This is a genomic window from Wolbachia endosymbiont (group A) of Ischnus inquisitorius (assembly GCF_964026985.1).
In the GTDB taxonomy this organism is placed as follows: Bacteria; Pseudomonadota; Alphaproteobacteria; order Rickettsiales; family Anaplasmataceae; genus Wolbachia; species Wolbachia pipientis.
In genome coordinates this window covers 979,928-1,036,292 of sequence record NZ_OZ034715.1, presented here as the reverse complement: position 1 = coordinate 1,036,292, position 56,365 = coordinate 979,928, and the positions used below count along the sequence as shown (strand labels likewise).

General features: G+C 35.7%; 67 protein-coding genes, 2 tRNA genes and 3 pseudogenes (1 of these 72 only partly in view). 53 read left to right on the top strand and 19 right to left on the bottom strand.

The window, feature by feature from the left end; translation table 11 throughout:
- Positions 1-52 precede the first annotated feature (52 nt).
- Positions 53-217 carry a hypothetical protein gene (locus AAGD90_RS05405; protein WP_022626335.1) on the top strand — a complete coding sequence of 55 codons (165 nt, stop codon included), beginning with the start codon at positions 53-55 and terminating at the stop codon, positions 215-217.
- A gap of 156 nt (positions 218-373) precedes the next feature.
- Complete coding sequence (gene tsaD / locus AAGD90_RS05400) at positions 374-1,381, top strand: tRNA (adenosine(37)-N6)-threonylcarbamoyltransferase complex transferase subunit TsaD (protein ID WP_341821781.1); 1,008 nt, start codon at positions 374-376, stop codon at positions 1,379-1,381.
- Between the two features lie 352 nt (positions 1,382-1,733).
- On the opposite strand, the gene AAGD90_RS05395 is transcribed toward tsaD, so the two are convergent.
- The 3 genes from AAGD90_RS05395 to AAGD90_RS05385 all read right to left on the bottom strand — a co-directional run bounded on the left by AAGD90_RS05395 (position 1,734) and on the right by AAGD90_RS05385 (position 3,992).
- Positions 1,734-2,249: an IS110 family transposase gene (locus AAGD90_RS05395; protein ID WP_010081946.1), complete on the bottom strand. Its 516-nt coding sequence runs from the start codon at positions 2,247-2,249 to the stop codon at positions 1,734-1,736.
- Positions 2,239-2,490, bottom strand: a complete 252-nt coding sequence (locus AAGD90_RS05390) for a hypothetical protein (protein WP_010081945.1) — start codon at positions 2,488-2,490, stop codon at positions 2,239-2,241. The genes AAGD90_RS05395 and AAGD90_RS05390 overlap by 11 nt, the downstream gene beginning before the upstream one ends.
- 155 nt (positions 2,491-2,645) lie before the next feature.
- Positions 2,646-3,992 carry an IS110 family transposase gene (locus tag AAGD90_RS05385; RefSeq protein WP_341821667.1) on the bottom strand — a complete coding sequence of 449 codons (1,347 nt, stop codon included), beginning with the start codon at positions 3,990-3,992 and terminating at the stop codon, positions 2,646-2,648.
- Positions 3,993-4,147: 155 nt separating this feature from the next.
- Between AAGD90_RS05385 and AAGD90_RS05380 the strand changes: the two genes are divergently transcribed.
- Together AAGD90_RS05380 and AAGD90_RS05375 are read left to right on the top strand one after the other, a co-directional pair.
- Positions 4,148-4,309, top strand: coding sequence for a hypothetical protein (locus AAGD90_RS05380; RefSeq protein ID WP_341821780.1), 162 nt, complete (start codon positions 4,148-4,150; stop codon positions 4,307-4,309).
- A 104-nt stretch (positions 4,310-4,413) separates the two neighbouring features.
- On the top strand, positions 4,414-6,258 hold the full coding sequence (locus AAGD90_RS05375; protein WP_341821778.1) for a hypothetical protein: 1,845 nt from the start codon (positions 4,414-4,416) through the stop codon (positions 6,256-6,258).
- 359 nt (positions 6,259-6,617) lie between these two features.
- Here AAGD90_RS05375 and AAGD90_RS05370 read toward each other — a convergent pair whose 3' ends face one another.
- Positions 6,618-6,749: a hypothetical protein gene (locus AAGD90_RS05370; protein WP_341821776.1), complete on the bottom strand. Its 132-nt coding sequence runs from the start codon at positions 6,747-6,749 to the stop codon at positions 6,618-6,620.
- A gap of 155 nt (positions 6,750-6,904) precedes the next feature.
- On the opposite strand from AAGD90_RS05370, the gene AAGD90_RS05365 reads away from it, so the two are divergent.
- Positions 6,905-8,251 carry an IS110 family transposase gene (locus AAGD90_RS05365; protein ID WP_341821667.1) on the top strand — a complete coding sequence of 449 codons (1,347 nt, stop codon included), beginning with the start codon at positions 6,905-6,907 and terminating at the stop codon, positions 8,249-8,251.
- A gap of 236 nt (positions 8,252-8,487) precedes the next feature.
- On the top strand, positions 8,488-9,843 hold the full coding sequence (locus AAGD90_RS05360; RefSeq protein WP_227738550.1) for a phosphomannomutase/phosphoglucomutase: 1,356 nt from the start codon (positions 8,488-8,490) through the stop codon (positions 9,841-9,843).
- A gap of 106 nt (positions 9,844-9,949) precedes the next feature.
- Here the strand turns inward: AAGD90_RS05360 and AAGD90_RS05355 are convergent, their stop codons facing one another.
- Positions 9,950-10,801 carry an Rpn family recombination-promoting nuclease/putative transposase gene (locus AAGD90_RS05355; protein WP_015589151.1) on the bottom strand — a complete coding sequence of 284 codons (852 nt, stop codon included), beginning with the start codon at positions 10,799-10,801 and terminating at the stop codon, positions 9,950-9,952.
- 210 nt (positions 10,802-11,011) lie between these two features.
- On the opposite strand from AAGD90_RS05355, the gene ppdK reads away from it, so the two are divergent.
- Together ppdK and AAGD90_RS05345 are read left to right on the top strand one after the other, a co-directional pair.
- Complete coding sequence (gene ppdK / locus AAGD90_RS05350; protein WP_341821775.1) at positions 11,012-13,747, top strand: pyruvate, phosphate dikinase; 2,736 nt, start codon at positions 11,012-11,014, stop codon at positions 13,745-13,747.
- Between the two features lie 362 nt (positions 13,748-14,109).
- Positions 14,110-14,969, top strand: a protein-coding gene (locus AAGD90_RS05345; protein ID WP_156518142.1) for an IS630 family transposase whose coding sequence is annotated in 2 segments (ribosomal slippage) — positions 14,110-14,434 and positions 14,434-14,969 — 861 coding nt in all. Because the reading frame shifts where the segments join, the coding sequence is not laid out codon by codon here.
- Positions 14,970-14,994: 25 nt separating this feature from the next.
- Here AAGD90_RS05345 and AAGD90_RS05340 read toward each other — a convergent pair.
- Entirely contained in the window at positions 14,995-15,516 is a 522-nt protein-coding gene (locus tag AAGD90_RS05340) for an ankyrin repeat domain-containing protein (RefSeq protein WP_341821774.1), read from the bottom strand.
- A gap of 262 nt (positions 15,517-15,778) precedes the next feature.
- Here AAGD90_RS05340 and glpX point away from each other — a divergent pair, with 262 nt between their 5' ends.
- The 3 genes from glpX to AAGD90_RS05325 all read left to right on the top strand — a co-directional run bounded on the left by glpX (position 15,779) and on the right by AAGD90_RS05325 (position 18,154).
- Complete coding sequence (gene glpX, locus AAGD90_RS05335) at positions 15,779-16,705, top strand: class II fructose-bisphosphatase (protein WP_341821772.1); 927 nt, start codon at positions 15,779-15,781, stop codon at positions 16,703-16,705.
- Between the two features lie 81 nt (positions 16,706-16,786).
- A complete protein-coding gene (locus AAGD90_RS05330) occupies positions 16,787-17,167 on the top strand; it encodes a hypothetical protein (RefSeq protein ID WP_341821771.1) in 381 nt (126 codons plus the stop codon).
- 51 nt (positions 17,168-17,218) lie between these two features.
- Positions 17,219-18,154 carry a hypothetical protein gene (locus tag AAGD90_RS05325; protein ID WP_341821770.1) on the top strand — a complete coding sequence of 312 codons (936 nt, stop codon included), beginning with the start codon at positions 17,219-17,221 and terminating at the stop codon, positions 18,152-18,154.
- 400 nt (positions 18,155-18,554) lie between these two features.
- On the opposite strand, the gene AAGD90_RS05320 is transcribed toward AAGD90_RS05325, so the two are convergent.
- A complete protein-coding gene (locus AAGD90_RS05320) occupies positions 18,555-19,049 on the bottom strand; it encodes a hypothetical protein (RefSeq protein ID WP_341821768.1) in 495 nt (164 codons plus the stop codon).
- A gap of 310 nt (positions 19,050-19,359) precedes the next feature.
- Here AAGD90_RS05320 and carA point away from each other — a divergent pair, with 310 nt between their 5' ends.
- The 36 genes from carA (at position 19,360) to AAGD90_RS05140 (ending at position 40,308) form a co-directional block, all read left to right on the top strand.
- Complete coding sequence (carA, locus tag AAGD90_RS05315) at positions 19,360-20,559, top strand: glutamine-hydrolyzing carbamoyl-phosphate synthase small subunit (RefSeq protein ID WP_341821767.1); 1,200 nt, start codon at positions 19,360-19,362, stop codon at positions 20,557-20,559.
- A 114-nt stretch (positions 20,560-20,673) separates the two neighbouring features.
- Positions 20,674-20,756, top strand: a tRNA-Tyr gene (locus AAGD90_RS05310).
- Between the two features lie 4 nt (positions 20,757-20,760).
- Positions 20,761-20,831, top strand: a tRNA-Gly gene (locus tag AAGD90_RS05305).
- A gap of 78 nt (positions 20,832-20,909) precedes the next feature.
- Positions 20,910-22,082 (top strand): elongation factor Tu, encoded by a 1,173-nt coding sequence (gene tuf / locus AAGD90_RS05300; RefSeq protein WP_010962759.1) that lies wholly within the window; start codon positions 20,910-20,912, stop codon positions 22,080-22,082.
- Between the two features lie 14 nt (positions 22,083-22,096).
- Positions 22,097-22,417, top strand: coding sequence for a 30S ribosomal protein S10 (rpsJ, locus tag AAGD90_RS05295; RefSeq protein ID WP_012673184.1), 321 nt, complete (start codon positions 22,097-22,099; stop codon positions 22,415-22,417).
- Positions 22,418-22,426: 9 nt separating this feature from the next.
- Complete coding sequence (rplC, locus tag AAGD90_RS05290) at positions 22,427-23,149, top strand: 50S ribosomal protein L3 (RefSeq protein WP_006279218.1); 723 nt, start codon at positions 22,427-22,429, stop codon at positions 23,147-23,149.
- A gap of 2 nt (positions 23,150-23,151) precedes the next feature.
- Entirely contained in the window at positions 23,152-23,766 is a 615-nt protein-coding gene (gene rplD / locus AAGD90_RS05285; RefSeq protein ID WP_012673183.1) for a 50S ribosomal protein L4, read from the top strand.
- Complete coding sequence (locus AAGD90_RS05280) at positions 23,763-24,050, top strand: 50S ribosomal protein L23 (protein WP_209473095.1); 288 nt, start codon at positions 23,763-23,765, stop codon at positions 24,048-24,050. Before rplD ends, AAGD90_RS05280 begins: the two co-directional genes overlap by 4 nt.
- Position 24,051: 1 nt before the next feature.
- Entirely contained in the window at positions 24,052-24,876 is an 825-nt protein-coding gene (gene rplB, locus AAGD90_RS05275) for a 50S ribosomal protein L2 (RefSeq protein ID WP_341821766.1), read from the top strand.
- A gap of 3 nt (positions 24,877-24,879) precedes the next feature.
- Positions 24,880-25,164 carry a 30S ribosomal protein S19 gene (rpsS, locus tag AAGD90_RS05270; RefSeq protein WP_006279181.1) on the top strand — a complete coding sequence of 95 codons (285 nt, stop codon included), beginning with the start codon at positions 24,880-24,882 and terminating at the stop codon, positions 25,162-25,164.
- Between the two features lie 5 nt (positions 25,165-25,169).
- Positions 25,170-25,517 carry a 50S ribosomal protein L22 gene (gene rplV / locus AAGD90_RS05265; RefSeq protein ID WP_007549821.1) on the top strand — a complete coding sequence of 116 codons (348 nt, stop codon included), beginning with the start codon at positions 25,170-25,172 and terminating at the stop codon, positions 25,515-25,517.
- Positions 25,518-25,556: 39 nt separating this feature from the next.
- Entirely contained in the window at positions 25,557-26,171 is a 615-nt protein-coding gene (gene rpsC, locus AAGD90_RS05260; RefSeq protein WP_010962753.1) for a 30S ribosomal protein S3, read from the top strand.
- A gap of 14 nt (positions 26,172-26,185) precedes the next feature.
- Positions 26,186-26,599 (top strand): 50S ribosomal protein L16, encoded by a 414-nt coding sequence (gene rplP / locus AAGD90_RS05255; RefSeq protein WP_010962752.1) that lies wholly within the window; start codon positions 26,186-26,188, stop codon positions 26,597-26,599.
- An 11-nt stretch (positions 26,600-26,610) separates the two neighbouring features.
- Positions 26,611-26,814 carry a 50S ribosomal protein L29 gene (gene rpmC / locus AAGD90_RS05250; RefSeq protein ID WP_006279350.1) on the top strand — a complete coding sequence of 68 codons (204 nt, stop codon included), beginning with the start codon at positions 26,611-26,613 and terminating at the stop codon, positions 26,812-26,814.
- Positions 26,807-27,043 (top strand): 30S ribosomal protein S17, encoded by a 237-nt coding sequence (gene rpsQ / locus AAGD90_RS05245; protein WP_007549925.1) that lies wholly within the window; start codon positions 26,807-26,809, stop codon positions 27,041-27,043. Before rpmC ends, rpsQ begins: the two co-directional genes overlap by 8 nt.
- A gap of 13 nt (positions 27,044-27,056) precedes the next feature.
- Positions 27,057-27,416 (top strand): 50S ribosomal protein L14, encoded by a 360-nt coding sequence (gene rplN / locus AAGD90_RS05240; protein WP_006279348.1) that lies wholly within the window; start codon positions 27,057-27,059, stop codon positions 27,414-27,416.
- Positions 27,416-27,733 carry a 50S ribosomal protein L24 gene (gene rplX, locus AAGD90_RS05235; RefSeq protein ID WP_006279347.1) on the top strand — a complete coding sequence of 106 codons (318 nt, stop codon included), beginning with the start codon at positions 27,416-27,418 and terminating at the stop codon, positions 27,731-27,733. Before rplN ends, rplX begins: the two co-directional genes overlap by 1 nt.
- A 6-nt stretch (positions 27,734-27,739) precedes the next feature.
- The gene (gene rplE, locus AAGD90_RS05230) at positions 27,740-28,273 is read left to right on the top strand and encodes a 50S ribosomal protein L5 (protein ID WP_010962750.1); all 534 of its coding nucleotides are present in this window, start codon (positions 27,740-27,742) and stop codon (positions 28,271-28,273) included.
- Between the two features lie 16 nt (positions 28,274-28,289).
- Complete coding sequence (rpsN, locus tag AAGD90_RS05225) at positions 28,290-28,598, top strand: 30S ribosomal protein S14 (protein WP_006279345.1); 309 nt, start codon at positions 28,290-28,292, stop codon at positions 28,596-28,598.
- A gap of 21 nt (positions 28,599-28,619) precedes the next feature.
- On the top strand, positions 28,620-29,015 hold the full coding sequence (rpsH, locus tag AAGD90_RS05220; protein WP_007551150.1) for a 30S ribosomal protein S8: 396 nt from the start codon (positions 28,620-28,622) through the stop codon (positions 29,013-29,015).
- 16 nt (positions 29,016-29,031) lie between these two features.
- Positions 29,032-29,577 (top strand): 50S ribosomal protein L6, encoded by a 546-nt coding sequence (gene rplF / locus AAGD90_RS05215; RefSeq protein ID WP_007551152.1) that lies wholly within the window; start codon positions 29,032-29,034, stop codon positions 29,575-29,577.
- A 5-nt stretch (positions 29,578-29,582) separates the two neighbouring features.
- Positions 29,583-29,954, top strand: coding sequence for a 50S ribosomal protein L18 (gene rplR / locus AAGD90_RS05210; protein WP_006279867.1), 372 nt, complete (start codon positions 29,583-29,585; stop codon positions 29,952-29,954).
- Positions 29,955-29,966: 12 nt separating this feature from the next.
- Positions 29,967-30,479 (top strand): 30S ribosomal protein S5, encoded by a 513-nt coding sequence (gene rpsE / locus AAGD90_RS05205; RefSeq protein WP_341821765.1) that lies wholly within the window; start codon positions 29,967-29,969, stop codon positions 30,477-30,479.
- A gap of 3 nt (positions 30,480-30,482) precedes the next feature.
- Entirely contained in the window at positions 30,483-30,953 is a 471-nt protein-coding gene (rplO, locus tag AAGD90_RS05200) for a 50S ribosomal protein L15 (RefSeq protein ID WP_006279863.1), read from the top strand.
- Positions 30,954-30,956: 3 nt separating this feature from the next.
- Entirely contained in the window at positions 30,957-32,285 is a 1,329-nt protein-coding gene (gene secY / locus AAGD90_RS05195; protein ID WP_010962747.1) for a preprotein translocase subunit SecY, read from the top strand.
- On the top strand, positions 32,282-32,923 hold the full coding sequence (locus AAGD90_RS05190) for an adenylate kinase family protein (RefSeq protein WP_077188177.1): 642 nt from the start codon (positions 32,282-32,284) through the stop codon (positions 32,921-32,923). The genes secY and AAGD90_RS05190 overlap by 4 nt, the downstream gene beginning before the upstream one ends.
- 59 nt (positions 32,924-32,982) lie before the next feature.
- Positions 32,983-33,351 carry a 30S ribosomal protein S13 gene (gene rpsM, locus AAGD90_RS05185; protein WP_010962745.1) on the top strand — a complete coding sequence of 123 codons (369 nt, stop codon included), beginning with the start codon at positions 32,983-32,985 and terminating at the stop codon, positions 33,349-33,351.
- Between the two features lie 24 nt (positions 33,352-33,375).
- Positions 33,376-33,762, top strand: coding sequence for a 30S ribosomal protein S11 (gene rpsK, locus AAGD90_RS05180; RefSeq protein ID WP_015589137.1), 387 nt, complete (start codon positions 33,376-33,378; stop codon positions 33,760-33,762).
- Between the two features lie 21 nt (positions 33,763-33,783).
- Positions 33,784-34,851: a DNA-directed RNA polymerase subunit alpha gene (locus tag AAGD90_RS05175; RefSeq protein WP_012673178.1), complete on the top strand. Its 1,068-nt coding sequence runs from the start codon at positions 33,784-33,786 to the stop codon at positions 34,849-34,851.
- A 7-nt stretch (positions 34,852-34,858) separates the two neighbouring features.
- Positions 34,859-35,287 carry a 50S ribosomal protein L17 gene (rplQ, locus tag AAGD90_RS05170; protein ID WP_007550873.1) on the top strand — a complete coding sequence of 143 codons (429 nt, stop codon included), beginning with the start codon at positions 34,859-34,861 and terminating at the stop codon, positions 35,285-35,287.
- A gap of 23 nt (positions 35,288-35,310) precedes the next feature.
- A complete protein-coding gene (locus tag AAGD90_RS05165; protein ID WP_341821764.1) occupies positions 35,311-35,661 on the top strand; it encodes a YraN family protein in 351 nt (116 codons plus the stop codon).
- A gap of 41 nt (positions 35,662-35,702) precedes the next feature.
- Entirely contained in the window at positions 35,703-36,263 is a 561-nt protein-coding gene (gene atpH / locus AAGD90_RS05160) for an ATP synthase F1 subunit delta (protein WP_010962742.1), read from the top strand.
- A complete protein-coding gene (atpA, locus tag AAGD90_RS05155; protein WP_182320407.1) occupies positions 36,260-37,801 on the top strand; it encodes a F0F1 ATP synthase subunit alpha in 1,542 nt (513 codons plus the stop codon). The genes atpH and atpA overlap by 4 nt, the downstream gene beginning before the upstream one ends.
- A gap of 9 nt (positions 37,802-37,810) precedes the next feature.
- On the top strand, positions 37,811-38,305 hold the full coding sequence (gene greA, locus AAGD90_RS05150; protein WP_007549342.1) for a transcription elongation factor GreA: 495 nt from the start codon (positions 37,811-37,813) through the stop codon (positions 38,303-38,305).
- A gap of 6 nt (positions 38,306-38,311) precedes the next feature.
- Positions 38,312-38,956 carry a 3,4-dihydroxy-2-butanone-4-phosphate synthase gene (ribB, locus tag AAGD90_RS05145; RefSeq protein ID WP_341821763.1) on the top strand — a complete coding sequence of 215 codons (645 nt, stop codon included), beginning with the start codon at positions 38,312-38,314 and terminating at the stop codon, positions 38,954-38,956.
- 71 nt (positions 38,957-39,027) lie between these two features.
- Entirely contained in the window at positions 39,028-40,308 is a 1,281-nt protein-coding gene (locus tag AAGD90_RS05140) for a M48 family metalloprotease (protein WP_341821762.1), read from the top strand.
- Between the two features lie 27 nt (positions 40,309-40,335).
- Here the strand turns inward: AAGD90_RS05140 and AAGD90_RS05135 are convergent, their stop codons facing one another.
- Both AAGD90_RS05135 and fabG read right to left on the bottom strand, forming a co-directional pair.
- Positions 40,336-40,665, bottom strand: a complete 330-nt coding sequence (locus AAGD90_RS05135; RefSeq protein ID WP_155968336.1) for a TrbC/VirB2 family protein — start codon at positions 40,663-40,665, stop codon at positions 40,336-40,338.
- Positions 40,666-40,753: 88 nt separating this feature from the next.
- Positions 40,754-41,488, bottom strand: a complete 735-nt coding sequence (gene fabG / locus AAGD90_RS05130) for a 3-oxoacyl-[acyl-carrier-protein] reductase (RefSeq protein ID WP_015589136.1) — start codon at positions 41,486-41,488, stop codon at positions 40,754-40,756.
- A 266-nt stretch (positions 41,489-41,754) separates the two neighbouring features.
- Between fabG and AAGD90_RS05125 the strand changes: the two genes are divergently transcribed.
- The 4 genes and pseudogenes from AAGD90_RS05125 to AAGD90_RS05110 all read left to right on the top strand — a co-directional run bounded on the left by AAGD90_RS05125 (position 41,755) and on the right by AAGD90_RS05110 (position 45,905).
- A complete protein-coding gene (locus tag AAGD90_RS05125) occupies positions 41,755-43,275 on the top strand; it encodes an HlyD family type I secretion periplasmic adaptor subunit (RefSeq protein WP_341821760.1) in 1,521 nt (506 codons plus the stop codon).
- Positions 43,276-43,417: 142 nt separating this feature from the next.
- The gene (locus AAGD90_RS05120; protein WP_341821759.1) at positions 43,418-43,627 is read left to right on the top strand and encodes a transposase; all 210 of its coding nucleotides are present in this window, start codon (positions 43,418-43,420) and stop codon (positions 43,625-43,627) included.
- Positions 43,615-44,268: pseudogene (locus tag AAGD90_RS05115) on the top strand (major capsid protein); the annotation flags it as partial. The gene AAGD90_RS05120 and the pseudogene AAGD90_RS05115, both read left to right, overlap by 13 nt.
- 290 nt (positions 44,269-44,558) lie before the next feature.
- Positions 44,559-45,905 (top strand): IS110 family transposase, encoded by a 1,347-nt coding sequence (locus AAGD90_RS05110; protein ID WP_341821667.1) that lies wholly within the window; start codon positions 44,559-44,561, stop codon positions 45,903-45,905.
- Positions 45,906-46,049: 144 nt separating this feature from the next.
- On the opposite strand, the pseudogene AAGD90_RS05105 reads toward AAGD90_RS05110, so the two are convergent.
- Positions 46,050-46,804 (bottom strand): annotated as a pseudogene (locus tag AAGD90_RS05105) (IS630 family transposase); the annotation flags it as partial.
- A gap of 104 nt (positions 46,805-46,908) precedes the next feature.
- Positions 46,909-47,013 (bottom strand): annotated as a pseudogene (locus tag AAGD90_RS05100) (IS630 family transposase); the annotation flags it as partial.
- Positions 47,014-47,088: 75 nt separating this feature from the next.
- Here AAGD90_RS05100 and AAGD90_RS05095 point away from each other — a divergent pair.
- Together AAGD90_RS05095 and AAGD90_RS05090 are read left to right on the top strand one after the other, a co-directional pair.
- A complete protein-coding gene (locus AAGD90_RS05095; protein WP_341821758.1) occupies positions 47,089-47,478 on the top strand; it encodes a group II intron maturase-specific domain-containing protein in 390 nt (129 codons plus the stop codon).
- Positions 47,475-48,215 carry an Rpn family recombination-promoting nuclease/putative transposase gene (locus AAGD90_RS05090; protein ID WP_341809995.1) on the top strand — a complete coding sequence of 247 codons (741 nt, stop codon included), beginning with the start codon at positions 47,475-47,477 and terminating at the stop codon, positions 48,213-48,215. Before AAGD90_RS05095 ends, AAGD90_RS05090 begins: the two co-directional genes overlap by 4 nt.
- A 370-nt stretch (positions 48,216-48,585) precedes the next feature.
- Here AAGD90_RS05090 and AAGD90_RS05085 read toward each other — a convergent pair whose 3' ends face one another.
- The 8 genes from AAGD90_RS05085 to AAGD90_RS05050 all read right to left on the bottom strand — a co-directional run.
- Positions 48,586-49,701: an FtsW/RodA/SpoVE family cell cycle protein gene (locus tag AAGD90_RS05085; RefSeq protein ID WP_264373796.1), complete on the bottom strand. Its 1,116-nt coding sequence runs from the start codon at positions 49,699-49,701 to the stop codon at positions 48,586-48,588.
- Positions 49,698-50,414 (bottom strand): bifunctional demethylmenaquinone methyltransferase/2-methoxy-6-polyprenyl-1,4-benzoquinol methylase UbiE, encoded by a 717-nt coding sequence (gene ubiE / locus AAGD90_RS05080; protein WP_274979993.1) that lies wholly within the window; start codon positions 50,412-50,414, stop codon positions 49,698-49,700. The genes AAGD90_RS05085 and ubiE overlap by 4 nt, the downstream gene beginning before the upstream one ends.
- 60 nt (positions 50,415-50,474) lie before the next feature.
- Positions 50,475-51,338: a lipoyl synthase gene (gene lipA / locus AAGD90_RS05075; RefSeq protein WP_077188099.1), complete on the bottom strand. Its 864-nt coding sequence runs from the start codon at positions 51,336-51,338 to the stop codon at positions 50,475-50,477.
- Positions 51,331-51,645: a 50S ribosomal protein L28 gene (rpmB, locus tag AAGD90_RS05070; RefSeq protein ID WP_006279619.1), complete on the bottom strand. Its 315-nt coding sequence runs from the start codon at positions 51,643-51,645 to the stop codon at positions 51,331-51,333. The genes lipA and rpmB overlap by 8 nt, the downstream gene beginning before the upstream one ends.
- A gap of 37 nt (positions 51,646-51,682) precedes the next feature.
- Positions 51,683-52,024 (bottom strand): DUF721 domain-containing protein, encoded by a 342-nt coding sequence (locus tag AAGD90_RS05065; RefSeq protein ID WP_010082513.1) that lies wholly within the window; start codon positions 52,022-52,024, stop codon positions 51,683-51,685.
- A 572-nt stretch (positions 52,025-52,596) separates the two neighbouring features.
- Positions 52,597-54,390, bottom strand: a complete 1,794-nt coding sequence (locus AAGD90_RS05060) for a reverse transcriptase/maturase family protein (RefSeq protein WP_341821757.1) — start codon at positions 54,388-54,390, stop codon at positions 52,597-52,599.
- 553 nt (positions 54,391-54,943) lie between these two features.
- Positions 54,944-55,681, bottom strand: a complete 738-nt coding sequence (locus AAGD90_RS05055; protein WP_341821756.1) for a reverse transcriptase domain-containing protein — start codon at positions 55,679-55,681, stop codon at positions 54,944-54,946.
- Between the two features lie 18 nt (positions 55,682-55,699).
- Positions 55,700-56,365 carry the final stretch of an IS110 family transposase gene (locus AAGD90_RS05050; protein ID WP_341821667.1) on the bottom strand. It continues 681 nt past the right edge of the window, so only the last 666 of its 1,347 coding nucleotides appear in the window; its start codon lies off the right edge, out of view; it ends in the stop codon at positions 55,700-55,702.

Here is a 56,365-nt window from a genome sequence, read left to right as displayed (position 1 = left end):
GTACGAACATTGCAATTTGCAGATAATTTGAGTAGTAGATGGTGTCATTCCAGTGCTTGACACTGGAATCCAGGAATTTGGATTGGGCACTAAGTTGGTGAGCATAAAAGTGGCTGATCTTATGTTAAAACACAACGTTCTTGATGAGATTACGGCAAGGCTGGATTCCAGTGTCAAGCACTGGAATGACACCATTTGCTGTGCAGTTTACCTTTAAGAATGAATGTTCGTACAGTTGTGCGCGGTATCTCATCAGCTAACACGTAGCGGAATGACGGTTGTCGGTAAATCTTTTAGCTATAGAAGTTAACTTTGCAGTTAACTTCTACAGCGTTTCAAAGTATAGTTTTGGTAATACAGTAACTAAATATACATGAAAACCATTTTAGCTGTTGAAACAAGCTGCGACGAAACTGCAGTAGCGATTGTAAATAGTGACAAGCAAGTCCTTGCTCACAAGATTCTTTCTCAAGTAGAACACAAAAAACGCGGTGGGGTGATTCCTGAGATAGCTTCACGTGCTCATATGGAACATTTAAGTGGCCTGATAAAAAGCGCTGTAAAAAAATCTAACCTTAACTTTTGTGACCTCAATGCAATTGCAGCAACATCAGGACCAGGACTCATAGGTGGATTAATAGTTGGTACAATGATGGCTAAAGCAATTGCGCATGTAGCACAAAAACCGTTCATTGCAGTGAATCACTTAGAAGCGCATGCATTGGTTATTAGGTTACTGAATGAGGTAAAATTTCCATTTTTAGTCCTATTAATATCAGGTGGTCACTGTCAATTTTTAATTGCACAGGATGTAGGCAAATACGTTAAACTTGGAGAAACGCTTGATGACTCGCTGGGTGAAGCGTTCGATAAAGTTGCTAAGATGCTGGGTTTAAGCTACCCAGGAGGCCCATTAATTGAAAAGTTGGCTAAAAAAGGCAATGGCACAAGATTCAAACTGCCAAGGGCAATGATAAAACGTTCTGGATGTAACTTTTCGTTTTCTGGAATTAAAACAGCAGTAAAAAACTTAGTGCAAGAACTGAAAATGAGCGAGCAAGATGTGTGTGATGTATGTGCTTCGTTTCAAGAGTGTATTAGTGACATACTGCTGGACAGGGTTAGTAATGCGATTATTATAGCCGAATCTTTAAATATCAAAATCAATGACTTTGTGATTACCGGCGGAGTTGCAGCAAATAATTTCTTGAGAGAAAAATTAAAGCAACACATAAACTTAAACATATTTTTTCCTCCCAACAACCTATGTACAGATAATGCAATAATGGTTGGATGGGCAGGAATTGAAATGTTACAGAAAAGCTATATAGATTCTCTCAATTTTGCACCAAGACCTAAGTGGGAGTTAGAGAGTTATTAAAAGCTCTCAATTCTGAATTATAGCTAAAGTGACTTAGGTTCTCTAATTGCACATAAGTCAACAATAATTTTCACACAAATCAAAACAGCATATCTTCTCCATAATCCTTGGTAATTTTACATAAGTTAAAAGTAGCATATGGTTCTCTCCGCGGTCTGAGATGACAATAAATTTGTCAAGCCGCATTATACTTGTTAGGCGGAAGTGGACGGCAACATATTTACCACGAAGTCTAACTAAGTTCTTGCTTGTCCCTTCCATCGGCATTGCTATCTTTATTTTCAATAAAATTATTGTCCTATGCTCTTTTGATGTTTATTGATAATAAAATTCTGTTTTATCAACCAACATCCTATGCATAATTACAGCTAATTTTCTTGCTACTGCTACAATTGCTTTTTTCATTCCTTTTTTCTTCGCAACCCCAGTTTTTTAATTTAAATGTCCTCTTGGTAACTGTAAGCATTGTTTGTGCAGCTTCATATAACATACTTCTACATTCCGCTGGTCCCATCTTTGATATGCTGCCATGCCGATCAACTTCTCCAGAAGAATATTGCCTTGGTGTCAACCCTATATATGCTCCAACTGTATCAGATTTCTCAAACCTATGTGGGTTATCAATTGCAGCTTTATACGTCATTGCTACTATAATCCCCACTCCTGGAACAGTAGTTAACAATTTACAATCATCGTCTTTTTCACCTTGTTCTGAAAGCATTTTGTCAAGCTTTCTTAATGACTTTTCTATTGCTTCCAAACTACAAACTAACGCTTCAATTGAACTCCTACTGATTTCATCCAAATTATTTATTGCCTCTTGTATTCTTAAAGCGAAAGTTTCAAATTTTGATCCTTTACCGACCATGTATCTTCAACAACCCTCTTATTGTTCCAATAACCTGCTGTTTGCTACACATTAGCTGTCTTCTGCTTCCAAGCGCTATTTTAATTTGACAACTGATTTTACTAACACTTCTCATCATCTGCGCTATACCCCTCGCATCGTTTTTATCATTCTTATTGATTCTTGCAGACAACGCTGCTGCCATATGCCTTGCATCTACACAAATTACTGGTAATCCAAAACTCCTTAACTCTTTGCACATTGATATTGACAACTATCCACTTTCTATTCCTATGGGTTCGTATTTTTTGCCTTGGCTAATCTGCTATTGCCTTACTTTCGCTTGCAACAACTTCTTCCTTAACAACTTTTCCTTTCTCATCAACGATACTTATAAAAGTTTCTTCTAAGAAACTCCTAAGAACCTTCTTCATCTATCGGCTCCTCTTTCATTAGTATATAACCAAATTCCTTTGCTTTTTTAGTCAAATTTTTGACTACTCTCTCTTTGTAGAGTGTTTCATAATAGTTCATTCCTTTTTCTACATATTCTTGTCCATATTTTAGCATATTATAAAAAATACATGCTAATTTCCTTGCTGTAGCAGTGATCGCTTTTGGTATCCCTAGTCGCTTCTTTAACCTCCTGCAGTATGCACCAAGTGCAGTGTTGCTTCTTGATACACAATGAGCAGCAAGTCGCAAGGCAGTTGCAGCACGATTAACAACTTTACGAGTTCTTGTTCCAATAATTTTCCCTCCTGTAATTTTATTAGCAGGACTTAATCCGAGCCAGGAAGAAAAATGCTTTTCTGTCCTCCATTTATTGTGATTTATACCTGTTTCTGAAATGACAGCCTGTATACTTAATACATCAAGTCCTGGAACTCTAGTAAAATCCATCCCCGTTATTCGATATAAATCTTCATCTACGGCAAAATCTGGACTATTCTTCTGTTTTCTCTTTCGTGTCTTATTCAATGCCCTGTTCTCATTCGACTTTGTTTCAAATGTTTTATAGTAATTTTCTATACTTTTATCACATCCCGTTATTTGCTCTTGAAAAAAAGTATATGCTGCATATTCTTGTTTTAGCACAAACAAGTGTTCCTCTCTATAATCACCAGCTAACGCTTTTGCTATAGTAGACTGATCATTTTTTATTCGTGCATCCCTGAATTTAGCCAATTTCTCAGGATCTCTTTCGCCTTCAATTATAGCTTCAATGATTTTCATACCAGTTATCCCAGTAATATGACTAATAACCTTGTGTAATTGAATATTCATTTGAATTAGCGCTTTTTGCATACGTTGAGTATGTTTAGCTGCATTTTCAATTAGATTAGCACGTTGTCTAACGTAACTACGCAGTACACACATTTGATTATCCGGTCTAAATGATCCTTGAAGCAGTCCATAGCTGTGCAATTGTTGCAGCCATTGACAATCTTGAACATCAGACTTTCTACCAGGCACATTTTTGACATGTCGCGCATTTACTAATTTTACTTCAAATTTATGTGATTCTAATATTTGAAATAAGGGAATCCAATATACTCCAGTTGACTCCATGGCTACAGTTCTAACCTGACACTTTTTTAACCACTTTGCTAAGTTGTGTAGATCTACTGTAAAGCACCCAAATTTTTGGATACGTTGTTCATCTCTTCCTTCAGGTACACATACATAATGTACAGTCGAGCCAATATCAATCCCTGCTGCATCAAGGTTTATTGTTTTTAATTTACTTTTTGCTTCTGCCATATAAAATCCCTCCTATATTATTATGATAAGAAGCACTTCAGCTTGGGACGGTTAGGTTATACAATCTTCTAAACGAGGTAGCCCAAAAAGAACTCCATCAATGGTTTTACCATTTCCCCCAAAACCATGCTTTCAAACGGGCATTTATAGCACCATTGATTGTTTCGGTTATAGCTGCAGAAGCGCTTCTTCATAACACTATACCCAAAGAACATAAAGTAAAGAGGGAGTTTCTTTTTGGTTTTACAGATTTTATCTGTTCTGGGCTTTCAACGATCTTCAGGATTTTATCAAAAGACTGGAGGAAGAAAATTTAATCTGGTACTTTATTGGTCCTTTACGCAAAGATGAGGACATTACAGGACAGATAAATTTAAAGTGGGAAAAGGAGTTCCAAAAATTTGAGCAATCAATAGACGCAATGCATAAAGAACTTAAGTCGTCTCTGCCTGGTCAAAATTTCTTAGTGTATCCAACAAAGGATAATGACTTCAAAATTAGATTTGAAAATGAAGAAAAACCAATAGAAATTAGCAATATTTTAAGGACCAGCAGTGAAGGTAAGGTTTATAACATATCTTTAGGGAAAGATAGTCAAATAACTGCAACCAAAAAAGGCAGCGAAAGGCACTATGATTTTACTGGTTCAAGCTCATGTGAAATGACCATTAATTGGCAGGCTAAGGATTCTGAAGGTAACAGCATAGACTGTAGCATGACCGTAAAATTGGATTCTGGTGGTATACAGAGTGTTATTGGTGAGCCAAAATTTGGAGGAATAACGAGTTCAGAAGAAGTATTAAAGTTAGTTGGACAAAATAAAGAAGTTTTTATCAACGGAAAAACTCTGTATCAAGCTTTTACTGGCATATCCAAGAGTGTAGACGATCAGCAAGTACCAGCAGAGGAAATATTTACAAAAGATCTACATATATCACCACAGTCACCTACACCAAGCAGCAGTGGGTATTCCTCTCCTAGCACACCTTCTTCACGTAGAAGTTCTATATCCACCAGCAGTGAATTTAGTGATGAAGATGAAATATTTGAGGATGATATGTCTGGTGATGAAGAAGAGTATGAGCAAGAAGGATTAAAAGATGAAGTTGAGGAATTAGAGGAAGAAAAAGAAACATTTGCTAAATATTTTGCAGTGCAGGCAAAGCAGCTTGAGGATCTAAGATTAGAACGTGACTCCTTGAGAGATAAAGTCAATGAACAACAGCGAGCGATATTTGAAAGAGGTCAAAGAATAAAGGAACAAGAGGAAGAACTACAGGATAAAAATGATGTAATAAAGAACTTAAATGATCAGTTGAAAGATAAGGAAGGTGAAACAAATGAGGCAAATAAAGAATTACAGAGAAAATTGAAGCAAAGTGAAGCTAATTTAACTGTACTAAAGGAAAAGAATGCAAATTTGGAGAATGACCTGAAGAAAATAGTGGAAGGTTTAAAGGATGATCATAAAAAGCAGTTGGCAGAACAGTTAATGGAAACAAAAAAGGAAAACAATACATTGGCTGAAACGGCGAGCCAATTGTCTAAAGAATTAAATGAATTACAGAGAGAAAAGGAAGATTTAGAGAGGGAAATTCGACAACTTGAACCTGGAAGATCACTTGCAGATGAGCTAAGCGAAGAAAATACGAAGAGGGAAATAGAAAAACTTCAATATCAACTTAAGGAAAAGGAAGGGATGTTAACGTGTACACAGGAAGAGCTGGCATCTGTCAAAGAGAGTCTAGAGCAACTGCAGAACATATTACAGCAGGAAAAAGGTCAGGCAGCTACATCAACTCAAACTGAAGTTGAATATGAAAGTAGAGGAACAAGCATGCAGCAGCAAGACCAAGGTATACAAGCTGTAAACAACAACTCAAGCAGAACAGCTAGTGGGTTAAGACAAGAAAACAAAAAATTGACTAGAGACAAACTAACTATATCTGAACAATTAAAACAAAAAATAAGAGAGATTGACGAGTTAAAGAAAAATTTAAAGCAACTGCAAGAAGAAAATAAACAACTAAAACAAGAAGTTACCAAAAATGCAGGAGTTGATGCATCATCTTCAACAGGTCAAAAAGAAGCTAAAGAAGCAGAAGTTATACCGCAAAACATTATGGATTGGCCTGTTCCAATTCCAGATGATAAACCGGAAGAGCAGAAAACTCCATTAGAGCCAATCAAGGTAAATACAGAATTATCAGATCCAAAATCAATCTCCGCTGAGGGTCCGGAAAAATCTCCTCCTCTTTCAAAATGATGAGTTTTGCTTCTATAGCTGACCCAAGCAACACGTCATCCCGCGATTTATTCGCGTTATCTCAGCCGCTAACACGTAGCGGGATACTTAACCGTCATACCGTGATTTATTCACAGTATCTCTTAGCCACTAACAAGCAGCGGGATGACAGCAATCCTACGTCATGCCGCCGCGGTACCTCTAGATCCCGCTAACTAGTAGCGGAATGACGAATTTTTGTTTTTCAAATTATAGCTAAACATACTGTAATTGCTATTGAATGATGGAGAGACATACTCCATTATTTTAGCACGAAGTAACAAATTCAATGAATTGGTTCTTCAAAAATAATTTAAACTTTTACAGTAGGTCATGAAATATTATAGCGATCTCATTAAAAGCCCAGAACAGATAAAATCTGTAAAACCAAAAAGAAACTCCCTCTTTACTTTATGTTCTTTGGGTATAGTGTTATGAAGAAGCGCTTCTGCAGCTATAACCGAAACAATCAATGGTGCTATAAATGCCCGTTTGAAAGCATGGTTTTGGGGGAAATGGTAAAACCATTGATGGAGTTCTTTTTGGGCTACCTCGTTTAGAAGATTGTATAACCTAACCGTCCCAAGCTGAAGTGCTTCTTATCATAATAATATAGGAGGGATTTTATATGGCAGAAGCAAAAAGTAAATTAAAAACAATAAACCTTGATGCAGCAGGGATTGATATTGGCTCGACTGTACATTATGTATGTGTACCTGAAGGAAGAGATGAACAACGTATCCAAAAATTTGGGTGCTTTACAGTAGATCTACACAACTTAGCAAAGTGGTTAAAAAAGTGTCAGGTTAGAACTGTAGCCATGGAGTCAACTGGAGTATATTGGATTCCCTTATTTCAAATATTAGAATCACATAAATTTGAAGTAAAATTAGTAAATGCGCGACATGTCAAAAATGTGCCTGGTAGAAAGTCTGATGTTCAAGATTGTCAATGGCTGCAACAATTGCACAGCTATGGACTGCTTCAAGGATCATTTAGACCGGATAATCAAATGTGTGTACTGCGTAGTTACGTTAGACAACGTGCTAATCTAATTGAAAATGCAGCTAAACATACTCAACGTATGCAAAAAGCGCTAATTCAAATGAATATTCAATTACACAAGGTTATTAGTCATATTACTGGGATAACTGGTATGAAAATCATTGAAGCTATAATTGAAGGCGAAAGAGATCCTGAGAAATTGGCTAAATTCAGGGATGCACGAATAAAAAATGATCAGTCTACTATAGCAAAAGCGTTAGCTGGTGATTATAGAGAGGAACACTTGTTTGTGCTAAAACAAGAATATGCAGCATATACTTTTTTTCAAGAGCAAATAACGGGATGTGATAAAAGTATAGAAAATTACTATAAAACATTTGAAACAAAGTCGAATGAGAACAGGGCATTGAATAAGACACGAAAGAGAAAACAGAAGAATAGTCCAGATTTTGCCGTAGATGAAGATTTATATCGAATAACGGGGATGGATTTTACTAGAGTTCCAGGACTTGATGTATTAAGTATACAGGCTGTCATTTCAGAAACAGGTATAAATCACAATAAATGGAGGACAGAAAAGCATTTTTCTTCCTGGCTCGGATTAAGTCCTGCTAATAAAATTACAGGAGGGAAAATTATTGGAACAAGAACTCGTAAAGTTGTTAATCGTGCTGCAACTGCCTTGCGACTTGCTGCTCATTGTGTATCAAGAAGCAACACTGCACTTGGTGCATACTGCAGGAGGTTAAAGAAGCGACTAGGGATACCAAAAGCGATCACTGCTACAGCAAGGAAATTAGCATGTATTTTTTATAATATGCTAAAATATGGACAAGAATATGTAGAAAAAGGAATGAACTATTATGAAACACTCTACAAAGAGAGAGTAGTCAAAAATTTGACTAAAAAAGCAAAGGAATTTGGTTATATACTAATGAAAGAGGAGCCGATAGATGAAGAAGGTTCTTAGGAGTTTCTTAGAAGATTCAATGACATTTAAAGTATCATTTTTCTTTTGTTCATCTACATCTAAACTTTGACTTTCAGCTATAAATACATTTTCGTTTTCCTGTGGCATAATTTTACATTTTAAAAAATATACTATAATATTAACAGATTTCTTTAAAAAAATCAACTAATTGTTGGATAAATAAACTTGAGCATTTGGCCAAAATGTTATATAGTAGTCACTTCAAGAAGTACAGTATGGACAATACCATTATAAGAAAATACGATATTAGAGGTATAGTAGGCAAAGATTTGCAGATTAATGATGGGTACGAGATAGGTAGAAAGTTTGGCCAAACCGTAGCTAGTGTTTGTGTCGGCTACGACAGCAGAATAGATTCACCAGGTATAGAAAGAGAATTAATTAGGGGCTTAACTTTATCCGGTGCAAATGTTATACGCGTTGGACTATGCTCTTCACCTATGCTTTACGCTGCAACACAAATCACACAGGCGGATCTTGGTATCATAATAACTGCCTCTCATAACCCCAGCGAATATAATGGCTTTAAATTTTTTAGTAATAAAAAAGTCTTCTCAGATCAAGAAATGAAGGAAATTATAAGCAGTCCAATTAAAAACAGCACAAGAATTGGAAGCTTAATTAACATAAATATATATAGTGAGTACATTAGCATATTGAAAAGTGCAGTGAAGAATAATACTACACAGAAATTAAAAATAGCCTGGGATTGTGGAAATAGTCCAGCAAGTGGAATTATAAGGTATATTGAAAAGATCTTGCCTGGTCATACGCACATCGTAACCAATAACTCTATAGATGGGGCATTTCCACTGCATGATCCAGATCCCATAGAGGAAAAAAATCTTGCTCAATTAATTGACATTGTGAAGGAATATGGATGTGATCTTGGCATTGCGCTAGATGGCGATAGCGATAGGGTGCGCTTAATTGATAATAAAGGCAACGTTGTTTCCAATGACCATTTATTTATAATTTTTGCACGTGAAGTGTTGGAGGAATATCCAGAAAGCAAAGTTATTGCTAACGTAAAAATGAGTATGAAAGTGCATGATTTTGTTAGCAAGTTAGGAGGGCAAGTTATCACCTGTGCTACTGGACATTCACTAGTTAAGAAGAAGATGGTAGAGGAAGAGGCAAAGTTTGCTGGTGAATTAAGCGGGCACTTCTTCTTTTCTGAGCTAAGTTTTGATGATGGGCTATATTCTGCTGTTAAAGCAGTTGACATTTTGCTTAAGAAAAACCAAAGCCTATCTCAGGTGATTGAGGATTTACCGAAGTTATATATCACTCATGAAGTGAAGATTGTAGTGAAAGATGAGAAAAAGTTTCAAATAATTGAGTCAATAAAGAAAACACTGGAGCAGCAAAATATTGTATTTTCAGATCTTGATGGTGTTAAGGTAACCGATAATAAAGGTTGGTGGCTTCTTAGGGTATCAAATACGCAAAACTGCATTACAGCAAGATGCGAAGGAGAGACTTTAGAGGGTTTTGAACTTACTAAAAAGGTTTTGTTCCATTACATTGATGAAGCAAGGTCTTTAAATTGTAGCTACTCACAGAAATAAATTTGATTTATAAAATTGACATGAAAGTATAAAGATAAATAGGCTAAATGTACTTATCACCTGGTCAGGCTGCAGCATTATTTCGTGTAACCGTTTGCGGGTCCACTTAATTCTGCAATTCTTTGATCTCACTCATGGAGAGGCCAGTAAACTTAACAATAGTGGTGACATCAACATTATTAGCCAGCATTGTTTTTGCAACTTCAATTTTTCCTTCCTTTTTAGCATCATCAAGTTTTTGTTCAAGAACAGCCCGTTCATCACGAATACGTTTTATTTCCTGTTCGTAGGCAATAAATTCTTTCTCTGACCAGTTGAATCTATTTAGTTCTTCATATGCCTTTTTAATTATTACATCACTACCTATTATCTTTTCCAATTCTTCTTCGCTAGTTTCATCTGCATATTTAAAATAATAGATCCATTTTTCAACTATACTCTCCAATTGGTCTTCTTTAGTTTTAGGAAATTTTGGTAACTCAATAAATGTAAAATAAAAATCTTTTAAATCATGTTCATAGCTATCTTTGTCTAACATTACATGATCTGACTTATACTCAGATTTATTAGGAAAGAGAATACAATCAGCAATAGCTATAAAAATGATTTCTTTAAGACCCTGATATTGATCACCTTTATCAGCTTGCCTTGAATAAGCTTTAGCAGCGTAATATTGAGCGCGTTTTTCAAAGCCTTTAGTTTTGGCAACTTGCATTTCGACTATTACTTGCACCCCATTTTCATCCCTGCAAAGAACATCAACGATACTTTGTTTTTTAGAGGCAATTTCAGCATCTTGAATAGTGCTGAGGAATTCTATTTCTTTTATTTCATCTTTGCCAGTGAACCCCAAAATATCATTGAGAAAGTGAATGAGGATGTCTTTATTTTTTTCAGTACCAAAAATACGCCGGAACGCAACATCATTCTTGGGGTCGAGAAATTTAGAAAGAGCCATAAAAAAATTTTTAAATGTATCTTTATATTATATATTCTTATTAATAATAATTCAATAATTTGTCGTCTTTTTTGTTAACTTTACTGATGTTGTTGTAAGGAACGTTGTTGCAAAATTTTGTAAAATTTATTATCCTAAGGTTTCAAGTTCTCACAGGTTTATTGGAGCTGTATGTACAATGTGTTTATCAGTGAAAATCCGGAGAAAATGATGGGGGAAAAGTTAATACATTACTTTGGCCAGGGTAAATGCGAAGGCAATGCAGAAATGAAAAATCTGCTGGGAGGAAAGGGGGCAAATTTAGCAGAAATGTGCAATGTTGGCATTCCTGTTCCACCTGGTTTCACAATTTCCACCTCTGCTTGCAAAGTCTATTATCAAGACAATAGATCTTCTGTTATCCAAGTAGCTGACTACTCGGATCCAGAAAAAAATGTGGTCACGCACTGGAATGACATATGTAGTGGAATCAAAAACTACATGGCGATGCTCGAAAATGACATCGGTTGTAAATTTGGGGATTTAAATAATCCCTTATTAGTTTCCATACGCTCTGGTAGTGTTAGTTCAATGCCGGGCATGCTTGATACTATTTTAAATGTTGGTCTAAATGATGAAACCGTTGTTGGGCTTGCAAAAAAAAGTGGCGAACGTTTTGCTTACGATAGCTACTGCCGTTTCATCATGATGTACTCCAATGTTGTACTACAGCTTGATCATCACCTATTTCAAGATGTTGTTGATAATAAGCAGCAAAAGAGTGGAGCAAAAAGCTTAGCTGATCTTGATGTTGATGTTTTAAAAGAAATTGTTAACAATTTCAAAAGGATAGTACATGAAAAAACAGGAAAACATTTTCCGCAGAACGTTGAAGAGCAATTGTTAAACTCAGTTAATGCAGTATTTGCCTCTTGGAAAAATGATAGGGCTGTTTCCTATAGAAGAATACATAATATTCCTGAAAACCTTGGAACAGCGGTCAACGTGCAAGCAATGGTTTTTGGTAATTTAAATGATAATTCTGCAACTGGTGTGATATTTACACGAAATCCTTCAACTGGAGAAAAAAAATACTTTGGTGAATTTCTGATTAATGCTCAGGGTGAGGATGTGGTTTCTGGTGTTTATACTCCTATGCCAATTGACGGAGAGCAAAAAAACACCATGGAGAAGTTGCTGCCAAGTGTCTACCGAGAATTATGTGTGGTATGTGAAAAACTTGAAAGGCATTATAAAGACATGCAGGATATCGAATTTACTGTACAGGACGGTAAATTATGGATTTTGCAGACTAGGTCTGGCAAGCGCACGGCTGAAGCTGCTATTCGCATAATAGTTGATATGGCAAACGAAGGAACGATTACAAAAGAAGAAGGAATATTGAGAATTGATCCGAAAACCTTTGACAATTTATTGCATCCAGTTCTTGACGTTAAGAGTGACCAAAAAGTAATAGGGAAGGGGCTGCCGGCTTCTCCAGGGGTTACTTCTGGATATGTAGTGTTTAGTGCAAGTGATGCTGAAAAAGCTGCAGAGCAGGGCAAAAAAGTGATTTTAGTAAGGTCAGAAACGAGTCCTGAAGATATTAATGGAATGAATGCTGCAAGTGGCATAGTAACAGCACGGGGAGGGATGACCTCGCATGCTGCTGTTGTAACCCGTGGAATGGGTAAGCCATGCATTTGCAGTGTGAGTGGACTTTATATCGATAAAGATGGAACTTTCTTTTCTGTAGGGGATACAAAAGTAAATAAAGGTGAACCAATTACCATCAACGGAGGAACAGGGGAGGTTATGCTTGGCATTCTCCCTACAATTTCACCTGAATTATCGCAAGAATTCAAAACGGTAATCAACTGGATAGATGAAATCAAAACGGTCAAAGTGAGAGCGAACGCTGATACTCCAAAAGACGCAAAAATTGCAAAAGAATTCGGTGCAGAAGGTATAGGCTTATGTCGCACAGAACATATGTTTTTCGCTAGTGATAGAATCGAATTCATTCAAAAGTTGATAATAGCTGACGATGAAAATGAAAGGGCAAATGCGCTCATTAAACTAGAAGAAATGCAAAAGTCTGATTTCAAAGAAATATTTTCTATTATGGAGGGCAGGGAAGTCACTATACGGTTGCTTGATCCACCTTTGCATGAATTTTTACCCAATGATCAGTCTACTATAGAAAAAATTGCCAAATCACTTAGTAAGTCAGTTGAGTCAGTAAAAAATAAAATAGCACAGTTATCAGAAAAGAACCCAATGCTTGGCCATCGAGGTTGTAGACTTGCTATTTCTCATCCTGAAATATATAGCATGCAGATTAGGGCAATACTTAGTGCTGCAAGTGAATTAAAGAAAGAAAAGAAGATAGAAGTGGAGCCTGAAATCATGATTCCTTTTATCATGAGCGAGAAAGAATTTATTCTGATATGCGAGCTAGCAAAGAAAGAATCCTCTGTTATCTCAGCTGGGATCCAGACGCAGATTCCAGCGTCACGCGCTGGAATGACATCAGACAAGGCTTATTCAATTGGAACGATGATAGAACTACCAAGAGCAGCACTGATTGCTGATAAATTAGCAAAACATGCAGAGTTTTTTAGTTTTGGCACTAATGATTTAACGCAAACAACCATGGGACTTTCAAGAGATGATTCAGTTAATTTCCTTGATTCTTATAAGGAAAGCAACATATTCGAAAACGACCCATTTGAAGTGCTGGACATCGAAGGGGTAGGGGAGTTAATCAAGATAGCCATTGAAAGAGGCAAAAAAACCCGAAAAGAAATAAAACTGGGTATATGTGGAGAGCATGGAGCAGATCCAAAATCTATAGAGTTTCTCATCGAATCAGGGGTAGATTATGTTTCATGCTCACCCTATAGAGTACCGATTGCAAAGTTAGTGGCAGCACAGTTTAGTGTTAGATCTAAATTTGCTAGGTAAGTATAGTGGCAGTGTTGGCTACTCATATGGTTTGAGCCCACCAGAGGGTGTCATTCCAGCGCGTGACGCTGGAATCTAGTTTTTATTATGACCTTCTGGATCCCAGTGTCTGGGCACTGGGATGACATCCTGTTACACGTTCAACTTCATTCTCTCTCATCTCCCTATAACTTGGTAATGTAGAATTTTTTACATGCAACCCGGTAGCTATTGCAACCAAAGCAGCTATAACACCACAAATCACTGCACCAGTTACAAATGGAACCATCACAGCAGCAGTAATGAATAATCCTGTAATATAGCTCTTTCCACAGAAGTCCGGATATGATAAGATTAAGGATAGATGGCGATAAGGAGGTTGGATGCCGGCAGCATATAGTTATGATTTAAGAAAAAAAGCAATGGAAGCACTAGACGAAGGGGAAAGCAGAGAAGCAGTGGCAGCAAGATTTAAAATTGGACGAACTACTTTGTGGGAGTGGCAGCAAAGAAAAAAAGAAACAGGCGACTTTCAGTCAAAAAAACTCGGTAATGGAGGTTACAATCAGAAAATTATCGACTGGAATAAGTTTATCGAATTTGCTAAAAAACACGGTAGAAAAACTCTGTCGGAAATGGCTAAACTTTGGGGCAACGTTAGTATCCAAACGATCCACCGAGCTCTCAGAAAAATTGGATTTACGCGCAAAAAAAGACATATGGATACAAGGAAAGGAACGAAGAAAAACGTGCTGAATTCTTAAAAATTATAGCAACAAAAGAACCAGAAAACTTAGTGTATATAGATGAGTCTGGGATTGATAACACGGAGGACTATCCATATGGGTATTGCCAGAAAGGACAGCGATTTTATGCCCTAAAATCTGGAAAAAAAACTCAACGAATCAGCATGGTTGCAGCCTTAAGTAGAAGAAAGATAGTTGCTCCATTAACATTTGAAGGCCACTGTAATATGGATATTTTTAATGGATGGTTTGAGCAATTTTTGGCACCGATCTTAGAACCTGGACAAACTGTCATTCTTGATAATGCTACTTTTCATAAGTCTGATAAGCTTATCAAGCTCGCTAAAGGAGTCGGTGCAGAAATTTTGTATCTGCCGCCTTATTCTCCAGATTTTAACAAAATTGAGCATCATTGGTTTGCTATAAAAAACAGAGCCAGGAAAAACATTCCTCTATTCGAATCCTTTCGTCGTGCTGTTGATTCTGCCTTCCTATGACCTATTCGGACTATTATGAGAAATGCTATACTACAGGAGATACTGGTTTATTAATAACACTCCTACCGTTACCACTATTTGGTACAGTAGTTGGATTTGTTTTTTTTGTTGATGTTGCTATAGATTTACTAGTGGCATTACTATTACTGCCAGATCCTACTTTAATTTCCTCATTAGATATTTTTTGCTTTTCTTGTTTCTCCTCTATCGCTGACACGAGTAACGTAACAAGTTTTTCATTGTTTTTGTCTATAGCCTTATCTAACGCATTACTCTTTAATTGTTGACACAACTTGTACAGCTTGCTTTTAGGTATTAGCTTTGATTGTTCTGCGTTAACATTTTGTAAGAATAGATCTAAAATTTCGGTATTACCAAAATGGACAGCATAATTTAATATAGATTGACCATTTATAGTTTTGGGAATATGGCATGTTTCTTCTTGTTGGGAAATGATACTAATAATTTTTAGCTCATTTTTAAAGAGAAATTTTATAAAATCTAGATTACTTTTTTCAATTGCAAGTGCTAATAGTAAATCTCCCAACACACAGCTATTATGAAATTTTTGCTTTAGATCAATTCTTGCATTTAGCTCTTTACTTAATTCTTCAAGACTTGCTTAAGGCTTCTGTTTTACAGTCTCATTTATATTTAGATACAACTCTCTAATATCATCATTACTATATATCATAACTAACCCTACTACTATATGTTAGTTTATTATAGCAACTTTCCCACAACCAGTCAAGGCATATTGCAGTTTCAAGCAGCATGATATATATTGAATATAGTTCTTAAAGCAAATGATGGAAGATTTAGCCTATAAATTAGTTAAAGTGACCGAAGCTGCGGCGCTTGCTGCATATAAACTAGCAGGCTTCGGCGATGAAAAAAAGGCTGATCAGGTTGCAGTTGATGCAATGCGTACAGTATTAAATTCAATGGAAATAAATGGTACTATCGTAATTGGTGAAGGTGAGAGAGATGAAGCGCCGATGCTATATATTGGCGAGCAGGTTGGCACTGGAAATGGTCCTGAAATCGACATCGCTGTTGACCCACTTGAGGGCACTACGATTTGTGCTCATTACAAATCAGGGGCAATGTCTGTTCTTGCTGCAACGAAAAAAGGTAATTTTTTACACGCACCTGATGTTTATATGGAAAAAATAGCAGTGGGAAAAAATCTTCCAGAGGGTGTAGTCTCACTAAAAAATAGCATTGAAAAGAATCTAGACAATTTAGCCAAGGCAAAAAAATGCAAAGTGAATGATCTCGTGGTAACTGTACTTAAACGTGAAAGGCATGGTGAATTAATAGAGAAAATCAGGAAATTAAGATCAAAAATTAAACTAATAGATGATGGTGATGTTGCGGCCATAGTTTCACTAGTAAATGGCAATCATGATATGTATATCGGTATAGGAGGAGCACCAGAGGGAGTGCTTGCGGCTGCAGCGCTAAGCTCTATCGACGGACAGATGGAGGGAAGATTAGTACTTGATACGGATCAGTTAAGAGAAAGAGCAAAAAATTTAAATATTGATGACCCAGAAAAAGTCTACGCCGTAAAAGATATGGCAAGAGGTGAATCAGTGTTCATTGCAACTGGAGTAACAAGCGGAGAACTTGTGGATGGAGTTAAATTGAATCATAATACCTATTCAACTAATTCTTTAATAATTCTGCCTAATAGGCTGATAAAGCTGCAAACAATGCAGAACTTATGTTAGCTTTTTTAGTTTCTAATTTTAGCTTTACAACATTTAGCATTAAGATATAATCAAGTTTACTTATAACAATAGAGGTGTGAAATGTTTTCTAGTATTATAAATCTATTTAATGGTTTGTACAAAAATTCGAGTACCAAGGAAAGTGAAGAAAAGTTGACTCTTCTATCTCCTCAAGCAAATCTTCAATTCGATGAGACTCAGGTACAAAGTGTGCTCTCAGATTTTGAGGAATTGGAGTTTAAGGATAATAAGTGTTTTGACAAAATAGCAGACGATTATGAAAAGAAGGGGGAGAGTGCCCTTTTTAACTATGTAATATTGAATAAGCGGAAAGAAATAATCGATATATTAGATAGGAATCTTCCTCTCCTCGAAGAACAGGAGGAGTTTAGAAAGAAATATGGTCAATATGTTCTTCAAATTGACAAAGGAATGAGTTATGGAAAAGAACTTCAAGATTGACTTCGGTCTTTTGAAGATAGGGCAGAAAAAGTATTATCAGATTTTGAAAGATTGAATTTTGATTTTAAGGATAATAAGTGTGAAGATTCTTCTGATTCCGTAAATTATAATAACGGTTGGCCGGCAGATCCATTTGACAAGATAGCAAATTATTATCGAGAGGATGATATTTTCCTTTTCAATTATGTGGTATTGAGTAAGCGAAAAGAAATAATGGGTATATTGGATAAGAAGCTTACTTCTAAAGATCAGGAGGAGTTAAAAGAAAATTTTAAAAAGAGGTTGGGTAGATATCTTATTCGAATTGGTGAAGGAATGAGCGATGGACAAGAATTTCTAAAAACTGGTAGTGCAATTGCTTTCTTTGATGGGTGTTATGTGCCATGTCCATATGCAAACCGTCTTCTTAATCATTATGACCATCTTAATATCAACATTACTAAACCTGAACAAAGTTTAGAAACCAGTCGTCTTTTCACTGAAAAAACTAAAAGAATGGAAGAAGAGAAAAGCGAGGTAAAAAGAGCAAAAATATACAGCAATGGTGAAAGAATAGTAACAATTGAGAAGAATGAGAAACAACAGAGGAACTACTCCTTTACAGAATTTGCAATATGTGACATCGAAATTAGTTGGGGTGCAAAAGATGAATCTGGAAAAGACCTTAACTGTACTGTTGTTCTAAATATAAATTTAGGTCAAGTTAGTATTAAAAAATCAACTATTGACGGTAAAGATGTTGAACCAAAGAAAATTTTAGAGTTAGCTAAGCAAAACGAGGCTGTGCTTATAAAAGGTAAAGCTTTACATGAAGTTTTAGCAGCACATTTCATTAAGCAAACACCATGTGAGGAAAAGAAGGATATGCAATCGCACGAGAATATCGTTGTACCTGGTTCCGGTGCACCTCGCTCTATTAATGAGGAAATAACTGTAGAGCATCCGTTCGGGAAAGCGGCAAATAAAGATAATCATAGAGAAATGTGAGTTTACAACAAATGGTGCCATGAAAGTAGCTGATACATAACTGCACGAACGTTTGTTTGCGAAGAAATGTTATAGCAGGTTTTGCCTCAAACACAAAGGTGTCATTCCAGCCCTTTTACGCAGTCCCATTAAAAACGTTGTATTTTAACGTAGGATTAGCTACTTTTATACTCACCAATTTAATCTCTAATCAAAATTCCTGGATCCCAGTGTCTGGGCACTGGGATGACATCCTCCCTAGTGGATTCAAATCACAATATTCGTATAGTAAGCACTGACCACTTTTGCTTCAATATTTGCGATGCCCCTGAACAGATACAATTATTCTATTATCAGGAGGATGCCATTAATCGCTTTATATAATGCTACTTGTAACACTTATGCCCTGAACGGAGACAGTTTAGGCTGTTATGCCTGGCGGCTTTGTTGGAATAAGTTTTTCAACACTGCTAACAATAAAATTGATTGTATCGTCAGCTACCTTATCGAATTTATCATTTATCTCTTTTCCTATTTCTTGATTTTTAACATATTCGTGTAGAGCTAAAGCAGTTATAGCTGCACATGCTGCAATTAAGCCAGTTTGTGCTATAATGAATAGTGATAATCCTCCTACGAATATAGATGTTAATCCAATAGCCAGGTTTATAATTTTACTTTGTGTTGTTTGTTGCGTCGCTTGGCTTTGATCTGCCTGTTTATCCTCTAAAGCATTCGATATTGTTTTTAAGGCAACTTTTATCGCTATTGCTGCAACTGAAACCATAATTAGCCCTATAGCTATTTTTGCTAAAAGAAGAATCGACGGTAGCATCATTACAAATGATAGCGCGCCAATTCCTCCAGCTAACCACTTCTCATTTATTTTTTTTGATTGATTTGTACCAGTGTTCATTATTACCCTCCACTTTACTTATGATTTACCTATATCTAATACGAAATATGAAGGTAGTCAACTATATATTTTATAGCCTTTCTTATAATAGTCCGAATGCGATAAGATATGTGTTTATGGCTATAGCAGGCCAGTAGCATATTACGGTCTGTTCGGATTATTGTAAAAAGAGCTATTATATGAAAGATTGTATTAAAAGTTTTTCATGTTATTTTTTGCTGCTTCGTGGTTAAATTTGGAATTTTAGAAAGAGTTACGTATTATTTGAAATTCTTGTATACTGTTTTGAATCAGTTAAATAGATAATGAAGTGCAGGACACAGTTTTAATTTTACAAGATGGCAAGTGCTTTTGGGGAAAATCAGTAGGTAAAAAAGGCAAATGCATAGGTGAGGTCTGTTTTACCACTGGTATGACCGGTTATCAGCATACTATAACTGATCCTTCTTTTGCCGATCAAATTATAACGTTCACTTTTCCTCATATTGGTAACGTTGGAATAAACCATAAGGATAATGAAGGAAAGAAAATTTTTGCAAGTGGTGTGGTTATGCGTGAACTTTCTTCTATGTCCCACCCTTCTTCATATATCAGTTTAAATGATTGGTTAGAGAAAAATAACGTGATTGGGATATCAGGAGTTGATACTAGAGCTTTAACGAGACATTTGAGAGAACATGGATCTCAAAATGGAATGATATGCTCATCGAGTAAGGCGCATGCATTAGACAAATTGAAGGAATACAAACCTGTAAATGGGATAGAAATAACTAATAAGGTTAGTTTAAATAACAGTTTTGAAAATAATAGACTAGCGGAGCACTTTGTCATCCAAGTAGCTGACTACTCGGATCCAGCAAAAAATATATGGATTCCAGTGTCACGCACTGGAATAACATCAGATAGAGCTATTGACCTTAATGCAAAATATAGGATTGTAATCGTTGATTTTGGCGTAAAAATCAGTATAGTTTCACGCTTAATAGAACTTGGTTGTACAGTTGAATTAATCAGACCAAGCACAGGTTTTGCTCAAAAAGTGTTGAGTATGAATCCAGATGGTATAGTGCTTTCAAATGGTCCTGGTGATCCGCAAGAAATAGGAGAAAGTGTAGTTTCAGAAATAGACATTATTATAAAATCTAAAATACCAATTTTTGGCATATGCATGGGCCATCAATTACTTGCGATTACTTTGGGGGCAAAGACCATCAAGATGGATATAGGTCACCGAGGGAGTAACCATCCAGTTTATGATGTAATTAGTGGAAAAGTTGAGATCACTAGCCAAAATCATGGTTTTGTTGTTGATTCAGCTTCTCTTCCAAGTAATGTTGAAATTACTCACATTTCTCTATTTGATAATAGTGTAGAGGGAATAATGATGAAGGATTACCTAGTCTTTTCTGTGCAATATCATCCAGAAGAAGCGCCAGGTACGCATGATTCGCATTATTTGTTTAGGCGTTTTATTGGCAATATTGTGTTATATAAAATGAAATCTGCATGATTTTAATCAGGGTAGGTTTTATTGCTTGATTTTTTAATTTTAGGCGTTTAGTATTAAATACAATAAGAGCTTAAGTTAAGATGCTAAAATAGTATTCTCTTAACAAATTTTTGCGGAGGAGTGACCGAGTGGTTAAAGGTAACAGACTGTAAATCTGTCCGCGTGAGCGTACGTAGGTTCGAATCCTACCTCCTCCATTGTGCGGGTATAGCTCAATGGTAGAGCTCTAGCCTTCCAAGCTAGTGACGTGGGTTCGATTCCCACTATCCGCTCTTTTTTTTGTTGTATTTTTATAAAATCAACATATTATTTATTGATGTATTTGTATTTTAGGTAGAAAAGTTTAAATTATGACAGCAATAGTGGAAGCATTTGGAAAGCCGCATGTAAATGTGGGAACGATAGGACATGTGGATCATGGGAAGACGACGTTAACAGCGGCGATAACGAAGCATTATGGAAATTTTGTAGCGTACGATCAGATAGATAAAGCGCCAGAAGAAAGGAAGAGGGGGATAACGATAGCAACAGCGCATGTTGAGTATCAGACGGAAAAAAGGCATTATGCACACGTTGATTGTCCTGGACACGCTGACTATGTAAAGAACATGATAGTAGGTGCAGCACAGATGGATGCGGCGATATTGGTAGTGTCGGGGGTTGATGGGCCAATGCCACAAACGAGAGAGCATATATTGCTGGCGAAGCAGGTAGGTGTTGGATATATCGTGGTGTATATAAATAAAGCTGATGTTGCTGATGCTGATATGATAGATTTAGTAGAAATGGAAGTGAGGGAATTACTGAGTAAATACGGATTTCCAGGGGATGAAGTGCCTGTGGTGGTTGGTTCAGCGCTCAAGGCGCTGGAGGATGACAGCAGCGAATATGGAAAGAAATCAATAGATAAATTGATGGAAAAGTTAGATGAATATGTAGCGGTTCCACCAAGGCCTGTGGATTTACCATTTTTATTGCCAATCGAAGATGTATTTTCGATATCGGGGCGAGGAACAGTGGTAACAGGAAGAATAGAGAAGGGAGAGATAAAGACGGGAGAAGAGATAGAGATAATAGGTCTGAAAGCGACGCAAAAGACGATATGCACAGGTGTTGAGATGTTTAAGAAGTTGCTGGATAAGGGAAGTGCAGGACTCAATGTAGGAATATTGTTAAGAGGAACAAAAAGAGAAGAAGTGGAGAGAGGGCAAGTATTAGCGAAACCGGGGACGATAACACCGCATAGAAAGTTTAAGGCGGAGGTTTATATATTAAAGAAAGAGGAAGGAGGAAGGCATACACCATTTTTTGCGAATTACCAGCCACAGTTTTATTTAAGGACAACGGATGTAACTGGGAGCATAAAATTGCTAGATGGGAAGGAGATGGTAATGCCAGGAGATAATGTGAGTGTAGAAGTAGAATTGCAAGTACCGATAGCAATGGATAAGGGATTGCGTTTTGCGATAAGAGAAGGCGGTAGAACTGTTGGTTCTGGTGTTGTTTCTGAAATTTTGGAGTGAGTGTAGTAACTAAGATGAAGCAAGATATATATATTAACATTAAGGCTTTCGATTGTTCTTTATTGGAGGAGTGTGTTCGAAAATTTGTTGATGAATTAAAGCGGTCCAGTGCAAAATTATCTGGTCCGATTGCGTTGCCAAGGAAAGATTCTAAATTTATTGTTAATAGATCTCCTCACGTTGATAAAAAATCTCGTGAACAGTTTGAAATGAGAACTTCTAGGCGTTTGATTGTTTTACATGATCTTACTCCTACTATGATGCAGATGCTTACAGGTTTATCTTTTTCTGCTGGCGTAGAAGTGGATTTAAAAGTCAAGGAAGTTAAGGTTTAGGAGAAGGAAATGAAGAGAATAAATTCGCTGAGGAGAATTGGTTTACTAATGATGAATATTGGTCATACTGCTATGTATTCTGACAATAGTCGCATGGCTGTAACTTTATTGCATCTCAGCGAAACTTATATTATTGATATAAAAGGACAAGATAAATGTGGCTATAATTCAGTCATTTTAGGCACAGGAGATTTTAAAAATATAGCAAAACCTCAGTTGGAATATTTAAAGAAAAAGGGTATAAATAATAAATGTAAGTTATACGAAAGTAGATTAAATGACCTGTCGGGAATAGAATGTGGTAAAAAAGTGGGAATCAATCATTTTGTGGTTGGTCAATATCTTGATATTACGGGTTATTCTATAGGTAAAGGATTTGCTGGTGTGATGAAGCGGCATAATTTCAGTGGGCTTAGGGCATCTCATGGTGTTTCTATTGCTCACAGATCACAAGGTTCCACTGGCCAATGTCAGGATCCTGGTAGAGTATTCAAAGGAAAGAAAATGGCTGGTCATTTAGGTAACAGCAGGATAACTGCACAAAATATGAAGATATTATCCATTGATCATGAAAATAGTATAATTGCTGTGAAGGGTAATAATGTTCCTGGGTTTAAAAATTCCTATGTTTTTGTAAGAGATGCAGTTAAAAAATCTTTACATAAAGATGTTCCTTTTCCGGTAGGTTTACTGTTAGATGTAAATGATGATGCTAGTAATTTGGTAAGTTAGTTATGGAATGTAATTTAGTTAATCTATCTAATGATAATGTAGGTACTGCTCAGCTCAATCCTTTGATATTTTCTGCTAAGCAAAAATTGAGTATTTTGCATGATATAGTGAGATGGCAATTAGCGAAGAGAAGAGCTGGTACTCATAAAACAAAAGGTATTAGTGATGTCTCTGGTACAACAGCTAAACCTTATGGTCAAAAACGTACCGGTAGGGCAAGACAAGGGAGCTTGCGATCTCCTCAATTTAGAGGTGGTGGGATTATTTTCGGCCCTGTTGTGAGGAGTCATACTTATTCTCTTAATAAGAAGGTACGCAAATTTGGTTTAAAAATTGCTTTATCTCTAAAGTACTTAAATAATCAAGTAATTATTCTGGATAATTTAAATATTGATGTGAAGAAAACGTCTGAAATGTGTAAATGTATTAAAAATTTTAAATTTTCTTCCTTTTTGATAGTTGGTGATTATGGAGATGATTTGTTGCGTGCGGCTAAAAACTTGCACTATGTAGACTTAATCAAACCTATTGGGTTAAATGTTTTTGATATATTGAATCACGAATGCGTGATGTTGACAAAGGATACTTTAAAGCATCTTGAAGGTAGATTGTTATGATCAAATATAATAATATAATAAAATCTCCTATAATTACAGAAAAGGCCTCTTTTTTGAGGGAGAAGTTTAATAAATATTCTTTGTATGTTTTTGTAAATGTAAATAAGCGTCAAATAAAGTTGGCAATAGAGTCTCTATTTGATGTTAAAATTTCTTCTATAAATGTTGTTAGAATTAAGCCTAAATATAGGCGTTTTAGGGGTGTGGTTGGTTGTGAAAAACAGAAAAAGAAAGTTTATTTTTCTTTGATGGATGGTCAAAAATTAGATATAATGAGCGTTTAGTATGGGTATGAAATTTTTTAATCCTGTTACTCCGTCTTCTCGTGGGACTGTGTTAGTAAGTAAAGTTGGTTTATCAAAAGATGAGCCAGAAAAGTCTCTTACATCCGGTAAAAAGTCCAGTGGTGGAAGAAATAATCATGGTAGAATTACAACTCGTCATAGGGGTGGTGGTCACAAAAAGAAGTATAGAGTGATAGATTTTAAGCGTAATAGAAGTGGTCAAGGTATAGTTGAAAAAATAGAGTATGACCCAAATAGAAGTGGGTTTTTGGCGTTAATATCATATAAGGAAGATGATATTAAGTCTTATATATTAGCTCCTCAAGGTATGAAGCCAGGTGATGTTGTTACAGCTGGGAATGATGCTGATATTTTGCCAGGGAATTGTTTACTACTCAAGCATATACCTGTTGGTTCTTTCGTTCATAATGTTGAGCTGAAGCCAGGTAATGGTGCTGCGATTGCTAGAGCTGCTGGTTGTTATGCACAAATCGTTGGTCGTGATGGCCAATATGTTTTATTACGACTCAGGTCTGGTCAAATTAGGTTGATTTTATCTTCTTGCAAGGCTGCTATTGGTGTAGTATCTAACCCTGACCATAAGAATAGAAAGTTGGGTAAAGCTGGGAGAAGTAGGTGGCTTGGGATTAGACCTACTGTACGTGGAGTTGCAATGAATCCGGTTGACCATCCTCATGGAGGCGGGGAAGGAAAAACCTCTGGTGGTCGTCATCCTGTTACTCCTTGGGGTGTTGCAACAAAAGGAAAGAAAACTCGAAGGAGAAATAAATCTAGTGATAAGTATATAAAACAATTGAAAGGTTAGTTTATGAGTAGATCTGCATGGAAGCCTCCTTTTTGTCATCCTTCTATATTAAAGTCGGTGAATAATGCTTTAAACAAGGGGTTTGTTAACATGGCTATAAAAGTTCATTCCAGGGCTTCTGTAATTCTTCCTAATTGTTTAGGTTTAAAGTTTGCTGTTTATAATGGTAAGGATTACATTCCTGTGAATGTTAATGATCAGAATATGATAGGTCATAAGTTTGGTGAGTTTTCACCCACTCGTAAATTTACTGGGCATAGTGGTGATAAAAAGGCGACAAGAAGGTAATTGATATGAAAAACAGAGATGTAATAGTTAAAGCTGGTTCTAGGGTTTTAAAATCAACTCCTCGTAAATTGAATTTGGTTGCTGGTTTAGTACGTAATAAAAAAGTTTCTTTTGCCACTGTGCAATTAAGATTTTGTGAAAAGAAAGCTGCAGGTCTTATAAGGAAGGTATTAAATTCTGCGATTGCTAATGCTCAAAATTATGGATTGGATATCGATAATTTATATATAAAAGAAATTTTAATAGGTAAGTCTCTTACTTTGCGTAGGGTATGTCCAAAAGCTATGGGTAGAGCTAATAGAGTTAGTAAACGTTATAGTAATATAACTGTAAAATTGGGGGAAATTATATGATTCATAAAAATAGAAAATTAATAAGGAAAGTGCAAAAATATGGGAAACGTTAATCCTAAAGGATTTAGGTTAAAAATAATTAATACTTGGTCATCTATTTGGTATGCTGAGAAGGGTTATAAACAAGGGTTGCATCAAGATTTATCTATTCGCAGTTATATAAATGAATCTTTTAAGCATGCTGGTGTTTCTAAAGTAATTATAGAGCGTACGATCGATTTGGTATCTGTAATAATACATTCTTCTAGACCTGGAGTGATAATAGGTAAGAAAGGCTCGGATATTGAGAAGATAAAGCAAAAGATAGCTGAAAAAGTAAAAAATAATGTGGAAGTGAATGTAGTAGGGGTTAAAAGGTCTGAAATAGATGCAGTTTTAATATCAAACAGCATTGCACAGCAGTTAGAAAAAAGGGTTTCATTTAGAAGAGCGATGAAAAAAGCTATTCAAAGTTGTTTGAGGATGGGTGCTAGAGGTATTAAAGTAAGTTGTTCTGGGCGCCTTGGCGGAGCTGAGATAGCTCGTACTGAGTGGTATAAAGAAGGCCGTTTGCCTTTGCATACTTTACGTGCTAATATAGATTATGCTTTTGCTGAAGCAAAAACTATATATGGCATCATAGGAGTTAAGGTCTGGGTTTATATTGGTAACTAATTAGGTATATTGAAATGTTTATTCCTAAAAAAAGTAAATATAAAAAAGTATTTAAAGGACGAATTAAGGGTAACACGAAAGGTGGTAGCACATTATCTTTTGGAGATTATGGTCTAAAGGCTATGGAAGCAGGTAGGATTCAATCTAAGCATATTGAAACTGCAAGGCGTGTAATATCTAGAACATTAAAACGCTCTGGTAAAGTGTGGATAAGAATTTTTCCTGATACCCCTGTTAGTAAAAAGCCGGCGGATGTGCGTATGGGTAAAGGGAAAGGTAGTGTTGAGTTTTGGGTATTTAAAGCTAAGCCCGGTAGAATGTTGTTTGAAATTAGCAGTGATGTTCCCATGCATTTAGCAAGATTGGCGCTTGAAAAGGCAACTGCTAAGCTTCCTATGAAGTGTAAATTTGTATCTAATCATAATTAAATGGAGTTGCAATGGATATAGCTGACATTGAATCGAGGTCCTCGCAAGAATTGCATGAAATTCTTGTGAATTTGAGAAAAGAGTTTGTTAATTTGGTTTTTCAAAAGAAGCTGGGCCAGTGCAACAATATTTCGCGTTTTAGCTTAATAAGAAAGAGCATAGCTCGTATTTTAACTACATTAAATAAAAGAAGAAGAGAGGAAAAGAATGCCTAAAAAGGTTTTTTGTGGTACTGTAACTAAGGCTAAGTGTGATAAGACTGTAAAGGTTTCGGTATTACAAGTGTATAAGGATGAGCTGTATAAAAAGGTTATAAAAAAATACAAGAAGTATACAGCACATGATGAGAATAATAGTTGTAAAGAAGGGGACAAGGTTTTAATACAAGAACACAAGCCTATTTCTACTACTAAAAAATGGGTTATTGTTAATAGCTCACATTGAATAGGATATTTATATGATTCAAAAAAATACATTGTTGGAAGTAGCTGATAATTCTGGCGCGCGTGCAGTGCTTTGTATTGGTTTATTGGGTGGTAGAAAGTCTGCATCTATAGGTGACACAGTTATTGTATCTACTAAATCTATTACTCCAAGAGGGAAAGTTGAGAAGGGAAAAGTATATAGAGCAGTTGTGGTGAGGGTGAAAAGCCCTATTAGGAAATCTGATGGTTCTGTAATTCGTTTTTCTAGCAATGCTGTAGTTTTGATTAACGATCAAGGTGAACCACTTGGCACTCGGGTGTTTGGTCCGGTAAAAAAGTTATCATCTGGTTCTTTTATGAAGATAATGTCATTAGCTGTTGAGGTTTTATAATGAGTGCTAAAATAAAAAGTGGTGACGACGTTATAGTTTTAACTGGTAAAGATAAGGGAAAAATTGGTAAGGTAATCAAAGTTATAGCACGTGATGCTAAAAAGAAAGTAATTGTTTCTGGAGTGAATGTGCATAAGAGACATACTAAACCAAAAGCTGGTAGTAGTGGTGGTATATTAAATAAAGAGTTAGCTATTGATATATCCAACGTTGCAACATTGGACCCTAAATATAAAACTCCAACTAGAGTGGGGTTTAAGGTTATAGACGGTAGAAAAGTGCGTTTTGCAAAAGTTTCTGGAGAAGTGATAGATTAGGTTGATATGTTTAAAGAATTGTATAAAGATAGCATAGTAAAGTCCTTGAAGGATAAGTTTAATTACGGCAATATAATGCAAGTGCCTAAACTTGTCAAGGTGTGTATCAATATGGGCGTTGGAGATGCTGCTACAGATAGTAAAGCAATAAATGAACCACTTGATAGCCTATATTTGATTGCTGGGCAGAAGCCTTTATCAACTTTTGCAAAAAAATCTATTTCTGGCTTCAAGATCAGAAAAGGTGCTACAGTAGGTTGCAAAGTAACTTTGCGTAGAGATAAAATGTATGAGTTTTTAGAAAGATTGATATATATTGCTTTGCCAAGGGAAAAAGATTTTAGAGGATTTAGTGTGAAGCAATTTGACGGTAATGGTAATTTTTCCTTTGGTATAAAGGAACATATCTCGTTTTTAGAAATAGACTATGATAAAATAAGTAAAATTAGAGGTATGGATATTAATATTATAACAAGTGCAGTTAGTGATAAGGAAGCAAAGGAATTATTACTGGCTCTTAAATTTCCTTTTTTTGATTAATTGAGAGGAGAAATATATGGCAAAAAAATCTATGATAGAAAGAAATCTTCGCAGAATAAAGTTGTGCGATCAATATAAAGAAAAAAGAGAAAAATTGAAATCTATAATAAATAATAAGAATTTGTCTATTGTAGAAAGGTTTACAGCTCAAAATAAATTAATTAAAAAATTGCCTAGAAATTCTTCTAAAACCAAAATTAGAAATAGGTGTGCTTTAACTGGGAGACCAAGAGGAGTATATAGAAAATTTGGTTTATGTAGAATTGTTTTGCGTGATTTATGTTCTTTTGGGCAAATTCCAGGAGTTACAAAGTCTAGTTGGTAAATATAATATAAGGAGTATATTGTGGCGTTATCTGATAGTATTGGTGATTTTTTAACAAGGATACGTAATGCTCAATTGGCAATGCATAGGGCAACAAGGGTACTATTTTCTAAGATGAATTCTTCTATATTGGAGATTTTAAAAGAGGAAGGGTATATCCTTGATTATGAAAAGCAAGTTGTAGATAATTTACCTTCTTTCATTGTAAAATTGAAGTATTATGAGAAGTCACCTGTAATTAGTGACATAGTTAGGGTGTCAAAGCCTGGTTGTCGTCGTTATTCTAAGTATAAGGACATTTCTAAAGCATATAATGGTCTTGGTATTTTTATTATATCGACACCCAAAGGAGTGATGACTGATTATAATGCACATAAATTAAAGGTTGGTGGAGAAGTTTTGTGTCGTGTGTTTTAAATAATAGGAGAAATTCATGTCTCGTATAGGTGCTGCTCCTATCAATATTCCTGCTGGTGTTTCAGTTGAATATAATAATGGTAGTATGTTAATAAAGAGTGCTAAGGCTGAAAAGGAAGTTAGCTTGATCAGGGATGTTGTGTGTCAGATTATTGATAATCAGCTATTGCTTTCTGTTGATCAAGATAAAGATAATTATGATAAAATAAAGCCTATGTGGGGCACTTATAGGAGTAATATTAATAATATCATTAACGGCATGGTTGATGGTTTTTCTGTTAATCTTGAGATTAACGGTGTGGGATATAAGGCAGAGTGTGATGGTAAGTATTTGACTTTATATCTTGGTTATAGCCATAATGTTAAATATAAAGTGCCTAAAGATGTTGAGATTAAGTGCATAAAGCCAACTCACTTAGTAGTTAGTGGTATGGATAAGCAGAAGGTCTATATGGTGGCGTCTGATATATGCAAAATTAGAAAATATGATCCTTATAAAGGTAAGGGTGTTGTAATAAAAGGCAAATTTATGCTGCGTAAGGTTGTAAGTAAAAAGAAGTAATAAAAATGAAAAGATCGTATAATTTTTTAAGTAATTCTGAAAAAAGGAAGTTACGTAATAGAGCGAAGCTTGACAAGAGCGCTGAACGTTTACGTATATCCATATTTAAATCTAATAGGCATTTTTATGTCCAGTTAATTAATGATGTAAAAGGAATAACTCTCACTTCAGCTTCTACTTTGGATGCTAAAATTAAGGATGTATGTAAAGGGAAAGTCAACGCTGAAACTATAAAACAGGTTTCTTCTTTAATGGTTGAGCGTCTGTCTGGCATGAAATTAGAGCAGCAGCTTACGTTTGATCGTGGAGCGTATAAATACACAGGATTAGTTTCTCAATTTGCTGAGGCTTTAAGAAGTTCTGGATTTGAATTTTAGAAGGTTTTGAATATGGCTATAAAGAATTTACAAAATAATAATGATTTATCAGAGCTTTTAGTTTCGGTACGAAGAGTGACAACGGTTACCAAAGGTGGTAGAAGATTTTCATTTTCAATTTTGGTTGTTGTTGGCGATGAGAAGGGTAGGGTAGGGTGTGGAATAGGTAAGCACGCAGAAGTTGCTGAAGCAAGAGTCAAAGCTGTAAATGCTGCAAAGAAATCAATGATTAGAGTGTACTTGCGTGAAGGTAGAACTTTGCATCATGATATTAAAGCTAAATTTTGTTCTGGTGAGATAGTTTTAAGAACCGCAAGAGCCGGAACAGGTATTATTGCTGGTGGAGCGATTAGATCAGTTTTTGAGATGTTAGGTATAAAGGATGTGGTAGCTAAATCCACTAGATCAAATAATCCTCATAACGTTATATGTGCGGTGTTTAAGGCTTTTGATAGTATGTTATCTCCTCGTCAGGTAGCAAGCAAAAGAGGCAAAAAGATTAGCGAGATAGTTGGAAACAGGTAAAGTATGAATAATGCTGTAAAATTAAACTCTATATTTACTAAATTATCTAAGAAAAAGAAGCCTAAGTTGCTGGGTAGAGGTATCGGTTGTGGTAAAGGTAAAACATCCGGTAGAGGGCATAAAGGGCAGAAGGCTAGAAGTGGAGTTTCTATAAATGGTTTTGAGGGTGGACAACAGTCTATATATACTCGTTTGCCTAAAAGAGGTTTTAAGCCTATACGTAGGAGCATATACTCTATAATTAATGTTGGCGATATACAGCGCTTAATGGAAGCTAAAAAAATAGTGAAAGACTCTGTTATAGATAAGGAGAGGCTGTATAAATTAGGTTTTATAAAGTCTATTAAGGATAAAATTAAACTTCTTAATAAAGGTAAGTTGAGCGAAAAATTTGTGTTTCATGTTGATTTTGCGTCAGAAGCTGCAAAAAAATCTGTAGCTTCAGTTGGTGGTAGTGTGGAAATACTATCGTAAGTCATGGGCAATAAATCAGCATTTAATAGCTTGGATCCTACGTTGTTATATAAAGGCGATTTATTAAAGCGTATATTTTTTACGCTAATAGCTTTAATTTGCTATCGCTTGGGTACTTATGTGCCTATTCCTGGAATTAATCTTGATGTAATTAATGATATATTTCCCAAAGATGGCTCAGGCGTTTTTGGAGTATTTAATTTATTTTCTGGTGGTGCATTGGCTAGAATGACAATTCTAGCATTGAACGTTATGCCATATATAATGGCTTCTATCATTATTCAGTTACTTTCTTCTGCGATTAAAGGAATGAAGGAAGTTAAGAATGATGGAGAGTCAGGCCGTAGAAAGATGAATTCTTATATACGCTATCTGACCATAGTAATTTGTGTATTTCAATCAATTCCAATTTTGGTTGGATTGGAAGGGATGAATAGGGAAGGGGTATTGGTTGTAATCGAACCTGGTGTTATGTTTCGTACAATAGGTGTTTTCAGCCTTTTAGGTGGAACTATGCTTTTAATATGGCTTGGTGAACGAATCAGCGCTAGCGGTATAGGCAATGGTATCTCATTAATCATTTTCACGGGTATAATATCAGAGTTACACAGCGCTTTGTCATCTTTGTTAACGTTAAATAAAAACGGTAGCGTATCGTTATTTATTATCCTTTTTGTTTTGGTATTGTTTTTTTTGCTGCTACTCTTAGTCATTTTTGTAGAGTCTTCTTATAGAAAGGTTATTGTTCAACATCCTAAAAAGCAATTTAAAAGATTACATAATGACGATTTTACTTATATTCCATTGAAGATTAATTTATCTGGTGTAGTACCAACCATTTTTGCTAATGCAATTTTATTGACACCTATTTCAATTGCAAATTTCTATAAGGGGCACGCTTTTTCTGATTTTATTTTGAATTACTTTATGGCAAATAAAGTAGTATATATTGTAGCCTATTTGGTGCTGATAGTATTTTTTAATTTTTTCTATACCAATTTTATATTTAATCCAGAGGAAAACGCAGATTTTCTTAAAAAAAATGGTGGTTTTATACCTGGTAGAAGGCCTGGGAAACATACTTCTGATTACCTTCAAGATATAGTTTTTAAGTTGACATTCATTGGCTCTGCGTATTTGGTAGTCATATGTACTGTACCTGAAGTTATGAGATATTATTATGATATACCATTTATTTTTGGTGGGACGAGCTTACTGATTATAGTGAACGTTATTACTGATACTATTATGCAAATACAATCTTATATTTTTTCAAATAGGTACGACAACTGGATAAAGAAATATGAGTCTAAAACGAGGAAAGTAAGATGATCATTACGATTTTTGGTCCTCCAGGTTCTGGTAAAGGTACTCAGTCAAGCTTGTTAATAGCAAAATATAATTTAAAATTAATTTCAGTAGGGGATTTATTAAGGAATATTATATCTAGCAGTAGTGAGTTAGGTAAAAAAATAAAGGGTACCGTGGAATCTGGTAATTTAATTCAAGATGAAATTATATGTGGATTATTACGTGACCAGATTGCATTAGTGGATGATAATTGCTTATTAGATGGTTTTCCGAGAAATTTAAACCAGGCTCATTTTTTGACTCAAGTTTTGCAAGAAAAATATAATAGGGATGTTGACATTGTAGTTGAGCTGCAGCTTGACGATAATATTGCAATCGATAGGTTAAAAAATCGTCTCGCGTGTTTGGACTGTAAAAGCATATATAGTGTATCTTCTTTTAAGAGTACTACTTGTGCTAAATGTAAAAGTACGAGGTTAGAGAAAAGAATTGATGATGCTGATATGTCTGCAATTAATAAGAGAATAAGTGAATATCACCTTCAAATGAAAGGTTTACGCGAGTATTATAAAGGCAAATTATTAACAATTGACGCTAATTTGAGTGTTGATGAGGTAACGCAAGAGATTGAAAGTAAAATTTCTTGTAATTTGGTTTGACTCTGAGTTGTTTTATGGTATAAATTAAGAGTTGTTATTAATAAAGTATCGAGGTACCAGTGGCACGTATTGCAGGCATAAATATTCCAGTGAGGAAATGTGTTCCTTTTGCATTAACTTATATATATGGTATAGGTATTGCTACTGCGAATGTAATTTGTCACGCTTGCGAAGTTGATAAGCGCAAACGTGTTTCAGAATTACGAGATGAAGATATAGAAAAGATCAGCGGTTTCATTAGACAAAATTATGTTATAGAAGGTGAGCTCAGAAAAGAAGTGGCTATGAACATAAAATCTTTAGTGGAAATGGGATGCTATAGAGGGGTGAGACATAGAAAAGGTTTACCTGTGAGAGGGCAAAGGACTCATACTAATGCTAAGACTCGTAAAGGTAGATCTCGGTTGCCTATTGCTGGGAAAAAATAAAATTTATTATTATTGTGAGTTTTAATGAAAAAAGTCAAAACGGTTAGTAAGAGTAAGAAGGAGTTTATTACTGGTGTTGTCCATATTCGTGCAACTTTTAATAATACTTTTGTAAATGTAACTGATGTTCATGGTAATACGCTATGTCAAACTTCTGTGGGTGCATGTGGTTTTTCAGGTTCGAGAAAATCCACACCTTATGCTGCAGGTAAGGCTGCGGAGTCTGCTGCGAAGAACGCAATGGAGAGATTTGGTATGAAGGTTGTCTCTGTAATAATTCGCGGCCCTGGCTTTGGTACCGAAGCTGCGGTTAAAGCACTTCAGAGCTGTGGGTTGACTGTGACTTCAATTGCAGATAAAACCGCAATTCCTCATAATGGGTGCAGGTTAAGAAAAAAAAGAAGAGTATAGGATATTTGAAAAGGTTGTTTTATGTATTATAATAATGATGTTTCTCTCTGTAGCAATTTAGATAAATTGATTAAACCTAGTTCAGTTAAGGTAATATCAGATGATTCAAGTGAAAAAAGTGATATAGTGCTAGAACCGTTGGAAAGTGGTTTTGCTTTAACATTAGGCAATGCATTAAGACGTGTAATGTTATCTTCTCTTAAAGGTAGTGCTGTTTATGGAATAAAAATTGAAGGTGTAACTCATGAGTTCACTTCAATTCAAGGGGTGAGAGAAGACGTAACTGATATAGTATTAAATATGGGTATGTTGAGGTGTAAATTAAATGGTGCTTCTAATAAATGCTTAAATTTAAACGCTAAAGGGCCTTGCCAGGTATTAGCTGGGATGATAGAAACTGATGATCAATGCTCTATTGTTAATAAAGATTTGTTAATATGTACGCTGGGGCAAAATGTGGAGCTTAACATGACCATATATGTGGCTAGCGGAAAAGGTTATCTTCCTGTAACTAAATATAAAGAAAATGAACTTTTGAAGCTTATGAGTGAACAGGATTTAATTGGTTTTATTCCAGTTAATGCTTTGTATAGCCCTGTCAACAGGGTTTCGTACAGGGTAGAGAACAGTCGTGTTGGCCAAGTGACTGATAAGGATAAGCTGATATTGTCAATTGAAACTGATGGTACAATTTCTCCGAGTCAAGCTGTTGACTCTGCTGCAAGAATATTACAGGAGCAACTTCAGCCCTTTATTAGTTCTGATGTAAGTTATAAAAAATCGCAGGTTTCTTCGTCTAGTGGTGCTAAAGATTTGGGTTATGACCCTGTCTTATTGCGTAAGGTAGATGAAATGGAATTATCTGTCAGGTCTCATAACTGTCTGAAAAACGAAAACATCACTTATATAGGTGATCTTGTACAAAAGACAGAAGGTGAAATGTTAAGAACTGCTAATTTTGGCAGAAAGTCTTTGAATGAGATTAAGGCAGTTTTGACTAATTTTGGCTTGTCTTTGGGTATGAATGTGCTAAACTGGCCACCTAAGGATATAGATGAGTTGGCTAAACAACATACTGATGAAGATTAGGTGATATATGAAACATGGAATAAAAAAACGTAAACTATCTCGTTGTACTGAACATAGATTATCGACGTTAAAGAATCTATCTATCTCATTAATTAACCATGAGCAGATTGTAACTACTTTACCAAAAGCTAAGGAACTTCGTCCATATGTCGAAAAGTTTATTACAATTGCTAAGAATAAGAATACTTTACATGGTAGAAGACTTTTGCTTTCACGCCTTCATAATAGTAAGTTAGCAGTTGATAAGTTATTAAACGTCTTAGCCAGCCGTTATCAAGATCGTAAAGGTGGGTATTCTAGAATAATAAAATTTAGCACTCGAAAGGGTGATTGCGCTTCAATGGCAGTGATAGAACTGGTTGATAGGGATATTGCAGCAAGAGGTAAGGTTTATAGTAAAAATAAAGAAGGAGGCAAAGTAGTTACACAAAGTTAATTGTTATCATAATTGTTCTTCTTGTGGTAAGTAGGTTACGCTACTTTGTAGGTTACTTTGGCGAGTTATTAGTTTTAGTATATTTAAAACTGAAATGGTATAATGTTATAAAACGCCGTTACCGTTGTAAGTTCGGTGAAATTGACTTAATTGTATCTAAAAAAAAGGAGCTGATTTTTATAGAAGTTAAAACAAGTTTACTTGGAAAAGAAATACCGATATCTCATCTTCAATGTCAGTCTATTATAAATTCCTCTAAGTATTTCTTAAGTAAAAACCTTAGTTTTTTAGATTATTCAGTCAGATATGATTTATATTTTCTTTCCTTAAAGAAAAGACCTGTTTATATAAAAAATGCTTGGATTGAAGAATGAAAGATTTGTAGCTGAATTAATTTAGATTTACTGGATTTAATATGAAAAAGACCCAATACAATAATTTAGTTTCATCTTACGCTAGAGTGCTATTTCATGTCTCAGGAAGCAGGTTAGGTATTATAAGGAAAGAAGTAGAATTTTTGTTGGCTTTTTTTAAGGATCAACGTGATGTTTTTGTGTACCTATCTCATCCTATGATTTCTTTTGCACACAAAAAAGAAGTGATGCTTTCTATAAATGAGCACTTGAGTGAGAATTTAGTAAAATTTATTATGGTTATATTTGCAAATAAACGCTCTAGTTTATTGATCCTTATATTAGAAAAATTCTTAAGTCTTGCAAGAGAAAATGAAAATGAATTCGAAATTACTATAAAGTCAGCAGAAACTTTAAAGGAATCTGATATAAAAATAATTACTGAATCTTTGAGCTTTCTTGGTAAAATAATAAAAGTAAGCAATGTGGTTGACCCTTCTATACTAGGTGGCTTCGTAGTTAGGTATGGTTTTAATTTGATCGATGCTTCGCTAAAAAGTTACTTGGATAGGTTAGTTGACTTAAGTAAAATGGAAATATTAAAAGTAAGGAATTTTGTATGAAGAACAGTATGAATGTTTCTGAGATAGCAAGTATAATAAGAGAAAAGGTTGAGACGTTTGATAATCCTATAAAGCGGGAAAATATAGGTGAAGTAATTTCAGTAACAGATGGTATCGCATTGGTTTATGGGCTGGAAAAAGCAAAATTCGGTGAAAAGGTATTTTTTGCAAGTGGTGTAGAAGGAATAGTTCTCGATTTAGATCATAATACGGCTGGAATAGTTGTGCTTGGTAATGACCGTGATGTGAAAGAAGGGGACGTTGTAAAATGTAGTGGTGATGTTGTGCAGGTGCCTGTAGGGCATGAATTGTTAGGGAGAGTTGTAAATGCGTTGGGCCATCCTATGGACGACGGTGGGGAAATTAGAGCCAAAAACAGAATGGATATAGAATCTAAAGCGCCAGGCATTATTGATCGTAAGTCTGTGCATGAGCCACTGCAAACAGGAATTAAAATTATAGATTTGCTAATTCCAATAGGTAGAGGGCAGCGTGAATTAATTATTGGTGATAGACAAATTGGTAAAACTACTATTGCGCTTGATACTATTATCAATCAGAAGAAGATTAACGATGAGGTAAACGAAAATCAAAAAGTTTACTGTGTTTATGTTGCTATTGGGCAAAAAATTTCAACAGTAGCAAAAGTGGTAAATAAGCTGAAAGAAAGCGGAGCATTAGAGTATACAACTGTAGTTGTGGCTAGTGCATCTGACTGCGCGCCTATGCAATTTTTAGCACCTTATGCTGGTTGCACTATTGGGGAATTTTTCCGTGACAATGGAATGCATTGTTTGATTATATATGATGATTTATCTAAGCATGCTGTGGCATATAGGCAGATGTCTTTATTGCTCAGACGTCCTCCTGGTCGTGAAGCTTACCCTGGAGATATATTCTATGTACATTCTCGCTTGCTTGAAAGAGCTGCTAAAATGTCTGATAAAAAAGGGCAGGGTTCTTTAACTGCTTTGCCAATTGTCGAAACTCAAGCTGGTGATGTATCTGCATATGTGCCAACAAATGTTATTTCAATTACCGATGGGCAGATCTTTCTTGAGTCTGAATTATTTTATAAAGGATTTCGACCTGCAGTAAATATAGGTTTGTCAGTTTCACGGGTTGGTTCTGCTGCACAACTAAAGTCTGTGAAGAAAGTTGCTGGTTCTATAAAGCTAAGCTTAGCTCAGTATAGAGAATTAGAAGATTTTGCAAAATTTGGTTCTGATCTTGATGCTAGTGTTCAATTATCCTTGAATAAGGGTAAATATCTTGTCGAGTTATTAAAGCAAAAACAACATTTACCTATGTCAATAGAAGAGCAAGTAGTGCTGATGTATATTTTTTCTAACCTATATAATCAGTTAAGTAAAATACAAATAAGTTACATTAATAAATTTGAACATGATCTTATTAATTATTTTCATACTGTACACCCTGGGGTTTTAAAAAAGTTGTCAAATGACATGAGTGATGATATAAAAGGTGATATTTTTAACATTGTGAGTAATTTCGTTACTCAATTTAATTGCGTTTAGGTGGTGATTATGGCTTCATCCATTATTAATAAATTTCCTATGACGAGGGAAGGTTTTGAGAATATGCAAGCCGAACTTGAAAAATTAAAGGAAGAAAAACCTTCTGTGATACAGGCTATTTCTGATGCTCGTGATCAAGGTGATTTGTCTGAAAACGCAGAGTATCATGCAGCACGGGAAAGGTTAGGTTTTATTGAAGGCCGTATAATGGAGATAGAAAGTAAGCTCTCACATGCGGAAGTAATAGAAGTAAAAAATTTGTCTGGTGATTCAGTAATGTTTGGTGCAACTGTGACATTAAGCATGTTAAGTGATAATAACGGTGAAGTGGAATATGTTTATAAGGTTGTAGGCGAATATGAAGCTGATGTTTCAAAGCAGTTAATATCTACTAGTTCACCACTTGGGAGTGCCTTAATCGGCAAAAAAGTCGGTGAATATGTGGAAGTGACAGTGCCAAATGGAGAGAAATTGTATAAAATAGTTAAGATTGAATTTAAGTAAATTATTATGGTACAGGCCACTTATGCTTCAATGAGTCTACCAGGTATTTCTTCTGTGGAAGATGTATTAGAGGATGCTCGTTCCGGTAAATTATTCATTTTAGTTGATGATGAAAATAGAGAAAATGAAGGCGATTTGATTGTCTTAGCTGAGAAAATAAAGCCGGAACATATGGCTTTTATGGTTAGGTACGGTACAGGGGTTGTTTGCTTAGCAATGACTAAATTTCACATGAAAAGGTTGGGCCTTAATTTCATGGAAAAGAAAAATATTGGTGAAAATCATACCGCATTTACTACATCAATTGATGCACGTTATGGCATTACAACCGGTGTTTCAGCAGAGGATAGAACGAAAACTATACATGCTGCTATCAACAAGGATGGTACTCAGGATGACATCATAACTCCAGGTCATGTTTTTCCTGTAATTGCACATAAAGGTGGGGTGGCACAACGTGCTGGTCATACTGAAGCGAGTGTTGAAATGGCGAAGTTAGTAGGGTTTGATCATTCAGCAGTTATTTGTGAATTAGTGAATGATGATGGCTCTATGATGCGCTTACCTCAGTTACTTAAATTTGCTGAACAACATAAAATTAAGTTAACTACCATCGACAAACTTATCATTTACGTTAAAAATTTAAACTAGCGTTTATAAATTTGTATAATTTAAGTGTTAAAATATAGAATTTCTATAAATTATACAAGCACAGAATTTTCATGTTTAGAGTTGCTAAGTTTTTGACCTTATTGTTCTTTTTTGCATATTGTAATAATGCTTACTCTATTAACATTATTAGAGATAGTGAAGTGGAAGAAATAGTGAAAGAGCTAGCGCAACCTTTATTTTCTGCTGCGGATATTGATCATGAGCAAATAAAAGTTTTTATAATTAATGACAATTCGATTAATGCTTTTGTAATTAACAATAACAGTATTTTCATTCATTTAGGACTTTTACAATATTCGGCTAAACCTTATGTCCTGCTTGGTATATTAGCACATGAGATTGCTCACATATCTGCTGGTCATATATTGCAAATGAGTAGTGCTATGGGTTATTTTCAATCGATAGCAATGATTAGTTATATGGTAGGATTAGTTTCTAGTATTATCATTAACCCTCAGGTTGCTGGTGCAATTTTGCTTAGTGGTGTAGCGTTTAGTTCAAGGCTATTTTTTAACTATTCTCAAGAGCAAGAAAGTGTAGCAGATAGCTATGCTTTAAGGTATCTTGATGAATCTGGCTATGATAATTCAGGTATGAAAGAGATTTTTGATTATTTTAAAAGTATTGAGCATGAGAACACCGAGGAATATTTCCGCACTCACCCACTTAGTGAGAAACGTATATTTGCTGTACAAAATTATAAGGTTAAAAACAACGTAAAACCAATTTTTGCGGATAAGTTACTAAAGTTTGAGCGTGTGGTTGCCAAGCTAGACTCTTTCTTTGCTCCTATTCATGTGTTATCTAATAAATATGAAAATAATTCTGAGTATGTAAATGCTATAGTTTGCTATAGGCAAGGAAAGATAGAAGAGGCTATTGCTAAAGTTAATTCATTGATTCAAGAGTCACGCAATGACCCATACCTATATGAATTAAAAGCAGAAATGCTATACAAGGCCGGAAATTTAAGTGAAGCAATAAAAATGTATGAGGAATCGCTTAGGTATTTATCTGAGAAAAACAGTTATTTAGTGAAACTTGCATTATCTCATACTTTATTATTACACGGTGATGCAAAAAAGGCGATTTTTTACCTGGAGCAGATTTTGAATGTAGAACCAGATAACGCTTTTGTCTGGAAGTATTTAAGCATTGCATATAAATGTGAAGCTGATACGGCAATGCATTATTTTGCCTTGACAAAAAAGGCTTGTATTGAAGGTGATTTAAAGCAATTTACAAAATATGCTGAGCTAGCTGTTAAAACTTTACCAAAAGATAGCCCTTATTTGTTGCAAGTTGAAGATATGAAGCGGTTTAATGGATAACAAAAAAGCATTTCTGCACTTTTTGGATTATTTTTGTCCACACTTTTCCAACATAGTTTTTGCTTCATCGCTTACGTTGGGCATAATTTTCGTTATGATAGTTTTAGCGCCAAAAAATACACCACAGAACATGCCAAGAGCAAAGAGGGCTGGCCACGGCATCCTGCCAAATATTGCAAGCAAAGCTGCACCAATTATTACTACCGTCATAAGTGGACCGCCTATCCCCCAAACATAACCAATAATATTGCATATTACTTTAGTTGTGTCATCCATATCAGGGTCAGCTGCATAACCTGAGAAAGAGAAAAGCAATACTACGCAAAAAACACTAAAAAATTCCATTATAGAGCTCATTTTTTTGCCTCTAAGTAATAAATTAACCTAAACCTACACATTTTTTATTTTAAAGTAAAAATTATAATTTGTCCATACATAAGTGTTGCTACATAAATAACCCACCATTAATATTGAGCACATGCCCTGTTATATATTTTGCTTCATCACTTGCTAAAAACAAGACCCCTGCTGCTATTTCTTCCCCTGTTCCCATTCTTTTCATTGGAATATTATCTAATATTTTTCCCTTTTGTCCTTCATTTAAAACTTCAGTCATTTTAGTATCTATAAACCCAGGAGCAATACAATTTACTGTTATATTACGACTTGCAACTTCTTTTGCTATGGATTTGCTCATAGCTATTATTCCAGCTTTAGACGCCGCATAATTTGCTTGCCCGGCGTTTCCTGTCAGCCCTATTATTGAGGAAATATTTATAATTCTTCCCCAATTATTCTTAATTAGTTTTCTGCATGCTTCTCTACTCAGCTTAAATGTAGAGCTCAAGTTAATATCAATTACTTTTTGCCATGCTTCATCTGTCATTCTCAATAATAAACTGTCTCGCGTAATACCCGCATTGCATACGAGCCCGTCAAAGCCTTCCATCAGCTCACTTGCTCTATTTATTAGTTGATTTACTTCCTCAGCATTTGATAAATCACAAGGGAGTACATGCATGTTTTTTTCATATTGTTTAGCAACTTCTTCGAGCACTTCTTTTTTTGTGCCAGAAATACATAAAGTTGCTCCGGCTTTGTGCATAATTTTTACAATTGCTTGCCCTATTCCGCCTGATGCGCCAGTAATCAGGAACTTTCTGCTTTCCAATTTAAGCATAATAACTTTATATTGTCTTAGTTCCTAACAGAATATTGACTAGTTGGCAATAGATTTCTTACATAATATAAGTAACTCAGATATTCACAAAATAAAGAAAAAGTTATAATAAAGTTAAACGTCAAAAAATTTTAAAAACATAGTTGATGCAGGAATTGTTACTAAATAGTTTATTCTGGTGCTCTACAGTCTAAATGGAATGCTTAAATTATAGATTCTTTGTTTTTGTGTGTTATCTTGAGTTAACACAAATTCACAGTAGTATTATGATAAGTAAGTTAAAAAAGCTTAGCACTGGATTTTCTTTGACAGGCTTGGTTGGCCATGGTGATAATATAAATATGCAAGGAGCAAAAAATAAAAAGAAGAAGTACCCAAAATTTTTGGATAAGACGTTTGCATTGATTGATGCAGTGATAAATTTTATTTTAAAACGCGAAAGTAATAACGTAAATGAAGTCCTGAAAGTAACATGGGGACCACTATTTTTTGGTCTGGTAGTAATACTCATCTTTTTTGGGATAGGTGGTATTTGGTCGGCTATAGCTCCAATTGACGGTGCGGTGCATGCAAGTGGAGAAGTTATTGTATCTTCAAATAGAAAAATAGTTCAACACTTGGGCGGAGGAATAATAAGCAAAATTTTAGTAAAAGAGGGTCAAGCAGTTAAAAAAGATGAGCCTCTAGTTTTGTTGAGTGATGTTAACGAGAAGGCGAATTTAAGTATCATCAAAGAGAAGCTCTTATCATTTTTAGCAACAGAAGCAAGGCTTCTTGCAATCAGAGTAGATTTGGACACGCTCGAGTTTCCTGATGAGGTTAAAAAATTATCTCACGATGAACTTGTAAATAAAGCGATAAAGAATCAAGTAAAGTTGTTCAACTCTCAGAGAAAGAGCATATTGGGAAAAACAGACATACTGCAACAACGTATAAAGCAGTTAAATGATGAATTAGCGGGGCTAAACTTTCAACTAAATGCAGCTCATAAGCAATATGACTTGATAACTGAGGAGTTGGAAACAAAAAGACAATTACTTGATAGTGGCCATATAAGCAAACCACACATTTTAGCTTTAGAAAAGCAGTTTGCTGAAATTGAAGGCAGAGTTGGACATTACCGTTCTGCAATATCTCAAGTGCAGCAAAAAATTGGAGAGAACGAATTAGAAATTATAAACGTGAGAAATGATTCTCAAGAAAGAGCAAACGCTGAACTTAAGGAAGTTAGTACGTCTATTGCAGACTTGAAAGAGAGACTGATGGTTGCTGAAGATTCATTAGCACGTACAATAATTAAATCGCCTCAAGATGGGATAGTCACAGATATAAGATACCATACTGAAGGTGGTGTTATACAATCTGGAGTTCCGATCATGAGCGTAGTGCCATCGGATGATGACCTAATAATAGATGCTAAAATTCAGACCAGAAACATAGAAGAGATACTGTCAGCACAAAAGAAAGATAGCAACATAGTCTCTATTGATGGGCTAGAAGGGCTAAAGGTTAAAGTTCGTTTAAGTGCTTACAGTGCACGTCGTTTAAGTTTAATTAATGGTATAGTAAGCAATATTTCTCCCGATGCCCTTGATGATCCAAGGCTAGGGCGTTATTATTCAGTACGTGTAGTGATACCAAAACCAGAGCTTGCTCAGTTTAAAAACGTATACCTATACCCTGGTATGCCAGCAGAAGTGTACATAGTTACTCAATCTCGTACTCTTTTATCATTCTTGTTTACGCCTATAATTGCAACAGTCGATAGGTCTTTTATAGAAAGGTAGCTCACTCGTTAAAGTAGTAGTGAAAGTGCCGTAATAAAATTTAGGTACATAATTAGACAATAGGCTTCTTGACCTTACCCAGAAAAAGTGGAGAGAAAGAAAGGAGTTTTTTCGGGTAAAATAAAATTTTTGAGGATTAGAAATGGCAAGAGAATATACGGCAGAATTCAAATTGGAAGCTGTCAAGCTGGCAAATGAACAAAGAAAGGCAGGTCAAACAATTACAAAAATAGCAAAGGATTTAGGAATAAAGGGTGGTTTATTAGGAAAATGGATAAAGAAACACAACGAAAAAAAGTCGGCAGCAGATGCATTTCCAGGTAGAGGTAACATGGCTCCTTACGAAAAATGAGAAACAAACACGCAATAACATTAGAGCATTTACGAATGGGAGCGCTGAAGGGAATTATTCTTGATGCTGACGGGTCAGAATTACTAAATCTGTATAACGAATTTGAAATAACACCAAAAGTAGTAAATTTTGCCCTTGGAACAGCAACAACAGATGTAAAACGTAAGTGTCTGGAAGTACTCCGGCATATAGAAGATAATCTAAGTGGTGAATATATGACGGGAATTCATGCACTGGTAAGCCCTGAGTTTTTTGATGCATTAACTTCCCATAGTAAGGTGAAAGAGGCATATGAGAGATGGCAAGAAGGAGCAGCGCTAAGGAACGACATGAGATCAGGATTTACATTTTGCGGAATAACATTTGAGGAATATAGAGGGCAAGCAACTGATCCTGAGGGAAATGTAAGAAGGTTTATAGAAAGAGAAAGTGGAAACTGTTTTCCAGTAGGAACAGCGAGCACATTTACAACATATTTTGCACCAGCAGATTTTAATGAAACAGTGAATACTCTTGGACAGCCACTCTATGCAAAACAAGAGCCAAGAAGATTTGATAGAGGAACTGATTTACATACGCAGTCGAATCCATTGCCAATGTGCCATCGTCCGGGAGTTTTGGTAAAAATTAGTTCTAGTTGATGAATATAGGAAAATTATTGGAAGCCCAGAACAGATAAAATCTGTAAAACCAAAAAGAAACTCCCTCTTTACTTTATGTTCTTTGGGTATAGTGTTATGAAGAAGCGCTTCTGCAGCTATAACCGAAACAATCAATGGTGCTATAAATGCCCGTTTGAAAGCATGGTTTTGGGGGAAATGGTAAAACCATTGATGGAGTTCTTTTTGGGCTACCTCGTTTAGAAGATTGTATAACCTAACCGTCCCAAGCTGAAGTGCTTCTTATCATAATAATATAGGAGGGATTTTATATGGCAGAAGCAAAAAGTAAATTAAAAACAATAAACCTTGATGCAGCAGGGATTGATATTGGCTCGACTGTACATTATGTATGTGTACCTGAAGGAAGAGATGAACAACGTATCCAAAAATTTGGGTGCTTTACAGTAGATCTACACAACTTAGCAAAGTGGTTAAAAAAGTGTCAGGTTAGAACTGTAGCCATGGAGTCAACTGGAGTATATTGGATTCCCTTATTTCAAATATTAGAATCACATAAATTTGAAGTAAAATTAGTAAATGCGCGACATGTCAAAAATGTGCCTGGTAGAAAGTCTGATGTTCAAGATTGTCAATGGCTGCAACAATTGCACAGCTATGGACTGCTTCAAGGATCATTTAGACCGGATAATCAAATGTGTGTACTGCGTAGTTACGTTAGACAACGTGCTAATCTAATTGAAAATGCAGCTAAACATACTCAACGTATGCAAAAAGCGCTAATTCAAATGAATATTCAATTACACAAGGTTATTAGTCATATTACTGGGATAACTGGTATGAAAATCATTGAAGCTATAATTGAAGGCGAAAGAGATCCTGAGAAATTGGCTAAATTCAGGGATGCACGAATAAAAAATGATCAGTCTACTATAGCAAAAGCGTTAGCTGGTGATTATAGAGAGGAACACTTGTTTGTGCTAAAACAAGAATATGCAGCATATACTTTTTTTCAAGAGCAAATAACGGGATGTGATAAAAGTATAGAAAATTACTATAAAACATTTGAAACAAAGTCGAATGAGAACAGGGCATTGAATAAGACACGAAAGAGAAAACAGAAGAATAGTCCAGATTTTGCCGTAGATGAAGATTTATATCGAATAACGGGGATGGATTTTACTAGAGTTCCAGGACTTGATGTATTAAGTATACAGGCTGTCATTTCAGAAACAGGTATAAATCACAATAAATGGAGGACAGAAAAGCATTTTTCTTCCTGGCTCGGATTAAGTCCTGCTAATAAAATTACAGGAGGGAAAATTATTGGAACAAGAACTCGTAAAGTTGTTAATCGTGCTGCAACTGCCTTGCGACTTGCTGCTCATTGTGTATCAAGAAGCAACACTGCACTTGGTGCATACTGCAGGAGGTTAAAGAAGCGACTAGGGATACCAAAAGCGATCACTGCTACAGCAAGGAAATTAGCATGTATTTTTTATAATATGCTAAAATATGGACAAGAATATGTAGAAAAAGGAATGAACTATTATGAAACACTCTACAAAGAGAGAGTAGTCAAAAATTTGACTAAAAAAGCAAAGGAATTTGGTTATATACTAATGAAAGAGGAGCCGATAGATGAAGAAGGTTCTTAGGAGTTTCTTAGAAGACTTCTTAATAAAGCACGTACATTGATAAAAGCAAATATAGCGAACACTCAGGCTATAGTAATTAAGTCACTCAGCTCTCTACTGAGAGGATGGGGAAATTATAGCATTTCTCATAATAGTCCGAATAGGTCATAGGAAGGCAGAATCAACAGCACGACGAAAGGATTCGAATAGAGGAATGTTTTTCCTGGCTCTGTTTTTTATAGCAAACCAATGATGCTCAATTTTGTTAAAATCTGGAGAATAAGGCGGCAGATACAAAATTTCTGCACCGACTCCTTTAGCGAGCTTGATAAGCTTATCAGACTTATGAAAAGTAGCATTATCAAGAATGACAGTTTGTCCAGGTTCTAAGATCGGTGCCAAAAATTGCTCAAACCATCCATTAAAAATATCCATATTACAGTGGCCTTCAAATGTTAATGGAGCAACTATCTTTCTTCTACTTAAGGCTGCAACCATGCTGATTCGTTGAGTTTTTTTTCCAGATTTTAGGGCATAAAATCGCTGTCCTTTCTGGCAATACCCATATGGATAGTCCTCCGTGTTATCAATCCCAGACTCATCTATATACACTAAGTTTTCTGGTTCTTTTGTTGCTATAATTTTTAAGAATTCAGCACGTTTTTCTTCGTTCCTTTCCTTGTATCCATATGTCTTTTTTTGCGCGTAAATCCAATTTTTCTGAGAGCTCGGTGGATCGTTTGGATACTAACGTTGCCCCAAAGTTTAGCCATTTCCGACAGAGTTTTTCTACCGTGTTTTTTAGCAAATTCGATAAACTTATTCCAGTCGATAATTTTCTGATTGTAACCTCCATTACCGAGTTTTTTTGACTGAAAGTCGCCTGTTTCTTTTTTTCTTTGCTGCCACTCCCACAAAGTATAGCTCTTTTTACAATAATCCGAACAGACCGTAATATGCTACTGGCCTGCTATAGCCATAAACACATATCTTATCGCATTCGGACTATTATAAGAAAGGCTATAGTTCGTCCAATTTTAAATCTTGCTGCCACTGCTTCTCTGCTTTCCCCTTCGTCTAGTGCTTCCATTGCTTTTTTTCTTAAATCATAACTATATGCTGCCGGCATCCAACCTCCTTATCGCCATCTATCCTTAATCTTATCATATCCGGACTTCTGTGGAAAGAGCTATACTATCACCATGTGTGTGCTAAAAAAGCGTTTAGAAAGATCGACAATGAAATTTGGCATAGTTTATGGAAATGGGCAAAGAAAAGACATCCTCGTAAAGGATTACGTTGGATAAAGAATCGTTACTTCAAAGTAATGGGTCAACGCCAATGGGTTTTTGCTGCACCCCTATGCAAGAACAAACCAAAAGAGATACGGTATTTAAGACTGCTTAAGCTGATTGATATACCTATCAGACGACATGTTAAAATCAGAGCGGATGCAAATCCCCTTGACTTAAAATGGAAAAAGTATTTTGATGAGAGAGTGAAACGAACAAGAATGTTAGCAAGCTCTTTCTCAAGAGAAGGTTCTCTACTGTTGGTGTCACCATTAAGAATGATGTTTCCTGAGGAATCATGAAGGACAAGCCGGTTCTAGAAAAGAAGAACTTAGATAAGGGGCTCAAGCGTAGTGTTGGGAAACCTGCATGCTGCGTTTCTAAGGGAGGGGGTAGTAGTAATACTGCTTCCTTACCTGACCAGCTCACTCGTGATAAAGGCTTTGAAAAACGCGCACAACTTTATGCTGCTAAGGCTTACTCAAGACAAGCTGATAAATCTGGTAAATACGTTGATTTAAAGAAGATTTTCTTTATCGCGATTTCAAATTGTACCTTATTCCCTGATAAGCTTGACTATATATCTAGCCATACCATAAGAGATGAAAAAACCAATGAGCATGACTTAAAAGATTTTCAATTTATCTTCATAGAGCTGCCAAAATTTCCTAAGAGTAGAGAAGAACAACTAGAAAGTGTAGTAGACCGTTGGCTATTTTTTTTCAAATATGCAGATGAAACAACGGACGAAGATCTCAGAAAAATTGCGGAAAAATCACCAATAATAAAGCTAGCATATGATGAATTAGATAAGTTTCACTGGAATGAAAAAGATCTAGTAGCTTATGAAGAAAGAATAATGGATCTGCGCAAAGAAGAAGCCATTCTTGAATACAGACTTGATCTTGCTAAAGAGGAAGGTAGAAAAGAGAGGGAAATTGAAGTCGCAAAGAATCTACTTAAAGCAGGTGTTTCTTTTAATATTATAGCTCAAACTACTGGTCTTTCTATGAGTGAGATCAAAGAATTGCAGAATTAAGTGTGAATGGTTACGAAAAATATAAGTTTTTGCGATAAACGACATAGTGATGTATTTGTTGTTCAGCATGTCAGTGGAATATTTTCTGGTATCTGTTCAGATGCATGGCTAATGCTGAAACAAAAATTCCAGTGCTCCTTTTTTTGTCATCCCAGTCTGGGATCCAGATTGGGCACTAAGTTGGTAAACACGAAAGCGCTTTACAACGTTTTTGATGGAACTGTGCAAAAGGACTGGATACCAGTGTCAGCTACTTGCATGACACCCATTTGTTCCTATAGTTGCTTTTCTCGTCTACCTTATTTTGCCACTCATCTGAACAGATACCCATTCTGGAGGGATACCAATAATAGTTGTGAGCGGTACAAGTTTAGTCCATATACCTTCCAAGCATAACACGCTCACGAAACTTTAATGCGATAGCTTGGTTTCTACTGAAAGACAGCATTATGCCAAGTGCGATGCTCGAAGATAAAAGAGAAGAACCACCATAGCTAAGTAACGGCAGGGTTATGCCGGTGGTAGGAAAAACACTCAATGTTACCCCTATGTTTATTATGAATTGTGTGATGAATTGCATTGAGATACCGAGAATCACTAACAGATTAAATAATTCATTTTCCCTATATGCAACGTAAAGCAAGCGGGCGGAAATGATACCAAATAACATCAATGTGGCTAAGCACGTAATCAAACCAAATTCTTCTGCTAAAACAGAAAACACAAAATCTGTATGACAATCAGGAAGAGAGGCTTTTACGCTACCTTCACCAGGTCCAACTCCAGTTAATTGACCTCTTTTGAATGCTTCTAATGATTTTGTGACTTGAAAGTTATCGCGTTGCGTAAAAAAGACAAAATTGTAAATCCTTTGCTTTATATGTGGGAGGCATAAGTAAGCTATTGTAGTTCCAGTTGTGGCCATTCCTATTATGCATAGAAAGTATAAAAGTGGTATACATGCAATAAACATTTGACCAATAAAAGAATATGTTAAAAGCATAGACATACTGAAATCAGGTTGCAAAAGTAACAACACAAAAACTAACAGAAATATTATGATTGATATGTGTATTTTAAACTTCATTTCGCTGGCCAAGATACTAGCTATAACAACAGAAAAAAATGGCCTTACGAACTCAGATGGTTGAACTGAAATTTTGACAATATGTAACCATCGTTTCGCACCTTTTACCTCTATACCAAGTATTATCGCAGTTGCTACTAGAATAGTAAATAAAGCGAAACCTGCGAATGAGAGGTTAAGTATAGTTCTTGTGTTGAGAAAAGAAAATGTCACCAAGGTAATTAGTGACAGGACTATATAAATTGTGTGACGCCGTATAAAATAATCTTGTGGTAAAGAAAGACGCTGCGCAATTACAGGGCTTGCTGAATAAACAAGAATGAAGCTTATAGTGAGCAAAAAAAACACTGGAAGGATGAGATAATAATCCAGCGTTCTATACCAGAGTTTAATATTCATTTTGTTCCAATGTGTAATGCCACTATTCCATAGCTCATATTATGAAACTCAACATTCTTAAAGCCTACCTCTTCAATTTCCATTTTAAAATCAGCCTGAGTTGGAAATTCTCTGATGCTCTTCACTAAATATTCATAAGAACTCTTGTCTTTAGCAACTATGCTGCCAATTTTAGGAATTACTTTAAATGAATATAAGTCATAAAGTTTGGTAAATATCTCATTTTGATAGTGCATAGGGGCAAATTCTAAGCAGATAAATTTCCCATGTGGTTTTAATACCCTGTGCGCCTCATTTAAAGCCTTCTTGCGGTCAGAAACATTTCGAATGCCAAAAGCTATTGTGCAATAATCAAATTCGGAGTCTTCAAATGGTAAACTTTCTGCACTTGCACATACCCAATCAAAATTAATTTGGTTTGAATTTATAGCTTTATCACGTCCTCTGTTTAGCATGTTTTGATTTATATCGCATACTGTAACCTTAGCACTTGGCTCTTTTCTTACTATTCTTATTGCTATATCTCCAGTTCCTCCAGCAACATCTAAAACCTTAGAGTTTTTTGTAAAATGCACACTATTTACCATCTTATCTTTCCATAATCTGTGCATTCCGAGGCTCATTATATCATTCATGGTGTCGTAGCGACTTGCCACGGAATCGAATACCTCTTTAACTAATTGTGATTTCTTCTTGATTTTTATAGTAGACATTACGTAAAGTCGCTCAACTCCTTTATAATTAGTAAAAATTAATTTGAATTAACACAAATGTCAACGACAGGCCTTGAGCCTGTTAAAATCTTCTTCAGCGTGGTATGATGACCTAGTCAGTGGGCTTGATGCAACCACTAAGAAACCTTTGGAGTAAGCAATATATTTATAATGCTCAAACTCTTCTGGGGTAACATACCTATCAAGTTTTGCATGTTTTGGAGTTGGTTGTAGATATTGACCAATTGTAATAAAATCAACCTCAGCACTGCGCAAATCGTCCATAACCTGAAGTATTTCCTCTTTTGTTTCTCCAAGACCAACCATAAGCCCTGACTTTGTGAAAACTTTAGGATTAATCTGCTTTACCATCTTCAGCAAATATAGTGAATGAAAATAGCGAGCTCGTGGTCTTATTTTTGCATACAATCTCGGCACTGTTTCAATATTGTGGTTATAGACATCAGGTGATGCAACAGCAATTGCTTCAAATGCTCCTTTCTTATTTAAAAAATCAGGAGTTAAAATCTCTATTGTTGTTTCTGAAGTTATCTTTCTAATTTCTTCTATGCACTGTATAAACTGATTTGCGCCACCATCTGGTAAATCATCACGATCAACAGAAGTAATGACAACATGTTTTAAGTTTAACTTTTTTATTGCTTTTGCTAAATTTTCTGGTTCATGAGGGTCTAACTTATCAGGAATGCCAGTTGCAACGTTGCAAAATGCACAAGCACGAGTGCAAACAGAACCGAGAATCATCACAGTAGCGTGACGTTTATTCCAACATTCACCAATATTTGGACATGCAGCTTCTTCACATACCGTATGTAAGTTATGCAGTTTAACGATGTTTAAGGTTTCATTGAATACTTCACCGGTCGGAGCTTTTGCTCTGAGCCATTGAGGTTTGTTATGCATCTGAAACGGCTAACTCTACCTCTTGCTTTACTAAAACTTTTTTCAACCTTCTTTTTATCTTCTGCGCTTTCTCACTTAGTTTAATCGTTCTTGTGTTGAGCAAAAAAGCATCTAAATCACCTTTGTAATCTATAGTTCTCAAAGTTCTTGTTGCCACACGAAATCTAAACTTTTTATTCAATATATCACTTGTCAACGTAACCTTATGTAAATTTAAAAGAAAGGTACGCTTTGTTTTACGATTCGAATGTGATACCTTATTACCAAAAGATTTTTTTCTATTTGTTAATTCACAAACTCTACTCACTTCAATATACCAAATTATTCTATGTACTTAGATTACCTTATATAGTCAAATAGTCAATACTCTCTTGCTTAATTTTTATACCATATACTGCTTTATAACCAAAAAATATCGTAATTTTTTCTATTATAAGAGAAATCATATGCTGAATTTCCAATGCTTTGCTGCCATTTGTTACTACCAGATGCAACACACCCGAATTTATATTCTGTGCATATGAGATCTTTTTCGGTTTTGTACACTCTGCTATTTCTTTCCCTACTATATTTCGCCAGTTTAAAATAAGACGTATTTCATTTTTGCTAATTTTATTTTTCATGCATTTTAATGCATAGTTTTCTATTATAGACTTTAATTTTTTTGGACCGCTACGTTTGAGCATTTTTCTGTTTTTTTAGTAGGTAGATAATATAAAAGTATACATATAACTTGAGATTTTGTCATTACTGCTACATGTTTGTGAGATACCGTGACGGTATGACCATAATCGTCACTCCGCAACGCATATTGCATAGTCGTCATTCCGCGGCGTGTTCGCGGAATCTAGCTCTGGTCACGCTACTTAGATGACAACCTGCTAACTGCTTTACAAACCTCTAGCCTCACACCGTAAAAGCAGTATTTTTATGCAAAACTTATCTCAACGTAGCACTTGTCAAGATCGTTCCATTCAAAAATTTTTGTTTTGCCTCATAATTAACCTTATAGCTGTTTTAATTGCAATTGGTTAAATTATTATTAACTTGCCAGGCTAGATCCAAAAAATAGCATAATCAATATGCAAATTGTAATAGAAATCAGGAGAGTAGACCGGCGGAACTTCCCCACCAGTCCCTCACAAAACTGTACGTAAAGTAGAGTGGGCAGCCAGCGAGTTACTTGTTAAGTACTTTTCCAACAACCCCTCTCCGAACCACGCATGATCGTTTCCGTATCACGTGGCTCTCCAATAATCTAACGTTTTAAGGAGTCACCATCATATTTTCCATATTGGATTTTCTTATGGCATTCATGACAAACAACAAGAGTTTTCCTCTGTCGTTCAATCATTCTCTTTTTCCATTCCGGTAGTTCAGTATTACGTTTACCTAGCAAATCAGCAAGTTTACGTACGTGATGTACTTCAATCTGCTCTTGTGATTTACATAATTCACAAGTTTGTGCCAATAGTCTTTGCTCTATTTCACTACGCTTATTCCATATTGGTATAAGGTTATCACTTATGCTTACCCATTTATTCCATTTTAGCAACACAGCACCAAAGTGTGTAATTAATGGTATCTTTGATGGTAAACGATCTACTCTGATTTGGATGACTTTTCGTTTTTCACCTTCATCATTTTCGATCGTCGCACCAAATTTTCTATAAATTTTCCTGCAAGTTGTTTTGTATTTAGATGCTAAAGTCTTTACTAATGATACTTCCATCACATATTTCAGATAACTTAGTGTGTGAAGGTTGTAGGCCATTTTGTAGTATTGTACAATTCCTCGATATTCAGTTTGATACTGAGCAACAATACTGTAAGCTGTATCAATTGTACGTTGAGGTAAATGTATCGGTTTACCACAACGCATATATTCAGAACACTTTTTCTGCTTTATATGATGTGGTACACGTAACCCAATACTACCGTTAATACATCGTTGTGTCCGATGATCATGTTTATCATCTGCATGCAAAACATGTATTTCATAACCCAAAAAATTGGCTTTGCTATCACACGCATGTGTAATAAACGTTTTATCTTCATTAAGCATAAGTTTGAGCTCCTCATTGAGAAACCCAGCAATCTCATTCTTAATTTGTTCAGCTTCATTCTTTGGTCCTGCAAACCCTACCAGAAAATCATCAGCATACCTAACATACCAAAGACGTCGATAATTTAGATCGCAAGAATCCTTAGATGGCATACCCTGCACTAATTGACGCAGTTGTTTTGCTTGATCCCAGTTCCCTTGTTTTCTCATCATCGATACTTGCATGGTTAACCTTAAATATTTTGGATTTGTCCTTCTTCGCTTACCTCGGTTATTTGCTGGTATTAGTATATGCTCCACATGTTTATCTAACCGATCGAGTAATATGTTACTCAGAATTGGACCAATAATAGAACCTTGTGGTACCCCACTATGACTCTTATTGTACTTCCAATTTTCCATATATCCTGCTTTTAGCAGTCGATTGATTAGCTGAATAAAACGGTTATCTTGGAAGCTTTCACTCAGTATTTTCAACAACATAGTATGATCAATTGAGTCATAACATGCACTGAGATCTCCCTCTATAAACCATTTTGTACCTCTGCCTTTTTGCATTACTGCTCTTAATGCAGTGTGGCATCCACGCTTTGGTCGAAATCCATGTGAACATTCACTAAATTTAGGCTCATAGTAGGCTTCCAATATTAATCGAATTACTTCTTGAAGTAACTTATTTGACCATGTTGGCAACCCTAACGGCCTGCGTTTACCACTCTTCTTTAAAACATAGATACGTTTTACTGGTGTCCACCGATATCGCTCATAGCGTAAACCCTCTATGATTTTATCGATCTTTTCCAAAGACATACCATCAACTGTTTCAACTGTCACACCTTCTGTCATAGCACCTTTATTACGACAAAGTTTGCCATACGCCCGAAGGTAAAGATCACGCTGATAGAGTAGGCGATATACGTTTTTAACCGGCAAATTTCTTTTTCCACGTTCACGTATAATGTTAAGTATTGTTTCAGCTTTCCGCATCTTGCGTACCTCCCAATTTCAACATTCAATTATCTGTCACCCTTTGCCCTGTATGTGGCTTTCCCACACTCCCCGGTGATTCGTTACTTTCACGACTACTACGATGACTCCGTAACCATAGAACTCGCGTTCCTTAGGTCATCCCATGTTCCGTCACTAAGAACTGTTCTAGATCAACTTAGGTTTTCTATTCATCCTCTTAAATAAGTTCACTACTTATCGTTCTACAGCCAGAATGTCACACAAACGAAAGTTTAATTTGTGCTTACTGTAGACATGGGGTTTTAAATGTGATACCCATGGATGTGAAATCCCACCCCTGAAGATTAGAATTCAAGCAGTTTAGCTTTAACCATATTGATCAGGTGTTGCAAGCCGTTACCTTACACATCTTCAGATAACTCTCGCTTTACATACATGCTCTTGTCCTCCTTCCCTTTCGGGTTAAAGTTAGTTGTTCACCTCGAGGCCATTTATTCTGAACCCCGCTTAGCTCCGCTAAGTATTTCTTAATGCGTACCACGGCGCACCCTCTCGATTTATACAGCTTCCATTATTCAGTCTTCTGACCTAACCCTAACGTCCAGTGGTAGAAAGTATCTGGATTTTCCTTTCTTACTCTTCCTAGAAGTTGCCTTGCTAGTTTTCCACGAGTTCGAAGCTTCCTGTACTTTCTTTTGACCCACTTTTCCAGTTGCCGCTCTATGTTCTTCAGAGGTTTGTATATTTCTTGCCTGTAAAACCTTCCATAGTACTGATACCAGCCTCTGACTATTGGATTTACTTTCTTCGATATATCCTCTAAAGTTGTTGATGTTTGTCTGCGTATTTTCCATGACCTTATGACTTGACAGATCTTTTTCTTGGCCTTGTGACTAATCGCAGGTAGAAACGAGACAAAATAGGTTCCTACTTTGTTGTTCTTTGCTAACCTAGGTCTAAACGTATAGCCTAGGAAGTCAAAACTTTGTATTGGAAACCCACCTCTCCTGTTATCATCCTTACAATACACTATTTGCGTCTTCTCAGGATGTAATTTTAGCTTACATTGTGCCAATCTTTCTTCGATTGCTGCTCGCATAAAGTCCGCCTGTTCCTTAGTTTTGCAGTGCACTATCACATCGTCCACATATCTTTCAAATGGTACTGTTGGGTAGTTTCGTTTCATCCACATATCAAATGCATGATGCATAAATATATTTGAAATGATCGGGCTAACTGAACCCCCTTGCGGAACTCCCTTATCCCTTACTACCTTGTTGCCATCTGCTTGCTGAATTGGAGCTTTCATCCATCTTCTAAGAAACTCCTAAGAACCTTCTTCATCTATCGGCTCCTCTTTCATTAGTATATAACCAAATTCCTTTGCTTTTTTAGTCAAATTTTTGACTACTCTCTCTTTGTAGAGTGTTTCATAATAGTTCATTCCTTTTTCTACATATTCTTGTCCATATTTTAGCATATTATAAAAAATACATGCTAATTTCCTTGCTGTAGCAGTGATCGCTTTTGGTATCCCTAGTCGCTTCTTTAACCTCCTGCAGTATGCACCAAGTGCAGTGTTGCTTCTTGATACACAATGAGCAGCAAGTCGCAAGGCAGTTGCAGCACGATTAACAACTTTACGAGTTCTTGTTCCAATAATTTTCCCTCCTGTAATTTTATTAGCAGGACTTAATCCGAGCCAGGAAGAAAAATGCTTTTCTGTCCTCCATTTATTGTGATTTATACCTGTTTCTGAAATGACAGCCTGTATACTTAATACATCAAGTCCTGGAACTCTAGTAAAATCCATCCCCGTTATTCGATATAAATCTTCATCTACGGCAAAATCTGGACTATTCTTCTGTTTTCTCTTTCGTGTCTTATTCAATGCCCTGTTCTCATTCGACTTTGTTTCAAATGTTTTATAGTAATTTTCTATACTTTTATCACATCCCGTTATTTGCTCTTGAAAAAAAGTATATGCTGCATA

Coding starts and splice junctions, on each gene's coding strand:
- tsaD (WP_341821781.1), top strand. CDS start 374: ATGAAAACCATTTTAGCTGTTGAAACAAGCTGCGACGAAACTGCAGTA.
- AAGD90_RS05395 (WP_010081946.1), bottom strand. CDS start 2,249: ATGGTCGGTAAAGGATCAAAATTTGAAACTTTCGCTTTAAGAATACAA.
- AAGD90_RS05390 (WP_010081945.1), bottom strand. CDS start 2,490: ATGTGCAAAGAGTTAAGGAGTTTTGGATTACCAGTAATTTGTGTAGAT.
- AAGD90_RS05385 (WP_341821667.1), bottom strand. CDS start 3,992: ATGGCAGAAGCAAAAAGTAAATTAAAAACAATAAACCTTGATGCAGCA.
- AAGD90_RS05375 (WP_341821778.1), top strand. CDS start 4,414: ATGCATAAAGAACTTAAGTCGTCTCTGCCTGGTCAAAATTTCTTAGTG.
- AAGD90_RS05365 (WP_341821667.1), top strand. CDS start 6,905: ATGGCAGAAGCAAAAAGTAAATTAAAAACAATAAACCTTGATGCAGCA.
- AAGD90_RS05360 (WP_227738550.1), top strand. CDS start 8,488: ATGGACAATACCATTATAAGAAAATACGATATTAGAGGTATAGTAGGC.
- AAGD90_RS05355 (WP_015589151.1), bottom strand. CDS start 10,801: ATGGCTCTTTCTAAATTTCTCGACCCCAAGAATGATGTTGCGTTCCGG.
- ppdK (WP_341821775.1), top strand. CDS start 11,012: ATGGGGGAAAAGTTAATACATTACTTTGGCCAGGGTAAATGCGAAGGC.
- glpX (WP_341821772.1), top strand. CDS start 15,779: ATGGAAGATTTAGCCTATAAATTAGTTAAAGTGACCGAAGCTGCGGCG.
- AAGD90_RS05330 (WP_341821771.1), top strand. CDS start 16,787: ATGTTTTCTAGTATTATAAATCTATTTAATGGTTTGTACAAAAATTCG.
- AAGD90_RS05320 (WP_341821768.1), bottom strand. CDS start 19,049: ATGAACACTGGTACAAATCAATCAAAAAAAATAAATGAGAAGTGGTTA.
- tuf (WP_010962759.1), top strand. CDS start 20,910: ATGACAGCAATAGTGGAAGCATTTGGAAAGCCGCATGTAAATGTGGGA.
- rpsJ (WP_012673184.1), top strand. CDS start 22,097: ATGAAGCAAGATATATATATTAACATTAAGGCTTTCGATTGTTCTTTA.
- rplC (WP_006279218.1), top strand. CDS start 22,427: ATGAAGAGAATAAATTCGCTGAGGAGAATTGGTTTACTAATGATGAAT.
- rplD (WP_012673183.1), top strand. CDS start 23,152: ATGGAATGTAATTTAGTTAATCTATCTAATGATAATGTAGGTACTGCT.
- AAGD90_RS05280 (WP_209473095.1), top strand. CDS start 23,763: ATGATCAAATATAATAATATAATAAAATCTCCTATAATTACAGAAAAG.
- rplB (WP_341821766.1), top strand. CDS start 24,052: ATGGGTATGAAATTTTTTAATCCTGTTACTCCGTCTTCTCGTGGGACT.
- rpsS (WP_006279181.1), top strand. CDS start 24,880: ATGAGTAGATCTGCATGGAAGCCTCCTTTTTGTCATCCTTCTATATTA.
- rplV (WP_007549821.1), top strand. CDS start 25,170: ATGAAAAACAGAGATGTAATAGTTAAAGCTGGTTCTAGGGTTTTAAAA.
- rpsC (WP_010962753.1), top strand. CDS start 25,557: ATGGGAAACGTTAATCCTAAAGGATTTAGGTTAAAAATAATTAATACT.
- rplP (WP_010962752.1), top strand. CDS start 26,186: ATGTTTATTCCTAAAAAAAGTAAATATAAAAAAGTATTTAAAGGACGA.
- rpmC (WP_006279350.1), top strand. CDS start 26,611: ATGGATATAGCTGACATTGAATCGAGGTCCTCGCAAGAATTGCATGAA.
- rpsQ (WP_007549925.1), top strand. CDS start 26,807: ATGCCTAAAAAGGTTTTTTGTGGTACTGTAACTAAGGCTAAGTGTGAT.
- rplN (WP_006279348.1), top strand. CDS start 27,057: ATGATTCAAAAAAATACATTGTTGGAAGTAGCTGATAATTCTGGCGCG.
- rplX (WP_006279347.1), top strand. CDS start 27,416: ATGAGTGCTAAAATAAAAAGTGGTGACGACGTTATAGTTTTAACTGGT.
- rplE (WP_010962750.1), top strand. CDS start 27,740: ATGTTTAAAGAATTGTATAAAGATAGCATAGTAAAGTCCTTGAAGGAT.
- rpsN (WP_006279345.1), top strand. CDS start 28,290: ATGGCAAAAAAATCTATGATAGAAAGAAATCTTCGCAGAATAAAGTTG.
- rplF (WP_007551152.1), top strand. CDS start 29,032: ATGTCTCGTATAGGTGCTGCTCCTATCAATATTCCTGCTGGTGTTTCA.
- rplR (WP_006279867.1), top strand. CDS start 29,583: ATGAAAAGATCGTATAATTTTTTAAGTAATTCTGAAAAAAGGAAGTTA.
- rpsE (WP_341821765.1), top strand. CDS start 29,967: ATGGCTATAAAGAATTTACAAAATAATAATGATTTATCAGAGCTTTTA.
- rplO (WP_006279863.1), top strand. CDS start 30,483: ATGAATAATGCTGTAAAATTAAACTCTATATTTACTAAATTATCTAAG.
- secY (WP_010962747.1), top strand. CDS start 30,957: ATGGGCAATAAATCAGCATTTAATAGCTTGGATCCTACGTTGTTATAT.
- AAGD90_RS05190 (WP_077188177.1), top strand. CDS start 32,282: ATGATCATTACGATTTTTGGTCCTCCAGGTTCTGGTAAAGGTACTCAG.
- rpsK (WP_015589137.1), top strand. CDS start 33,376: ATGAAAAAAGTCAAAACGGTTAGTAAGAGTAAGAAGGAGTTTATTACT.
- AAGD90_RS05175 (WP_012673178.1), top strand. CDS start 33,784: ATGTATTATAATAATGATGTTTCTCTCTGTAGCAATTTAGATAAATTG.
- rplQ (WP_007550873.1), top strand. CDS start 34,859: ATGAAACATGGAATAAAAAAACGTAAACTATCTCGTTGTACTGAACAT.
- atpH (WP_010962742.1), top strand. CDS start 35,703: ATGAAAAAGACCCAATACAATAATTTAGTTTCATCTTACGCTAGAGTG.
- atpA (WP_182320407.1), top strand. CDS start 36,260: ATGAAGAACAGTATGAATGTTTCTGAGATAGCAAGTATAATAAGAGAA.
- greA (WP_007549342.1), top strand. CDS start 37,811: ATGGCTTCATCCATTATTAATAAATTTCCTATGACGAGGGAAGGTTTT.
- ribB (WP_341821763.1), top strand. CDS start 38,312: ATGGTACAGGCCACTTATGCTTCAATGAGTCTACCAGGTATTTCTTCT.
- AAGD90_RS05140 (WP_341821762.1), top strand. CDS start 39,028: ATGTTTAGAGTTGCTAAGTTTTTGACCTTATTGTTCTTTTTTGCATAT.
- AAGD90_RS05135 (WP_155968336.1), bottom strand. CDS start 40,665: ATGAGCTCTATAATGGAATTTTTTAGTGTTTTTTGCGTAGTATTGCTT.
- fabG (WP_015589136.1), bottom strand. CDS start 41,488: ATGCTTAAATTGGAAAGCAGAAAGTTCCTGATTACTGGCGCATCAGGC.
- AAGD90_RS05125 (WP_341821760.1), top strand. CDS start 41,755: ATGATAAGTAAGTTAAAAAAGCTTAGCACTGGATTTTCTTTGACAGGC.
- AAGD90_RS05120 (WP_341821759.1), top strand. CDS start 43,418: ATGGCAAGAGAATATACGGCAGAATTCAAATTGGAAGCTGTCAAGCTG.
- AAGD90_RS05110 (WP_341821667.1), top strand. CDS start 44,559: ATGGCAGAAGCAAAAAGTAAATTAAAAACAATAAACCTTGATGCAGCA.
- AAGD90_RS05090 (WP_341809995.1), top strand. CDS start 47,475: ATGAAGGACAAGCCGGTTCTAGAAAAGAAGAACTTAGATAAGGGGCTC.
- AAGD90_RS05085 (WP_264373796.1), bottom strand. CDS start 49,701: ATGAATATTAAACTCTGGTATAGAACGCTGGATTATTATCTCATCCTT.
- ubiE (WP_274979993.1), bottom strand. CDS start 50,414: ATGTCTACTATAAAAATCAAGAAGAAATCACAATTAGTTAAAGAGGTA.
- lipA (WP_077188099.1), bottom strand. CDS start 51,338: ATGCATAACAAACCTCAATGGCTCAGAGCAAAAGCTCCGACCGGTGAA.
- AAGD90_RS05065 (WP_010082513.1), bottom strand. CDS start 52,024: ATGCTCAAACGTAGCGGTCCAAAAAAATTAAAGTCTATAATAGAAAAC.
- AAGD90_RS05060 (WP_341821757.1), bottom strand. CDS start 54,390: ATGCGGAAAGCTGAAACAATACTTAACATTATACGTGAACGTGGAAAA.
- AAGD90_RS05055 (WP_341821756.1), bottom strand. CDS start 55,681: ATGAAAGCTCCAATTCAGCAAGCAGATGGCAACAAGGTAGTAAGGGAT.